Annotated in this window: 47 protein-coding genes and 1 riboswitch (2 of these 48 only partly in view); of the genes, 22 read left to right on the forward strand and 25 right to left on the reverse strand. The window is 40.5% G+C overall.

The genetic code is table 11. From position 1 onward, the window contains the following. Positions 1 to 1,154 carry the 3' portion of a Na+/H+ antiporter NhaC family protein gene (locus I593_RS13645; protein ID WP_016168169.1) on the forward strand. Its footprint begins 184 nt before the window's first position, so only the last 1,154 of its 1,338 coding nucleotides appear in the window; the start codon falls outside the window, past its left edge; the stop codon is at positions 1,152 to 1,154. 45 nt (positions 1,155 to 1,199) lie between these two features. Here I593_RS13645 and I593_RS13650 read toward each other — a convergent pair whose 3' ends face one another. Further along, the gene (locus tag I593_RS13650; RefSeq protein ID WP_016168170.1) at positions 1,200 to 2,234 is read right to left on the reverse strand and encodes an AraC family transcriptional regulator; all 1,035 of its coding nucleotides are present in this window, start codon (positions 2,232 to 2,234) and stop codon (positions 1,200 to 1,202) included. Between the two features lie 135 nt (positions 2,235 to 2,369). On the opposite strand from I593_RS13650, the gene I593_RS13655 reads away from it, so the two are divergent. Next, on the forward strand, positions 2,370 to 3,254 hold the full coding sequence (locus tag I593_RS13655; RefSeq protein ID WP_016168171.1) for a metal-dependent hydrolase: 885 nt from the start codon (positions 2,370 to 2,372) through the stop codon (positions 3,252 to 3,254). A gap of 65 nt (positions 3,255 to 3,319) precedes the next feature. Here I593_RS13655 and I593_RS13660 read toward each other — a convergent pair whose 3' ends face one another. The 4 genes from I593_RS13660 to I593_RS13675 form a co-directional block, all read right to left on the reverse strand. After that, positions 3,320 to 4,312 (reverse strand): DUF2804 domain-containing protein, encoded by a 993-nt coding sequence (locus I593_RS13660; RefSeq protein WP_016168172.1) that lies wholly within the window; start codon positions 4,310 to 4,312, stop codon positions 3,320 to 3,322. Positions 4,313 to 4,480: 168 nt separating this feature from the next. After that, the gene (locus tag I593_RS13665; RefSeq protein WP_016168173.1) at positions 4,481 to 4,996 is read right to left on the reverse strand and encodes a DUF1543 domain-containing protein; all 516 of its coding nucleotides are present in this window, start codon (positions 4,994 to 4,996) and stop codon (positions 4,481 to 4,483) included. A gap of 520 nt (positions 4,997 to 5,516) precedes the next feature. Continuing rightward, positions 5,517 to 6,746 (reverse strand): tryptophan synthase subunit beta, encoded by a 1,230-nt coding sequence (gene trpB, locus I593_RS13670; RefSeq protein WP_016168175.1) that lies wholly within the window; start codon positions 6,744 to 6,746, stop codon positions 5,517 to 5,519. Next, positions 6,730 to 7,371, reverse strand: a complete 642-nt coding sequence (locus I593_RS13675) for a phosphoribosylanthranilate isomerase (protein ID WP_016168176.1) — start codon at positions 7,369 to 7,371, stop codon at positions 6,730 to 6,732. Before I593_RS13675 ends, trpB begins: the two co-directional genes overlap by 17 nt. A gap of 142 nt (positions 7,372 to 7,513) precedes the next feature. Then, positions 7,514 to 7,720, forward strand: a riboswitch (cobalamin riboswitch). Between the two features lie 35 nt (positions 7,721 to 7,755). On the opposite strand from I593_RS13675, the gene I593_RS13680 reads away from it, so the two are divergent. The 6 genes from I593_RS13680 to I593_RS13705 all read left to right on the forward strand — a co-directional run bounded on the left by I593_RS13680 (position 7,756) and on the right by I593_RS13705 (position 14,671). Next, positions 7,756 to 9,600, forward strand: coding sequence for a TonB-dependent receptor plug domain-containing protein (locus tag I593_RS13680; RefSeq protein ID WP_016168177.1), 1,845 nt, complete (start codon positions 7,756 to 7,758; stop codon positions 9,598 to 9,600). A 99-nt stretch (positions 9,601 to 9,699) separates the two neighbouring features. Then, positions 9,700 to 10,278 (forward strand): cob(I)yrinic acid a,c-diamide adenosyltransferase, encoded by a 579-nt coding sequence (locus I593_RS13685; RefSeq protein ID WP_016168178.1) that lies wholly within the window; start codon positions 9,700 to 9,702, stop codon positions 10,276 to 10,278. A 218-nt stretch (positions 10,279 to 10,496) separates the two neighbouring features. Further along, positions 10,497 to 11,216: a glycerophosphodiester phosphodiesterase gene (locus I593_RS13690; RefSeq protein ID WP_016168179.1), complete on the forward strand. Its 720-nt coding sequence runs from the start codon at positions 10,497 to 10,499 to the stop codon at positions 11,214 to 11,216. Positions 11,217 to 11,507: 291 nt separating this feature from the next. Beyond that, entirely contained in the window at positions 11,508 to 12,674 is a 1,167-nt protein-coding gene (locus I593_RS13695; RefSeq protein WP_016168180.1) for an acyl-CoA desaturase, read from the forward strand. A 109-nt stretch (positions 12,675 to 12,783) separates the two neighbouring features. Continuing rightward, positions 12,784 to 14,229, forward strand: coding sequence for a protein adenylyltransferase SelO (locus I593_RS13700; protein WP_016168181.1), 1,446 nt, complete (start codon positions 12,784 to 12,786; stop codon positions 14,227 to 14,229). 70 nt (positions 14,230 to 14,299) lie between these two features. Beyond that, on the forward strand, positions 14,300 to 14,671 hold the full coding sequence (locus I593_RS13705; protein ID WP_016168182.1) for an MmcQ/YjbR family DNA-binding protein: 372 nt from the start codon (positions 14,300 to 14,302) through the stop codon (positions 14,669 to 14,671). A gap of 886 nt (positions 14,672 to 15,557) precedes the next feature. Here the strand turns inward: I593_RS13705 and I593_RS13710 are convergent. The 3 genes from I593_RS13710 to baeS all read right to left on the reverse strand — a co-directional run bounded on the left by I593_RS13710 (position 15,558) and on the right by baeS (position 19,485). Then, on the reverse strand, positions 15,558 to 16,913 hold the full coding sequence (locus I593_RS13710; protein WP_016168183.1) for an amino acid permease: 1,356 nt from the start codon (positions 16,911 to 16,913) through the stop codon (positions 15,558 to 15,560). Positions 16,914 to 17,125: 212 nt separating this feature from the next. After that, entirely contained in the window at positions 17,126 to 17,812 is a 687-nt protein-coding gene (locus I593_RS13715) for a response regulator (protein ID WP_016168184.1), read from the reverse strand. A gap of 11 nt (positions 17,813 to 17,823) precedes the next feature. Next, entirely contained in the window at positions 17,824 to 19,485 is a 1,662-nt protein-coding gene (baeS, locus tag I593_RS13720) for a sensor histidine kinase efflux regulator BaeS (protein WP_016168185.1), read from the reverse strand. A gap of 133 nt (positions 19,486 to 19,618) precedes the next feature. Between baeS and I593_RS13725 the strand changes: the two genes are divergently transcribed. From I593_RS13725 to I593_RS13740, 4 genes are all read left to right on the forward strand, one after another. After that, on the forward strand, positions 19,619 to 20,239 hold the full coding sequence (locus tag I593_RS13725) for a hypothetical protein (RefSeq protein WP_016168186.1): 621 nt from the start codon (positions 19,619 to 19,621) through the stop codon (positions 20,237 to 20,239). Between the two features lie 309 nt (positions 20,240 to 20,548). Further along, positions 20,549 to 22,351, forward strand: coding sequence for an acyl-CoA dehydrogenase C-terminal domain-containing protein (locus I593_RS13730; protein WP_016168187.1), 1,803 nt, complete (start codon positions 20,549 to 20,551; stop codon positions 22,349 to 22,351). A 168-nt stretch (positions 22,352 to 22,519) separates the two neighbouring features. Then, on the forward strand, positions 22,520 to 24,301 hold the full coding sequence (locus tag I593_RS13735; RefSeq protein WP_016168188.1) for an acyl-CoA dehydrogenase C-terminal domain-containing protein: 1,782 nt from the start codon (positions 22,520 to 22,522) through the stop codon (positions 24,299 to 24,301). A gap of 117 nt (positions 24,302 to 24,418) precedes the next feature. Then, positions 24,419 to 24,916, forward strand: coding sequence for a phosphate-starvation-inducible protein PsiE (locus tag I593_RS13740; protein ID WP_016168189.1), 498 nt, complete (start codon positions 24,419 to 24,421; stop codon positions 24,914 to 24,916). Between the two features lie 80 nt (positions 24,917 to 24,996). On the opposite strand, the gene I593_RS13745 is transcribed toward I593_RS13740, so the two are convergent. Next, the gene (locus I593_RS13745) at positions 24,997 to 25,425 is read right to left on the reverse strand and encodes an RcnB family protein (protein WP_016168190.1); all 429 of its coding nucleotides are present in this window, start codon (positions 25,423 to 25,425) and stop codon (positions 24,997 to 24,999) included. A gap of 171 nt (positions 25,426 to 25,596) precedes the next feature. Between I593_RS13745 and I593_RS13750 the strand changes: the two genes are divergently transcribed. Beyond that, on the forward strand, positions 25,597 to 26,049 hold the full coding sequence (locus tag I593_RS13750; RefSeq protein ID WP_016168191.1) for a hypothetical protein: 453 nt from the start codon (positions 25,597 to 25,599) through the stop codon (positions 26,047 to 26,049). A gap of 82 nt (positions 26,050 to 26,131) precedes the next feature. Here the strand turns inward: I593_RS13750 and I593_RS13755 are convergent, their stop codons facing one another. Then, positions 26,132 to 27,595 (reverse strand): phospholipase D family protein, encoded by a 1,464-nt coding sequence (locus I593_RS13755; protein WP_016168192.1) that lies wholly within the window; start codon positions 27,593 to 27,595, stop codon positions 26,132 to 26,134. Between the two features lie 105 nt (positions 27,596 to 27,700). Continuing rightward, entirely contained in the window at positions 27,701 to 29,764 is a 2,064-nt protein-coding gene (znuD, locus tag I593_RS13760; protein WP_016168193.1) for a zinc piracy TonB-dependent receptor ZnuD, read from the reverse strand. Positions 29,765 to 29,924: 160 nt separating this feature from the next. On the opposite strand from znuD, the gene I593_RS13765 reads away from it, so the two are divergent. The 6 genes from I593_RS13765 to I593_RS13790 all read left to right on the forward strand — a co-directional run bounded on the left by I593_RS13765 (position 29,925) and on the right by I593_RS13790 (position 36,205). Beyond that, positions 29,925 to 30,689 carry a DUF4184 family protein gene (locus I593_RS13765; RefSeq protein WP_016168194.1) on the forward strand — a complete coding sequence of 255 codons (765 nt, stop codon included), beginning with the start codon at positions 29,925 to 29,927 and terminating at the stop codon, positions 30,687 to 30,689. Between the two features lie 161 nt (positions 30,690 to 30,850). Then, the gene (aspS, locus tag I593_RS13770; protein WP_016168195.1) at positions 30,851 to 32,638 is read left to right on the forward strand and encodes an aspartate--tRNA ligase; all 1,788 of its coding nucleotides are present in this window, start codon (positions 30,851 to 30,853) and stop codon (positions 32,636 to 32,638) included. Between the two features lie 317 nt (positions 32,639 to 32,955). Continuing rightward, a complete protein-coding gene (locus tag I593_RS13775) occupies positions 32,956 to 33,840 on the forward strand; it encodes a lysophospholipid acyltransferase family protein (protein ID WP_016168196.1) in 885 nt (294 codons plus the stop codon). Between the two features lie 152 nt (positions 33,841 to 33,992). After that, positions 33,993 to 34,211, forward strand: a complete 219-nt coding sequence (locus tag I593_RS13780) for a hypothetical protein (protein ID WP_016168197.1) — start codon at positions 33,993 to 33,995, stop codon at positions 34,209 to 34,211. Then, on the forward strand, positions 34,211 to 35,146 hold the full coding sequence (locus tag I593_RS13785) for a CgeB family protein (protein WP_026440908.1): 936 nt from the start codon (positions 34,211 to 34,213) through the stop codon (positions 35,144 to 35,146). Before I593_RS13780 ends, I593_RS13785 begins: the two co-directional genes overlap by 1 nt. Positions 35,147 to 35,185: 39 nt before the next feature. Beyond that, positions 35,186 to 36,205: a glycosyltransferase gene (locus tag I593_RS13790; RefSeq protein ID WP_016168199.1), complete on the forward strand. Its 1,020-nt coding sequence runs from the start codon at positions 35,186 to 35,188 to the stop codon at positions 36,203 to 36,205. Between the two features lie 26 nt (positions 36,206 to 36,231). Here the strand turns inward: I593_RS13790 and rfbC are convergent, their stop codons facing one another. The 11 genes from rfbC to I593_RS13845 all read right to left on the reverse strand — a co-directional run bounded on the left by rfbC (position 36,232) and on the right by I593_RS13845 (position 48,860). Beyond that, positions 36,232 to 36,780, reverse strand: a complete 549-nt coding sequence (gene rfbC / locus I593_RS13795) for a dTDP-4-dehydrorhamnose 3,5-epimerase (protein WP_016168200.1) — start codon at positions 36,778 to 36,780, stop codon at positions 36,232 to 36,234. Continuing rightward, a complete protein-coding gene (gene rfbA / locus I593_RS13800) occupies positions 36,770 to 37,660 on the reverse strand; it encodes a glucose-1-phosphate thymidylyltransferase RfbA (RefSeq protein ID WP_016168201.1) in 891 nt (296 codons plus the stop codon). The genes rfbC and rfbA overlap by 11 nt, the downstream gene beginning before the upstream one ends. Then, positions 37,657 to 38,550: a dTDP-4-dehydrorhamnose reductase gene (gene rfbD / locus I593_RS13805; protein ID WP_016168202.1), complete on the reverse strand. Its 894-nt coding sequence runs from the start codon at positions 38,548 to 38,550 to the stop codon at positions 37,657 to 37,659. The genes rfbA and rfbD overlap by 4 nt, the downstream gene beginning before the upstream one ends. Positions 38,551 to 38,552: 2 nt before the next feature. Continuing rightward, entirely contained in the window at positions 38,553 to 39,620 is a 1,068-nt protein-coding gene (gene rfbB, locus I593_RS13810) for a dTDP-glucose 4,6-dehydratase (protein ID WP_016168203.1), read from the reverse strand. 131 nt (positions 39,621 to 39,751) lie between these two features. Continuing rightward, positions 39,752 to 40,789, reverse strand: coding sequence for an ELM1/GtrOC1 family putative glycosyltransferase (locus I593_RS13815; RefSeq protein WP_016168204.1), 1,038 nt, complete (start codon positions 40,787 to 40,789; stop codon positions 39,752 to 39,754). Between the two features lie 12 nt (positions 40,790 to 40,801). Then, complete coding sequence (locus I593_RS13820; protein WP_016168205.1) at positions 40,802 to 41,785, reverse strand: glycosyltransferase; 984 nt, start codon at positions 41,783 to 41,785, stop codon at positions 40,802 to 40,804. Between the two features lie 2 nt (positions 41,786 to 41,787). Beyond that, positions 41,788 to 42,567 (reverse strand): polysaccharide deacetylase family protein, encoded by a 780-nt coding sequence (locus I593_RS13825; RefSeq protein WP_016168206.1) that lies wholly within the window; start codon positions 42,565 to 42,567, stop codon positions 41,788 to 41,790. A gap of 43 nt (positions 42,568 to 42,610) precedes the next feature. Then, entirely contained in the window at positions 42,611 to 43,501 is an 891-nt protein-coding gene (locus tag I593_RS13830) for a mitochondrial fission ELM1 family protein (RefSeq protein ID WP_016168207.1), read from the reverse strand. A 74-nt stretch (positions 43,502 to 43,575) separates the two neighbouring features. Beyond that, positions 43,576 to 44,502 carry a branched-chain amino acid transaminase gene (locus I593_RS13835; RefSeq protein WP_016168208.1) on the reverse strand — a complete coding sequence of 309 codons (927 nt, stop codon included), beginning with the start codon at positions 44,500 to 44,502 and terminating at the stop codon, positions 43,576 to 43,578. An 18-nt stretch (positions 44,503 to 44,520) separates the two neighbouring features. After that, entirely contained in the window at positions 44,521 to 47,319 is a 2,799-nt protein-coding gene (gene glnE / locus I593_RS13840; protein ID WP_228130584.1) for a bifunctional [glutamate--ammonia ligase]-adenylyl-L-tyrosine phosphorylase/[glutamate--ammonia-ligase] adenylyltransferase, read from the reverse strand. 278 nt (positions 47,320 to 47,597) lie between these two features. Further along, positions 47,598 to 48,860, reverse strand: a complete 1,263-nt coding sequence (locus I593_RS13845; protein ID WP_016168210.1) for a sensor histidine kinase — start codon at positions 48,858 to 48,860, stop codon at positions 47,598 to 47,600. Between the two features lie 322 nt (positions 48,861 to 49,182). On the opposite strand from I593_RS13845, the gene I593_RS13850 reads away from it, so the two are divergent. Then, positions 49,183 to 50,757 carry a sensor domain-containing diguanylate cyclase gene (locus I593_RS13850; protein WP_035301904.1) on the forward strand — a complete coding sequence of 525 codons (1,575 nt, stop codon included), beginning with the start codon at positions 49,183 to 49,185 and terminating at the stop codon, positions 50,755 to 50,757. A 95-nt stretch (positions 50,758 to 50,852) separates the two neighbouring features. Here the strand turns inward: I593_RS13850 and I593_RS13855 are convergent, their stop codons facing one another. Both I593_RS13855 and I593_RS13860 read right to left on the reverse strand, forming a co-directional pair. After that, entirely contained in the window at positions 50,853 to 52,901 is a 2,049-nt protein-coding gene (locus tag I593_RS13855) for a putative bifunctional diguanylate cyclase/phosphodiesterase (protein ID WP_016168212.1), read from the reverse strand. Between the two features lie 274 nt (positions 52,902 to 53,175). Next, entirely contained in the window at positions 53,176 to 55,365 is a 2,190-nt protein-coding gene (locus I593_RS13860) for a carboxy terminal-processing peptidase (protein ID WP_016168213.1), read from the reverse strand. Between the two features lie 225 nt (positions 55,366 to 55,590). Between I593_RS13860 and nagZ the strand changes: the two genes are divergently transcribed. Then, complete coding sequence (nagZ, locus tag I593_RS13865) at positions 55,591 to 56,610, forward strand: beta-N-acetylhexosaminidase (RefSeq protein WP_016168214.1); 1,020 nt, start codon at positions 55,591 to 55,593, stop codon at positions 56,608 to 56,610. Between the two features lie 109 nt (positions 56,611 to 56,719). After that, positions 56,720 to 57,595 carry a class I SAM-dependent methyltransferase gene (locus I593_RS13870; RefSeq protein WP_016168215.1) on the forward strand — a complete coding sequence of 292 codons (876 nt, stop codon included), beginning with the start codon at positions 56,720 to 56,722 and terminating at the stop codon, positions 57,593 to 57,595. Positions 57,596 to 57,666: 71 nt separating this feature from the next. Here I593_RS13870 and I593_RS13875 read toward each other — a convergent pair whose 3' ends face one another. Next, positions 57,667 to 57,671 carry the final stretch of an alpha/beta fold hydrolase gene (locus tag I593_RS13875; protein ID WP_016168216.1) on the reverse strand. Its footprint extends 1,321 nt past the window's final position, so the window shows 5 of its 1,326 coding nt (coding positions 1,322-1,326); its start codon lies off the right edge, out of view; it ends in the stop codon at positions 57,667 to 57,669.

A 57,671-nucleotide genomic window follows, 5' to 3' on the forward strand; every position in this document is an offset into this window, starting at 1 on the left:
TTAAGGGTCACCTGAACCAAGCCATTGAAACCTTCCTAAAAGGGGCAAGCCACCCTAATTTAATCTTAATGTTTATGGTGTTTATGCTGGCAGGTGCCTTCGCGAGCACCAGCAGTGCAATTGGCAGTGTAGATGCGACCGTCCAACTTGGACTATCTCTTATTCCTCCTGCTTTTGTTCTCCCCATGCTGTTTGTCATCTCTGCCTTTATTGCAACGGCTATGGGGACTTCTATGGGCACCATTGCGGCCTGTGCACCAATTGCTTTTGGCTTTGCCCAAGTGACTAATATTGAAACCGTGATGGCGATTGGTGCTGTGGTGAGTGGTGCGATGTTTGGTGACAATCTATCTATGATTTCAGACACCACGATTGCAGCAACCAGCAGTCAAAAAGTGCAACTCCGTGATAAGTTCCGGGTCAATATTTGGATTGCAGGACCAGCGTCTATTATTACCATTCTGGTGTTTATTTTGATGAGTAAGGATTCTCAAGCCATTCAATATCACGACTATGATTTATGGTTAATTCTTCCTTATGTTTCCGTGTTTTTCTTGGCTTTTAGTCGCTTACACGTTTTAGCGGTTCTAACCATTGGCATTATGATTTCTGGTGTAATTGGTTTAATACAACAGAGTGGCTTCACCTTACTGAAGTTGAATACCTCAATTTATGATGGCTTTGTCGGTATGTTTGAAGTGGCTTTGCTCTCCATGCTATTAGGCGGTCTATCAAGCATCATGCAACGTGAAGGTGGCTTAGAATGGCTGATTCAGCGAATTTATAGCCTGACTCGTCTGTTAAAAGTTGGACAACAACGTGCTGGCGAGCTGGGTGTCAGTTTTTTGGTCATTTTCTCAAACTTGTTTGTTGCCAATAATACGGTCGCAATTATTTTATCGGGTGATATGGCCCGTGAAGTGGCGCAAGAGTACGGGTTAGATCCGAAACGTGTCGCCGCCCTCATGGACATTTTCTCTTGCGTGATACAAGGTTTGATCCCCTATGGTGCTCAACTGCTTTTGGCATGTTCCATCGCCAAACTCTCCCCTGTCGAGCTGATTGGTCATATTTACTATTGTTGGGTCTTGGCGATTTTTGCCATTTTAGCCATCGTACTACGCTACCCGAAATTGAATCAAAAGACGATCTAATCAAACTTGCTCAATTCCAGCGGTTCAATGAACCGCTTTTTTATCTCATTCACGCAGCTTGAGTTGTTGTCGACGAACTAAAAGCGTCTGTCCTGTTGCCGTCTTATAAGCACGTGCCAAAGCTGACTGGTCTGAATACCCCAGTGCTAAAGCCACTTCGCTCAAACTCATTTTTTGCTGTAGCAAAATATCGCAACGTTTCATTCGTTCCGTTTCAATAATTTTTTTAAATGAACTGTCAAATTCACTGAGCTGCCGCTGTAAAGTGCGTACCGATAAATGCAGCTCTTGCGCTACCCATTCCAGCTTTGGCACATCTTGATGAAATACTAAATACTCTGCCACAAGTGTATGTAAATGGGTCATGAGCGTGATATGCGCAGATTTTGCTGCAATCACCTCTTCGGCATGTTTAAGTAGCAAATGATTAAGCGATGGGTCGGGTTGCTGAGACTTCAGTAATAAACTTTCACGATTCAACTCTAAGGCATAACGCACTTGATGAAAAAATACATCACAGCCATAAAAACGCTGATAATGATAAACCGCACAACGTGGCGCATGCGCAAAATATAAATTTTTCAATGCGAATTGATCAAAAGAAAAAATCTGTCGAGCCAATTGCACCATTGCAGCAACAGTCATTTCATTAATCAGTACATGCTCGCTGTGAGAAAATCCCCAATGGATATGAATGCTCTGATCTACTTGTGACATATGCATAGGCAGCGTTTCCTGCCCATCAATCACTAAACGGTTAAAACGCAAGATAAACTGTAAAGCTTCTGCGACACTGGTACTTTTCGATGCGATGTAGCCCAATACACCAAAATGTTCAGGTTGTATATGCTGCACAATATCGAAAATAAGATGAGGGCAGTTGAGTTGCTTTTCTGTTTGTTGTATTAAATCAATAAATAAAGCATACGATGATTGCGCATCAATTGGTTGTGATAAAATGTAATGCAACTGTTGTTTTTGCACCGTTGAGAAAGGAAATGCAAAACCATCAATATGACGTGATTTAAGATAGCTGTGCCATAGATGAAAAAAGCCATTCGGAATTTGTAATGTATACATGGCTCTACCTGTCAGTTTGACATTTTTTTATTTTCGATATGGCATAAAATGTATAAAAAATGGCAAGTACTGTCAAAACTTCTCCGATAAACATCGACATACTGCTCTTATCGAAGGTTCTATTAGTAAAAAACGATGAATACAATAGTCCGAAATCAAGTTCATCCTGTTGTTCGTACCGAATTCGATTTTAAATTAGATCAGGTACCCCGCTTCTGGATGAACAATGACCCATTTTTAACCCGTGTATTTGACGCGTTAAGCCTCACTTTTCCAGATGGCGAGCGTTACTTTATTCAATCGGTACGCTTGTTTCGCGATAAAATCACGGATCCCGAGTTAGAACAACGTGTCGGTGCTTTCATTCGCCAAGAAGCCCAACACGGTATCGCGCATGAAAAAATGAACCAAGTCATGCGTGCACAAGGTATGCCTGTAGATCAATTTATTCAACGAATTAACCGAGTATTCAAGTTCGAACTTGAAGAGCGCTCCCCTCAATACAATATTGCAATGACAGCAGCGGCAGAGCATTTGACGGCCTTAATGGCAGAAACCTTTTATGGTAAAAAAGAAACTTTAGCCAATGCTCATCCTTATGTACGTGCGCTCTTGGCTTGGCATGCAATTGAAGAAATGGAGCATCGGGATGTCGCATTTGATGTAATGCAACAAGTGGGAGAAGTATCAGAGTCAATGCGTCGATGGGCGCTCATTCTCACCACGCTTATGATGATTGGCTTTACGCTCTATCGTGCTAATGTCATGTTAAGACATGATGGCTTTAGTCGCTGGCAACGCTTCTGTATGATTATAAAAGGATTACCTTGGTTCTTTGGTCGTAAAGGCACTTTAACCAGTATTCGCAAACAATATTTTGATTGGTTTAAGAAAGGATTTCACCCTAGCCAACAACCGATTATTCGTCAATACAATGTGTGGGTCGATACCCTTGCTGCAACCAACGATCCTATTCAAGCAGGCGAAGCCTTTTGGCAAGCAGCACAAAGTAAAAAATAAGATACGGTTTGATCAAGCTGCCTCTAAATCAACAGTCCTAATGTAGAGGCAGTGAGAAGAATTCCCTACCATTTCGCATAATGTTGTTCCAGAAGGCCGTACTCATCGACCAGTACAATTTCTTGATTATCCAATAGAATGCTGCCACTGATACGTGCTTGCCACTGGCTAAATTGGCTACCAACCAATCTTAAGTTCAAATTTTCATAACGACGCCAACTGGTCGTAACAATTAGGTTGAGGCGTTGATCCAAAGAACGGATATTCCAATGCCCTTCTTCAAGATGCTCAAATAAAATATCCGTCAATTGAAACAACTGACCATTTACCCACAAGCAATTCTCATTACCAAAACTTTCATTGACCCCTGAGGCTAAATTCAGTCCAATTCGTTGATTATTGGTATCCCAGAAATTACAAGATAACCAAAACCAGGCTGTTTCAGGTCGAAGAAATCCACACGTATCATCTAAAGAAGCAAAAGTTTTGTCATGAAATTGCACCACTTCATTTTGCTTATTCACAAAATAGCCTTCACAACCCAGTGTGGTGAGTTTTTGGGTATAGGTCCAGCCATTAATTCCTGTTGGACTACACATGCTCAAGGGTTGTGTTCCAGCACAGAAAATACGGGCATTCAGTTTAATTTCGCCATATTTAGTCACGCGAATATAACGCACCCCATTGGCATGTTGCATTTCAATTTGAAACGGCGATTTATGAAAAAAACTTTGGTTATATAAAGGTTGCTCATCTAACAGCGTGTTACGGGCCAAGAAATTAATGGCATTCCATTCCATAACATCCTGCGTAAGATGGTTATAAACGTAAAAAAAACCATGCCCTGCCCATGCAATATCAGCAATAGCTATTCCAATGGTGTAATACTCGTGTTGGATTGAGCAGAATTTAAATTTTTTATATTTTAAACGTTTACGCCAACCTTCTAACACCTCTCCATAAGGAGTTTTATATTGGTATTTTTGAACGTCAATATTTTGAGGTAATGCATTAAAGCGACCATAATGTGGCTGCCCATTCGACTGAATTAAATCCATTTATCCAATTCCATTTCACATATCGCTAGATCTGCTTTGACCTATACAGCATGTCACATTAAGAATTTTCTTCGTTCTTTTTATGCAGCAAGTATCGATCATTTCTTACTCACCCAATGTTAGCATAAAAAATACCATATCGGCACAACGCACTTAAAATGTTTAAAATTAAACATTTAACATAAGATAAGTATTTTCCCACGTGTTTGCATCAAAGTCAGCTTCAACCAGACTTACATAACGACCATGAATACAATCAATGGCAATGCAGTCATCTACCTCTAAAACACGATCTGTATGTTGCTTTTGCCATTTTTCATCGAAATATTGCTTCCCTCTTTGCTTTGCCTCCGCGGCATGCGGAGCAACGACCAACACATAACGGTGTAACTCACCAAACTCACGTGCGTCATAGCCACCTAAATTAATTAGCCACAGCTTTTCATCTGCGACTTGAGGTTGGGCATCACTAAACTGAATCTGGTATTTTTTTCCTGCACTTTCGACACCATTCACTTGCGCCCAAGCATCAATGTGTAAGCCTTTTTGCTCACCAAACCATGCATTTTTTAACTGTGGATACGTGTCTTCTAGGCTATCGCCCACAGCAAATACAACATCATGGACTTCAGTGTTGGCACGTGTATGGCGACCACCAAGCATGACCATAAATAGACTAGGCATTTTCTTTCCTTTTTTTGACACATTTTTTATAGCGAACATGCGATTCCCTGAAACAGCATTCGCAATTGTTCGAGGCAGACCACACTTCGAGAGAAATGTTTTTGCAACCACATTAATCACATGAAAGTATAGGACGAGTTTTGCGAATGACAATGCCTTTGGTTACTTTGAGCTTATCAAAAGTAACATTATGAACTCCTTACATTTTAGGTGTAAGCAGTAAGACTCCTTCAAAATTTAAATAACGTTACGACCAATACAATAAGATAGATTTGACCAAAGTTTTCATTGGCAGGAAATATCTTACTTTTGTTTCGGCAAAAGTAACAAAATCATCTTGTTGAGCAGACATTACATCCCTGTAATGCTGCTCAACGGGCAACATCCATGTCGCCTTCCCTTATTCATTTTTTGGATAAACTTCTATTTCAAAAAAAAATCGTGCTGAGCTTTCACTCAACACGATTCCTTAAAGCTAGTCTTCAAAGCGCTCCCAAAAAAGGAGGCTTCAAAGAAGTACTTACATCTCAACCATTTCCACGCCATCAATACGCGCCACGGTCATTAAGTCCTTATCACCACGGCCTGAAACCGTCGCAATAATAATTTGATCCTTAGACATCGTTGGTGCAAGTTTAGTGACATAAGCCATCGCATGAGAACTTTCCAAAGCAGGAATAATTCCTTCAATTTTCGTCAAATCACGGAAACCTTGTAGAGCTTCTTGGTCATTGATTGGCACATATTCAACACGATGCATGTCTTTTAAGAAACTATGTTCAGGACCTACACCTGGATAATCCAAACCTGCTGAAATCGAATGCGTTTCAATAATCTGACCTTGTTCATCCGACATCAAGTAAGTGCGGTTACCATGTAAAACACCAACATGACCAGCATTTAAGGGTGCAGAGTGTTTACCTGTTTCAATACCGTAACCTGCGGCTTCAACACCATACATTTTAACTTCAGCATCATTTAAGAATGGATAAAACAAGCCCATTGCATTTGAACCACCACCAACACATGCAACTAAGGCATCAGGTAAGCACCCTGCTTGTTCTTGAATTTGACGGCGTGCTTCACGACCAATAATCGATTGGAAATCACGGACTAATTGTGGGTACGGATGCGGACCTGCCACGGTACCAATCACATAATAAGTTGAATCCACATTGGTGACCCAATCACGCATCGCCTCGTTCATGGCATCTTTTAATGTTTTAGAGCCACTTTCCACAGGCACAACGGTTGCACCGAGTAAACGCATACGGTACACATTCATGGCTTGACGTTTCACGTCTTCTGCACCCATGAATACTACACACTCAAGGCCTAAACGGGCGGCAATCGTCGCTGTAGCTACGCCATGCTGGCCTGCACCCGTTTCAGCAATAATTCGTTTTTTACCCGATAGTTTTGCCAGTAAAGCCTGACCAATCGTGTTATTTACTTTATGCGAGCCTGTATGATTCAGGTCTTCACGTTTTAAGTAAATTTGCGCACCACCCAACTCTTTCGACCATCGCTCAGCATAATATAAAGGACTAGGACGACCTACATAGTAGGAGAGGTCACGGTCGAATTCTGCCAGAAACTGCTCATCATTTTTCATACGAAAATAGAGCTTTTCTAAATCCTCTAATGCTGCCATTAGAGTTTCTGACACAAAACGTCCGCCATGGATACCAAAATGCCCTTTTGCATCAGGGAATTGGGTATAGTCAATCACATTACTTTGCTGATCCACGATGGACTCCTTGCATGAAGTTTTCTATAAGTTGTTGGTCTTTTATACCTTTAGCGGATTCTACGCCTCCGCTGACATCTACAGCATAAGCCCCAGTCGTCTTTATAGCGTCTTCAACATTAGTTGGGGTTAAACCACCAGCTAAAATTAAAGGAATATCGAGCTTAGGGAATTGTGACCAGTCAAAACTGTGTCCTGTTCCCCCTTTTAATTCTGGATGCCACGCATCTAAAAGCACTGCACTTGCCCCTACCTGTTGATAGCGTTTCACTTCTGCGACCACATCCAGTTCAGGTTTCACTTGAATGGCTTTATACCAACGACGCCCAACTTGTTTCGCAATCATCTGACAGTCTGCTGGTGTTTCATCACCATGAAACTGAATGATATCCAGTGCAACTTGTTTTAGCACATCCGCAATCTCATCCGCAGTCGCATTTACAAACAATCCCACCGTTTGAACATAAGCAGGAACATGTTGAATGAGTTCTTTGGCTTGATCCACACTAACATAACGTGGACTAGGTGGGAAAAATACAAAACCAATTGCATCTGCCCCTGCGTTGACCACAGCATCAATATCTTGGCTACGGGTAATTCCACAAATTTTGGCACGGGTTCGCATATTTATGACTCTAGCTCAGCCCTATTTATAGCTGATCTATAAATATCTGGGCGAATCATTGTAATGCAATTTTTTCGCCTTGCGTAAAGTTCATCCTGAAAAATCTTTACATCGATTGTTTAATTCGCGTACAAACCGTATACTTCGCCCAAATGCAATAAGTCTCAGCATTATGCTTTAGGGAAGTTGGTGCAAATCCAACACTGCCCCCGCAACGGTAAAACGAAACGTATATCTTTATAAGTGCTTGCACTTACATCACTGCACTCGTGTGGGAAGATGGGTATACCAATATTGTTCGCAATATTTATATTTAAGTCCGGAGACCTGCTTATTGCGCCGTTTAACTCAATCATTCACGGGGGGTGAATGTATGGAGCCAGCATGCCAAATTTATTTCAGCCTACTGCTTTAGTGGGCGCAATCGCGATTGCGATGGGTTTCTCTACGTCTGTATCTGCACAAAACAACACGAATGTTGTGAATGCTTCTCTAGACACTTTGGTGGTCACTGCAACCCGTTCTGAAGAAAAGATTAAAGACGTTCCTGCACGTATTTCTGTGATTGATGAAAAAACCATTGAACAGTCTCCCGTTACAGACCTTCCGACCTTACTCACTAAAGAAGCTGGCTTAACTGTAAAGCAAGTTGGTGGTTATGGACAAACAGCATCGGTATTCTTACGTGGTACCAATGCAGCGCATACTTTATTTCTACAAGATGGTATGCGTTCCAACATTGCAACTGTAGCTGGTACCAACATTCCTCTTTTTGACCTTTCAGATGTGAAACAAATTGAAATTCTAAAAGGTCCTGCCTCAGTTCAATATGGTACAGATGCAATTGGTGGTGTAATTCAGCTTATTTCCAAAATACCAACAGAAAACTCAATATTTACAACGATTGAAGCTGGTGAACGTAATACCTATAAAACTATTTTAGGTGTTGATGTTGCAGAAGACGGTTTTTATGCTCAGCTCCGCGGTCAACGTTTTGAAACTGATGGTGATCAAATTATTGCCAATGACGACCGTAAAGCAGGCTTTGACCAAAAAGGCTATAGCGCGAAAGTAGGCGTAGAAAAAGAAGCTTATGGTCTTTCTGCTGAAGTTAAAGAAAATAAAGGGACTGGTGATTATTTTTCTTATGGTGCACCAGAAGCTTATGACTTCATTAACCGTCTCTATAACGTTCAAGGACGCTTAAACTTAAGCAATAATTTAACTTGGAATACGCGTCTTTCTCAGTTTGATGATCAATACAATGTAGTCAAGTCATCTTATCCTTCAATTGTAAATACAGAACAGCAAGAAGTTGACTCCAACCTAAAATGGCAATTCACTCAAAATCAGAACATACTCTTTGGTGTTGAATACAATAAAACAGAAGCCGAGAAAGTCGCTGCTTATATCGGTGACACAGGCTTTAAATCCGACAATGAGACCATTGGTTATTACGTCCAACATCAGTTTAAAAATGATCTGTTCTCAACGCAAGCTGGCGTTCGCGTAGAAGATAATCAGCAGTTTGGTACACATACTGTTGGTCAACTCGCTGCTCGTTACTTTGCCACACCAAAAACAAGTTTTTACACTAACGTAGGTACAGCGTTTAGAGCACCTGTTGTAGGCCAAATTATTTCTGAACCATCATGGTGGGGCGGTAACCCAGACTTAAAACCAGAAGAAAGTATTTCTTATGAACTAGGTTTTGATCATTCCCTTAATTATGGTATTCAACTGTATGGTTCTGTTTATCAAACCAAAGTCGACAATCTTATGGTATCTGATGCCTCTACAGGATTTAAGTTTTACAATCTGAAGAAAGCAACGTTCACTGGATCCGAACTTGGTTTGAAGTGGAAACAGGATAACTTATTCGCAAATGCAGAATATGCTTATGTACAACCCAAAAATGATGATACTGACGAAGATGCTCCAAACCGTCCACGTCAAAACTTCACATTATCTGCGGGTTGGGATAATAGAGTCTATGGTTTCACAACTTCTTTGGTTGCTAAAGGTTCATCTAAAGATATTCAACAGATTCCTGGATATGCCACGATCGATATGAATGCTTATTGGCAAATTAACCCACATGTAAAAGTGTTCTCAAACATTCACAACCTTGGGGATACAACTTATAAAGCGGCATGGAATAACGAAGTTAGCTCGTACTACCTTGCAAGCGGCCGCCTAGCTACCGCAGGAGTCACTTTCCGTTATTAATTTAACTCAAAGACTCAAAAAAATTTAAAAACAGCGCAGTTTATGGATAATGTTTTGACCGGCATTATCCTTTTTTTCATTCTTTAGGCAGGACAAATTATGGGCCACCGTTTAAGTAAAATTTATACCCGCACAGGGGATACAGGAACCACAGGACTTGGCGATGGTTCTCGTGTAGCCAAAGATGATTTACGCATTATTGCACTCGGTGATGTCGACGAGCTGAATGCATGTATTGGCATTCTTCGTGCACAAATCAGCCAAAGTAATATTGCAGAACAAACAGCATGGGATAAAAGCTTAAGTCTAATTCAACATTGGTTATTCGACTTGGGTGGTGAGGTCTGTATTCCCAACTATCATCTGGTACAGCCAATCTCGATAGAATACCTCGAACAAGACATTGATCGCATGAATGAATCTTTACCCATGCTCAAAGATTTTATTCTACCGTCAGGTACATTGGCTTGTAGCTTTGCCCATCAAGCCCGTGCCGTTTGCCGTCGTGCTGAACGCAGCCTCATGGCAGTACAGCATCGTGACCAAAATATTCAATCTAGTTCATTACAATTATTAAATCGTCTTTCTGACTGGTTGTTTGTCGCTTCACGTACCTTGCAACGTGCTGAAGGAGGAAGTGAAGTTCTTTGGCAAAAAAATATTAACGACACGATTTAAAAAGCAACCTGATTGAGGCTAGGTCATCAATCTTCAGTCTCAATCATAACTTTTGCTCTGTTCGAGTTCACTTAATCAAACTTTATTTTTATGATTGTTCACACCATTCTTTAGCGTTTAGATTTCTAAAAAAAGAAGTCAAATATAAGCCCACGGACTGTGAAATTTCACATAACTCCGTAATAATCCAAGTAGAGTAATCACTAAGCAGATGTAACATGCAAATTATCGGACATCGTGGTGCACGGGGTGAAGCACCTGAAAACACCTTAGGTGGATTTCAATATTTAAATGACTTAGGCATTCGTGCCGTCGAATTTGATGTGCGCCAACTCAAAGATGACACATTGGTGGTCATGCATGATGATAACTTTTTACGCACGACCTCAATTGATCAAAATCTTTACACCTGTACAGTGAATGACTTAGCTCACTACAATCAGGCTGCAATCTGGATGGACTGGCAACCTCAGGCAACGCCTACTTTAGAACAAAGCCTTAACATTCTACGTGAATTTTCTCATCTAGAAGTAGAAGTGAAAGCCGTGAATGATTTTGAAGCCGCAGAAAAACTGATTCAAAGTTTAGAGTGTGCTTTGACAGGGTTTGAGCATAATGCAGTGATCACCAGTTTTGACTTGAAAATTCACCAAGCTTTACAACAGTCTAAGTCGCGATTTAAACGAGGACTTCTGATTGAAGAAGACATCCAAGAACGTGCAATTGAACAGGCACTGGAATTAGGCTGTAGCCGTATTGGCTGGATGAATCAATTGGCAAGCGATGCATTAATTCAAGCGACCCACGCTGCGGGATTAAAAGTCAGTGTTTGGACAGTCAATGATGTGCAGCGTGCCAAACATTTGCAAACCTGTGGTATTGATGGCCTGATTACTGATTTCCCTAAATTAATGCAGCAACAGCTTCATTTGGAGTGAAAATTGGTTCGTTAGTCGGCAGAATTCAGCTCAAGTTAAGATGCGTACAGCAGTTGACCTAAAGTACAATAGAAATAAATTAAGCAACCAATAAAAATAGCCGACTGGTTACGATAAATTCAATCTTAGCATGGTCTTATTCTGTTACTGTTTAGTACAATACAACTGTACAATAATGCTAGAGTACGAATGTTGCTCATGCTAATATGCCAGAATCTTAATCCTTACAACTTGTAGTGATTTAAGTCCTCAATTTTAACCTGTATCAGGTTTCTAGGAGTGCTGTTGGAGATGAATCCTCCCCTACCTCAAGCCCCAATTAACTGGATTGCAATTTTTGCACTGGTTTTTTTACCTATTGTTGCAGTTATCGCTGTTCCACTCTATGCCATTAATCATGATTTTAGCTTAAGTGCTTGGGTCAGCATGATTGTGTTATTGGGTATGAGTAGTTTGGGTATTACTGCGGGCTATCATCGCTTATGGGCACATCGTGCTTATGAGGCGACACTACCTTTAAAAATCATTCTCATGATTATGGGTACTTTTGCCGTTCAGAACAGTATTTTATTTTGGTCTTCTGGTCACCGTACCCATCACCGTCATGTAGATGATGTAGAAAAAGATCCGTACTCAATCAATAAAGGCTTTTGGTTTGCCCATATGGGGTGGATGTTACACGACTATCCAGCAGCAGAGCCTAATTTTAAAAATGCACCTGACCTGCTAAATGACAAATTGGTGATGTTCCAACATAAATACTATGTACCTTTAGTCATTTTAGTACATACAGGTATTTTATTACCTATCGGTTGGGCTGTAGGCGATATGTGGGGCGTGTTACTTTTGGGTGGATTAGTCCGTTTAATCCTGAGCCATCATGTGACTTTCTTCATTAATTCACTTTGCCATATGTGGGGTAAGCGCCCATATACAGACGAAAATACTGCGCGTGATAACTTCTTGCTTGCCATTGCAACTTGGGGCGAGGGTTATCATAACTATCACCACATTTTCCAATATGACTATCGTAATGGTGTGAAATGGTGGCAGTATGATCCGACCAAATGGTTAATCTGGTCGTGTTCAAAACTCGGTCTAGCGAAAAACTTGCGTCGTATTCCAAGCTTTAATATTAAGAAAGCCGAACTTGCGATGAAGTTTAAATATGCTGAACAGGATTTGGCGGTTTACGGTCACAATGTCAATGAAGATATGGCGAATGTAAAAACTCGTATTGCTCAAGAATACGAAGCATTTACCCATACACTGAACGACTGGGCGAAACTGAAAGAACAGGAAATTCAAGCCAAGAAAGCATCTGTGGCAGAGAAGATCAACCAAATGGACCATAAATTAAAAATGGATTTCCAATTGGTCGAGCAACGCTTAGGTCATCATCGTCAAACGCTTAAAGTTTTAATGCGTAATATCAAGAAAAATACGGTTTCTGAATAATACTGAAATTCTCTGAATTTCGAATAAAGCTTCCTCAATGGAAGCTTTATTCATTTTTAGGTAATGGTTTTGTTATAGTGGGTAGAGTTCATCCGTCTGATCCAATCTTATGCTTTTTAATTCCCGCTATTTAACCTTGAATCCAAAACTGTACCATCAACAAATGCCCTTACCTTTGGTCGGAGCAAAAGCAGGTCATTTTAACCAAGCCTTGGCTGAAGAACTACAATGGACTGCCGAAGAACAAGCAGATTGGGTTGAAATTTGTAGCGGACAAAAAACCTTTGCAGAATTTCCTCCTCTTGCGATGGTTTATGCAGGGCATCAATTTGGACAATGGGCGGGTCAACTCGGTGATGGTCGCGGTTTACTGATTGCCCAAATCCTTGATCAAAAAAAACAAACCATTGATTTACACTTAAAAGGTGCTGGGCAAACACCTTATTCGCGTATGGGAGATGGGCGTGCGGTACTTCGCTCTGTTATTCGAGAGTACTTGGCAGGTCATGCCCTCAATGCGCTGGGTATTCCTTCTAGTAATGCGGTCGGTTTTACTTCATCGACTCAAGGTGTACAACGTGAAAAATTAGAGCTGGGTGCGATGCTGCTCAGAACCTCTGACTGTCATATTCGTTTGGGGCATTTTGAGTGGATTAATCAATATCAATCGGACTTATTGGCAGACTTTACCCAGAAATGTATGGAATGGCACTATCCTGAATGCTTGCTAGCTGAACAGCCCATTTTGGCATTTGCTACCCAAGTGATACAACGAACTGCCGTTATGATTGCCAAATGGCAATTGGTTGGTTTTGCACATGGCGTCATGAATACCGACAATTTGAATATCACAGGTTCAACCTTAGATTTTGGTCCTTACGGCTTTATGGAACGCTTCCGCCCCAATTGGATCAACAATCACTCCGACTACCAAGGCCGCTATACCTATCAGCAACAACCCAGTATCGGACATTGGAATTTATGGATGTGGCTAAATAATTTAATCCCGCTACGACCAGAAAACTATGACAAAGAACAATGGAAAGAAGATCTAACAGCTTGCTTGAGCCATTATGAACCGACCTTTTTGGAACATTATCGCTTAGGTTTATGTCAAAAAATGGGCTTACCTGATTTTCATAAAGATAGCTTTGATTGTGGCATGCTTTTTTTAAGAATTTTGCAATCTGAACAACTGGATTACACCCAAAGCTTTATTCGTCTACAAAATCAAGACTACCAACTGCTTTTGGATGATTGTCTTGACCGCCGTCAGTTTGAAAGTTTCCTTCAGCAGTACAAACAGATTCGTGCCAATCAAGACACAGCAGAACTCGATGCAACAATGCAACAAACCAATCCAGTTTATATCCTACGCAATCACATGGCACAAAAAGCGATTGAACTGGCTGAGCGCAATGATTTTTCAGAAGTCGAACGTTTATTTAACCTACTCAGCCAACCGTTTGAACGAAATGTGGCACTAGAGAAAACTGAAGATTTGGCTCCATTACCGAACGATGTGCCTGAAGTGATGGTGAGTTGTTCATCTTAACAGGTTGGCTTAAACTGTGGATAAACTAAACAATATCCACAGGGCTTCCCCTACTAGAGTAGTGATCACCATGTCCTTACACCGTATTGCCGCAAAAGCTGCACTTGCCCTGCCAGAAGTCACCTGTAGTCAACCCTTTGGCGAGGGCTGTGATGTGTATAAAGTCATGGATAAAATGTTTTTGCTCAATTCATCTTTAAGCGGTAGAGTTTTAAGTAACTTAAAAGTTACACCTGACCACGGCGCGATGCTACGTGATATTTATCCGTATATTCATGCAGGATGGCATATGAATAAAAAGCATTGGATTTCAATCTATGAGGATGAAAACCTAGAGCCTGATTTAGTCATTGATCTGGTACAAAATTCTTATGAACTCGTGGTATCCAAGCTGAGTAAACAACAAAGACAACGAATTGCTGTGCTTAAAGCCATCAGCTAAATATTGAATGATTAATTATTTCTTTTGATTTTTTTAAAGCTGAGCCTTATCACGTCATCAAACTGATCATAAGTTTGAATACATCTGGTCGCTGCTGTACAGCTTTCCAACATTTTCTGTGTATTACCCACTTTGGAATAAAAAAATCGAAACCAAAAGCGAAGTGAGCAATTGAAAGATCATAAAAAAAGCCCGACATCCTGTCGGGCTTTTTCATATTGATTCGCTAGGTATAACTCCTGTCGTACCTCACATCCTAGTGTTGAACTTATCATTTTTGTTTTATGTTTTGGAACATCCTGTTCTCCATAATTGAATCTTATAAAAAATTTTAGGGCTGACCTAGACGCAATCCGCTTGAGTTAGTGTAAGCCAGAACGTACATAGAAAAATAAGCTTAATCAGACTTACCCCCAAAATTATCCGCAGAAATTGTGGATAGTTTTCAGGATGGTTGCAGCCAAGCCGTACTATATTAAAGTTAATTTTTGAGTACTTTAACAGCAACTTGATAGCTCACTGCTTCAATCTGTTGGAAATACAACCTTTCCTTTCTCAATTTTGCCTATTTAATTACCTATACATATCAATCCGAAAAGATTCAGTGTGAGAGTCGCTCACTCTCCACCCAAGTTAATCAACAGGTCATGCCAAACCTCAGACAAAGGCCCATTGAGAGTCAGTAAAATCTTGGTCAGTCTCCTGATCAGTTGCTTATTTGATTCCATTGTTGAAAAGTTTGGATTCTATTTCACAATCCTCCCCCTAGGTGACATAGGCACATCGCCAGCGGAACGCTTCACAGATTTAAATCCAGACTTATCTAAGTAAAAGCCCAATAAAAAAGGACTCATATTGAGTCCTTTTCCACATCATCACCTGCGCTTTAGCCCTTCTTCGGCTTCAATGTTTTAAATAAAACAAAGAGCATGATGATCCAGACAGGAAGCATCAATACGGAAAGCATAAAACCTTGATTCCACATGATATACAAAATCATCAGCATAAATACTAAAACAAAATAATTACTAAACGGTGCAAATAACGCTGGAAACTTGGTTTGAATGCCCTGTTTTTTCATACTCTGTCTAAATTTAAGATGAATCAAACTGATCATCATCCAATTCAACACCGCAGCACTGACCACAATATAAATCAGATAACTCAGTGCTTTTTCAGGCAAGAAGTAATTTAACAGCACGCAACCAAAAATCAGTAATGCTGAAAATAATACAGCCGCAATCGGTGTCCCTTGCTGGTTGACCTGCTTAAAAACTTGTGGGGCGTTGCCCTGTTCTGCTAGACCTAACAGCATGCGACTATTGGCATACATGCCACTATTACAAACAGAAACTGATGCAGTCAAAATAATAAAATTCAGTAAATGGGCTGCCCACTCAATGCCCATTTGCTTAAAAATAAGTACGAATGGACTTTTATCTAACCCGCCCAAATCCAATTGATTCCAAGGCACCAAAGACAAAAGAATCGCCAACGAGCAAATATAGAACAGGAAAACCCGAATCACCGTTTGATTGACTGCTTTTGGAATATTCTTTTCAGGATCTTCGGTTTCCGCAGCCGCCATACTGATCAGCTCAATGCCACCAAAAGCAAACATCATAAAGGCCAGCATATAAAACAAGCCTTCAAAGCCATGTGGGAAAAACCCGCCATGTGCCCATAAATTAGTGATGGAAGCAGTGGAACCCGCATCAGCCGTCAGCAAGAGGTAAGCCCCAAAGATGATCATTGCGATTATCGCCACAACTTTAATCATCGACAGCCAAAACTCAGACTCTGCGTACAGTTTGACATTGGCGAGATTGGCCAATGTGATCACCACAAAAAATACCAACACTGAAATCCAAGCAGGAATATGTGGCCACCAATAATTCACATATTTACCAATCGCGGTCAGCTCAGTCATCACCACCAAGATATACAGCACCCAGTAGTTCCAGCCCGTTAAAAAGCCTGAAAACCGTCCCCAATATTTAAAAGCAAAGTAGCTGAATGACCCCGTCACAGGTTCATGCACAATCATTTCACCGAGTTGACGCATAATTAAGAATGCAATCAAACCGCCAATCATATAACCCAAAATAATAGATGGGCCAGCAGACTCAATAATATGTGCTGAACCTAAGAACAATCCCGTACCAATTGCACCGCCCATGGCGATCAATTGGATATGGCGGTTCTTTAAACGGCGCTGAAGTTTAGGCGTCTCGCTGCTCAAAACACATGCTCATCTGACAAAAAATGAATTGTATCGCTTGCACAAGCGATCAACCAGTCTTGTACTTTAAAATCTCCGGTTGCTCTGTCTCATTTCGCCACATGACGATTTAAAAGCACGGCTGATTTTGATTGCTACCTTGCCTTCATCCCATAAAAAAAGCGGATAACCCAAGGCTTATCCGCTTCTTCTATCGCTCAGAAAATTATAAGTTAATCTTCTGGATACTCAAAACGATAACCGACACCATACACCGCTTGAATCCATTCATGACGGTTGCCTGTTTCGGCTGCATCCGAAATTTTTCGACGTAAGTTTTTAATATGACTATCAATTACACGGTCTGCCACATCAAAGCTATCTGGATTAATATGATCTAATAATTGTACACGCGAATAAACTTGTCCAACGTGCTCAAGGAACAATTCTAGTAAGCGGAATTCGGTTGGCGTTAAGTTGAGGGTCTTTTGTTGATACCAGATGCGTTGTTGAGCTTTATCTACGCGAAACAAGCCATTTTCTTCAGGCTCAGCTTTACGGTCTAAGCGGCGTAAAACTGCCTGAACACGTGCCACCAACTCTTTCGGACTAAATGGTTTACAAATGTAATCATCGGCACCCATATTCAGCCCCAACACACGATCAATCTCTTCTGTGCGTGCCGTCACCATAATAATTGGCAAGTCAGATTGCTCTCTAACCTTACGACAAATGGTCAGACCATCCATTCGAGGGACCATCAAGTCTAAAATCATCAAGCTTGGTTTGCGTTGCATAAAACTGTCATAGGCTTCCTGCCCATCATGAAACAGACTAACTTCAAAACCTGCTGCTTCTAGATAATCACGGACCAATTGAGCCAGTTCAACTTCATCTTCAACCAGCATAATATGCTTCATGAATATTTCCTTTATGATTTCATTTGTTTGGGAAAAGTGAGTTTGCAACGCAAACCACCTAATGGTGAATGCTCAAAACGCAAGCATCCACCGAGTGCCTGAGCAATCTTACATGAAAGTGCCAAACCTAGCCCTGTTCCACCGGTACTTCGAGTTCTCGAATCATCCACACGATAGAATCGTTCCCCCAAGTGCTGCAATTGTTCATCCGTCAATCCATACGGGCTATCATCCACATACAGACTCCACTCTGTTGCACTTTGCTCGGTGTGAATCTGAATCTGTCCGCCCGACTCGGTATAACGAATACTATTACTGAGTAAGTTGACCACAATTTGTTTGAATCGGTCTGTATCTAATTGTAAGACAGGAGCATCACCTTGCACGCTGACTTTTAGATTGGCTTGTTCAAACTTCGGTTTGAAGTTCTCTACCTCTTGAACAATCATGTCCCACGGATTTACGGCCGTAAAATAACATTTCAATTGCTGAGCATCGGCTTGAGCTAAATCTGCTAAATCTTGAGTCAGTTTTTTCAAACTACTCACTTGACGCATCATGGCATCCAAATGTTCTGGTGTGGCTTTACGAATGCCATCTTGCATGGCTTCAATTTGTGCTTGTAACACAGCCAATGGTGTTTTTAATTCATGCGAAGTATCGGCTACCCATTGACGACGCGAAGTTTCATGTTGATCCAGAATTTCTGCCAATTGATTCAATTCATTGGATAAATCACCCAATTCATCATTACGGTTAATTTTGACTTGATGTTGGTAGTTGCCCTGAGTCAATTCACGTGTACCGTTCAACAAGCGTTGAATCGGTTTCTTAAAATAGGTCGCCAGCAATAATGCAGCAATTAGACTGGCTAAAATGGTCAAGCCATAAACCAAAAATAAATAGCGCTTTTGATTACTAAAGAAGTTGATACTTAAAGCATCATCTTGATCTAGGACGGGTTTTAAACCTAAATAGCCAACCACTTTATCATCGACGATAATCGGGCGATAAGAAATCTGATCTGAAGATGGTTCACCCACCACAAATTGTCGTTTGGCATCATACAAAGATAATCGCGAACTCAACCCTAAACGGTCTGGCATCGAAATAAATTGCTTTTTCTGGTTGCTCTCTTTTAACTTATTCTGCGCCTGTCCATCTTTACGATCAGGTGGTCGGAATGCATTTTCATTCGATTTTAAAGGAAATTTTAAACCTTCAAAGGGTTGGTATTCAGAAGGTAAATTTAACTCTAACCAACGTAACTCTTCTTGGTCGAGCAAAGGTTTCCCCTGATCTGCCCGTGCCAGTGTTGGTGGTAAATTTACAAAAGTATGTTCTTCAAAATAACGCTGCTGTAAGGCAATATCGTATTGTCGACGTAACCACCAATGCGACAGTCGGTCATAATCATCAGGGTCGGCCTGACCTTCAATTTGTAAAATCTGAGCCTGAATGGCATTACCCCAATCATGATAAACTGCATAGACTCCCGCCAAGTTGGAAATCAGATGATCGAGCTTTTGCATTTCGACATCTGCTACATACTTAGTAAAGTTTTTTTGCATGGTCCAATGCAATACCCCCAGACTTAGGGTGATAATCACTAAGGTGGTCAGTAATACAGTCAAGAAGAGGCGTAGCGCAATCGGGACACGTCGAGTATTCAACAGTGGTGCTCGGTTGTTATTGTGTTAGTGCTATTGTAACCAACCTATTTTCAAAAAACCCTCCATTGTTTCTTCATCTTTATTATTTAATCTTTAAACACAAATGAAAAATAGTGTGCTGGGGTAACTTGTAATGAACTTGACGAAAAAAATTGTATTAGCAACCTGCGGTATTTTAAGTGTCGGGGCATTAACAGCTTGCCAATCCACGCCAGAACCACAAGAGCACCCGCACCACACGATGGATGGTCGACATGCTGATCGTCTAACGCCTGAACAACGTGCTGAACGCGATCAAATGCGTACCGAACACAAGGCCATGTTTAAACAAATGCAACAAGCTTGTGATGGCAAAACTGTGGGGCAAACTGTTCAGGTAAAAGCAGGTACGCACACCATTGATGGTCAATGTCATATGGTATTCCAGCCCGACCATAAACGTGGACATGGTATGCATATGGGGCAACCTCCGATGCAAGGTGAAGAAGGCATGATGCGTCCACAACATGGTGAAAAACTGACAGATGCTCAGCGTCAACACATGGTGCAACAGTTCGATCAACGCTTGAGAGAAAAACAAGCTTTCCAACAAGCGGTTGAAACTGCATGTAAAGGTCAAGCCGATGGCAAAGTCGTTCAGATTAAAGCGGGTGAACAAACCCTTTCAGGCAAATGTTCGGTACGATTCTTTCCAAACCAACCACAACCGAATGTAGCACCAACAGCAAATATGGCTCCACCTCCAGCTGCATAAGCAGATTTACAACAAAAAAGACGCCGCAAGCGTCTTTTTTTATGCCTAAATGGAGGACATAACTTTTTACGTTTTTTGACTATTTGTATCATTAAAAAAAACATAAAAACGTTTACACTCAATGTACTTAGAAAATTCAAGCCACCTTTTTTTGACTTTACAGTCACTAAGAAATGGGGGGCAAGTGCTTGTACCTTATAACAAGATGTTGCACGATTAACTTGTACTTAAAAACGTGTCATTGAAGGCACGTCACCATGTTTATTAGGATTATAACGCTGGTTAAAACCAGTATTGAGGAAAACCGACATGCCACAATACAAAGCGCCCTTACGTGATATGCAGTTCGTTTTGCATGAATTACTAAATGCTGAACAACATTATGCAAAACTTCCTGCTTTCCAAGAAACCGTAAGCCGTGAATTGGTTGACCAATATTTAGAAGCCGCGGCTGATTTCTGTGAAAATGAATTGTCTCCAATCAACCAAAGTGGCGACCGCGAAGGTTGTACTTGGAATGATGGTGTGGTGACTACACCGACTGGTTTTAAAGAAGCGTACCAAAAATATATCGAGTTAGGCTTCCCTTCTCTTTCTGCTGAAGAACAATACGGTGGTCAAGGTTTACCTGTTTCTTTGGCGAACGTAATCTCTGAAATGGTCGGTACTGCAAACTGGGCTTGGGGTATGTATCCTGGTCTTTCTCACGGTGCAGTACGTACTTTAGAACACCACGGTTCACCAGAACAAAAAGATACTTACTTACCAAACCTTGTATCAGGTGTTTGGACAGGTACGATGTGCTTAACAGAATCTCATGCAGGTTCTGACCTTGGTATTATCCGTACCAAAGCTGAACCAAATGCTGACGGTAGCTATGCAATTACTGGCGAAAAAATCTTTATCTCTGCTGGTGAGCATGACATGGCAGAGAACATTATTCACATCGTGCTTGCACGCCTTCCAGGTGCACCAAAAGGCACTAAAGGTATTTCATTATTCATCGTACCAAAATTCAACTTAAATGCTGATGGTACTGTGGGTGAGCGTAATGCAGTGCGTTGTGGTTCAATTGAACACAAAATGGGTATTCATGGTAACGCGACCTGTGTGATCAACTTTGACAACGCAAAAGGTTACTTGATTGGACCTGAAAACCGTGGTCTAAACTGTATGTTTACCTTCATGAACACAGCACGTATCGGTACAGCGGTTCAAGGTCTTGCTGCATCTGAAGGTTCATTCCAAGGTGCGCTCGCATACGCGAAAGACCGTTTAGCAATGCGTTCACTTTCTGGCCCTAAAGCACCTGAAAAAGAAGCTGATCCAATTATTGTTCACCCAGCTGTACGCAACATGTTGTTAACGCAAAAATCTTTTGCTGAAGCAGGTCGTGCATTGGTTTACTTGTTGTCTTTCCATGCCGATATCGTTGAGCAAGGTGCAACTGAAGAAGAGCGTAAAAACTCTGACAATATTTTGTCGTTGCTTACCCCGATTGCAAAAGCTTTCTTAACTGAAACAGGTTCTGAGTCTGCAAAACACGGCGTACAAGTGTTTGGTGGTCACGGCTTTATTTCTGAACATGGTATGGAACAAATTGTTCGTGATACCCGTATTTCATGCCTATACGAAGGTACGACGGAAATTCAAGCTTTGGACTTGTTAGGTCGTAAAGTTTTGGGTACTCAAGGTGCAATGTTGAAAGACTTCACCAAGATGATTCACAAATTCTGCGAAGCCAACAAAGACAATGCAACAATGAAAGAATTTGTTGAGCCACTGGCTGCTCTCAACAAAGAATGGGGCGACCTCACCATGCAAATTGGTATGCGCGCAATGCAAAACCCAGAAGAAGTGGGTGCTGCCGCGGTTGATTACCTGTACTTCTCTGGTTATGTAACGCTGGCTTACCTATGGGCTCAAATGGCGTTGGTTGCACAGCAAACCCTTGCTGCTGGTACAACTGATGTAGATTTCTACAACGCTAAAGTGACCACTGCTCGCTTCTACTTCAAGAAAATCTTACCACGCGTTCGTTCACACGTTGACGTGATTGCAGGTGGTGTAGAGCCATTAATGTCATTAGATGCGGAACACTTCGCGTTCTAATCACACTTTAATGTTGCTTGCAATGTTAATTTGAAAAAAAAGGACTGGTCGGTTTTGACGGTCCTTTTTTTATGTAATCAATGCTAAATTTAATTCTATCAATAATACGTGTGATCGCGTGTTATTCCACACTCGGCACATGATGTATACAACAAAGGTGAACTAACTATGCCAATTTATAATGCACCGCTTGCAGATATGAAATTCATCTTAAATGATGTTTTTAACGCAGAACAATTCTGGCAGTCGAACGAAAATCTAGCGCATTTAGATGCAGCGACTGCAGAAGCTATTTTAGAAGAGATGGCGAAATTTGCGCAAAATGTAACGCTTCCACTGAACCGTACAGGTGATGAAGAAGGTGCAACTTATAACAATGGCGCAGTGACGACACCTGCTGGTTTCAAAGAAGCGTTCCAACAATATGCTCAAGGTGGTTGGATTGGTTTAGGTGCAGAAGAAGAATGGGGCGGCCAAGGCATGCCAAAAATGCTGACTGTACTTTCTGACGAAATGCTGTTCGCAACCAACCCGTCTTTCATGCTTTACCCATTACTTTCGGTGGGTGCAGGTATGGCGTTAAACAGCTATGCATCTCAAGAGCAAAAAGAAACCTATTTACCTAAAATCTACTCTGGGGAATGGTCAGGCACCATGTGCTTAACTGAACCACACTCAGGAACAGATTTAGGGATTATCAAAACTAAAGCTGAACCAAACCAAGATGGTACTTACAACATCACGGGTACGAAAATCTTCATTACGGGCGGTGACCATGACTTAGCTGAAAACATCATTCACTTGGTATTGGCGAAAACTCCAGATGCACCTGCGGGTTCACGTGGTATTTCATTATTCATCGTACCAAAATTTCTTGTGAACGAAGATGGTTCAGTAGGTGAGCGTAACGCCGCAGGACCTGGTTCAATCGAACATAAAATGGGAATCAAAGCTTCAGCAACTTGCGTCATGAACTTTGACGGTGCAAAAGGCTACCTCGTGGGTAAAGAAAACGAAGGGCTTGCAGCGATGTTCGTGATGATGAACTACGAACGTTTATCAATGGGTATTCAAGGTCTTGGTGCTTCTGAATTTGCCTACCAAAATGCAGCACAATATGCGACAGATCGTTTACAAGGTCGTAGCGCGTCTGGTGTGAAATCTCCAAACAAACCAGCAGACAGCATTTTAGTGCATGGTGATGTACGTCGTATGTTGTTAAACGTACGTGCGAACAATGAAGCATCGCGTGCATTTGCAGTGTATGTGGGTCAACAGTTAGACATCACCAAATTCTCGACCGATGCTGAAGCAGTGAAAAAAGCCAACGACCGCGTTGCACTTTTGACACCAATTGCAAAAGCTTACTTAACCGATACTGCATTCCAAGCAACGCTTGATGCTCAAATGTGCTTCGGTGGTCATGGTTATATTCGTGAATGGGGTATGGAACAATGTGTTCGTGACCTACGTATTGCACAGATTTACGAAGGAACAAATGGCGTTCAATCTCAAGACTTGATTGGTCGTAAAACTATTAAGTGTAACGGCGCCTACGTTGCAGAATACATCGAAGAAATTCGTGATTTCGCCAACGGTTTAGATGCAGACTTAAACTTCATTAAAGATGCCACTTTAGATGCCGCGACAGAAGTAGCTGATTTGACTCAATTCGTACTTGCTCAAGCCGCAGAAAATGTAGAATTCCCAAATGCAGCAGCGGTTGACTACTTACACGCGGTTGGTTTATTAAGCTTCGCTTACATGTTTGCTCGTATTGCCAATGCAGCAAAAGATAAAGATGGCGAATTCTTCCAAAACAAATTAGCGCTTGCTCAATACTTCGCACAACGTATTCTTCCAGAATTAGACATGCGTATTGCTAAAGTAAAAGCAGGTTCTGATTTAATCATGAACTTCAGCGAAGATTACTTCACTAGCCAAGCATAATCGTTAAGTATAAAAAAACGCCTGCTCTGTCAGGCGTTTTTTTATGCCCTAATGTTCATGTGCATGAAATTTGCTTATGATTGAATAAGTTGTTATTTCAAATAATAGGAGGTAAAGATGTCTGAACGAGATCCTAAAGTGGTTAAAATTGAAACCCTCCTCGACCGATTAGGTAATTTAGCGGTTGAAAGCTTTCATTATATTGCCTTATTTATTATTGGCTGTATGGTGGCATGGTCAGCCGTGCATACCGTCATTGAAATTCTTACCGTTAAACAATACGCCACCATTGACGATATTCTGTTGTTATTTATCTATTTGGAATTGGGTGCCATGGTTGGGATTTATTTTAAAACCAATCATATGCCTGTCCGCTTTCTGATTTATGTGGCAATTACCGCACTCACCCGTCTTTTGATTTCAGATATTCAACACGATCATAAAGCCGATATGGACTTGGTGATTATTACAGGTTCAATTTTGATTCTTGCGCTAGCCATTTTAATTGTGCGTTATGCATCATGGACGTTCCCTTCCGTCATACGCGATAAACATCATGATAAACCCTTACCGCTAGGTAAAACTCCACGTCCAGAAGATGATGAATTGGCTTAATTAAATCTTTTAAATCTAGCTTGCCCACTTTCGAGCATGACCTCTGTGGCTGAGTTCAAATCGAAAGTTGGGAAGCTTTTTTATCTTGGAACTAATACATAGCGACCATTTTCAAAGATCCAGTACATATTTTGTGGTGGTTCAGGTAACCCTAAACGTTGCCAATCATTGATAATCCGATAATTTGAACTTTCAATGCGCGAATTGGCATCACCAAAAACATAACTGGTACTTTGATGATTGTATTGAGTATAAGTAGGTGCCTGTAAATTAATACTGACATTGGCTTGTGGTCGGTCCCAATTTGGCGGACGATGATAATGCGGCGGATAGGGTCGATTCGGGTAAGGTCGATCCGGATATGGGGGTTGCGGTGGATAAGGTCGATAATTCGGGCGTTTTGTACTGGTGCCCTGATAATTTGACCAGCCATTGGCATCTGCTGAAGCATAGCTAGAACTCAGCATCAAGATGATCATCCCACATGCAAAATAGAACTTTACTTTCATCTGCTATTTCCAATGTTCTTTGTTGATATTTTAACCTAATTCTTTCCCCAAACATGCATACAAATAGAAGGCTGCGCAAAGATTTGTAGCGCTATTACATTCACCTATTCTCGATTTTGCTTTTCACACTTTATGCTAATATAAGCCTTTTCATGGATTAGGCTGAACATTGTGGCGGAATTAAGCTTTGAACGACTGCATCAATTTTTCTCTAAAGTTCCAAGTGTGCAACAAGAGTTTATCGATTCTTATGGAACGGATGGTCAACATGCGTGGTGGTTTAAATTCCAGATTAATATCGACCACCCGCTAGCATGGCAAACCGTACAAGAACTGGGGCATGTACTGAATTACATTTCGACCCATGAGCGTTTACCAACGCAATTTCTTCCAGTTTCACCTCCGCCTTATATGAATGGTGAAGCAAAAAAATTTCTATCTTGGGTCATCCAATGTAATCACCCAGATTTTCCACCCGATGTGGTTTGTGACTGGCTTGAAGCGCGTTTACCACAGCCTGTCGAAGATGAAACACAATGGAAAATCAAAACTGATCTACATGAATTAGACAATATGACCGACAAAGAGCTGGATCAAATCATTCCACCAAATCCTCAGATATAAACAATAGTTTCTCTCAATTCTTGATCCAAATCAGGAATCTCCTCCCTTTATTGATTAAAGGGAGGTGAGCTGGGATTAAAAATTAAAACGTTGATAAACCACTCCATTCCATAAAACGATACAACGCATATTTCAATTTTGAGTCATCCGCATACTGGGTATAGTCCACACTCATTTGTTTCCCCTCGAGATTTGACCATGCCGTATTAAAGTACTGATTCGCATCTTGGAACACTTGAGTCTGAGTCGAACCCAAGACACGTAAGTCTGTCTCTAAATTATAATTTTTAATATTTCGCGCGGTAAAATTGGCTGAACCTAAAATCATCTCACTGCTATTGCCACTACGCTTCACAATCATCTTACTGTGGCATTGTTCACCTTGAGTATTACACCAGCGCACGGGTATGCCTGCCGCATGTAACTCAGACGCTACCTGACGGTTTGGAATGCCATTTTTTTGACGTCCAAAAGCATCTTTATTCGGGTCAAGTAAAACCCGCAGTTGCACACCACGTTCTTGTGCTGCAATGAGGGCTTGAATAATTTGTCGTTCAGATAAATAGAACATTGCCAAATCAATCTGATCTTGTTTTTTTGCAGTCGTAATTAAGTTTAACGTCGCATCTAAAATTGCTTGTTCCGTCAAGACTTGCACTTGAGGCTCTGTTTTCGCAGCTTCAAACTCACCCAGAATAATTACAGGCATATCACCACCAGACATTCGACCTACCGCTTGCTCAGTCTTTAAAATATCGATCGCGGTATTGCCTGTCACCACTAAACCGACATTAGAGTGTCGTGAACTGCCATCATGTGGGTTCATCGAAGTAACCAAAGCCTTCCACCCCTGTGCAGTATCCACCACCAAAGTTTTACGATGATTGGCTTTAAAATTAAACAAATTAAAATAACTGCGTAAGGTAATGGGTTCTTTACCAAATGGATTTGGCAACCAACCTTTTTCAGGATTACTGCCTGCATTTTGACAGCACAAATACCAGAAACCTGACCAAGTAGGATTTGATGCCCGTAGTGGACGCAAATCAGTTTCGATCACATCAATCCCTGCCTGACGCAGTTGACGATAATGTTCAGGTGCTACGCCACCATAAACTGAATTAATGGGATCGGTAATCAATTTAATTTCAATATGAGGATACTGGCGGCGTTTCGAAATTAAGGCATCGGTTAATTGTTGGGTTAGAGCTTGCTGTTGCAGTTTTGACTCACCCACCTCTTTATTGAATAAAAACATATCCAATACGATGGTGGTTTGGGCTTCATCAATCATTTTTAGCATTTCTTTAAAAATGACATGCTGTTGCTGCTGTTTACCATCACGGGTTAAATACGTTTGATCCGCTAAAAACTTCACTTGGGCATGCCGTAATTTTCCTGTGTAATTTAGACCTTCAGGTAACGGCTTTAGTGTGTGATAAATCCCTGAAGCCAAATAGCCCAGTGCCAAGAAACTAACAATGACCGCAACATAACGCCGCGGTGTCCAATTTAATTTATGATGAATTTTTCGAAAAATACGCATAAGAAAAAACCTAACCCAATAGGTTCAGGCTAGGTTTTCTTAACACATTTTTCAAGTGACTTTGTGTGACATCACCTTGAATCCATTCAAAAAGCTGATGGCTTCTTAGAAACCAAACTCCAACCCAACAGTGAAGTTGCGCCCCATTTGTGGAAGTGTCGATAAGAATGACGCATGGTTATATACAGTTTCATCTAACAGGTTATTGACTTTGGCATAAACACGATAATCTGTTTTATCCGAAAGGCGGGCGGCATAAGCTAAACCCAGATTTACCATATTGTAGCCATCAGTTTCTGTTTCATAGACTGCAATTTTGTCTTGCTTGAAGGCACGGTAATATTCCGCAGTTCCTGAGAAACCATCACCAAAATCGGCGTCAAAACGTGTTCCTAAACGGCCACCAGGAACACGTGGTGCATCCCCTTCAGCATCAATTTTTCCACGTACATAGTCACCAAATAACGTGGCAGTATAGATTGGCGACAGTTGATAGGAGATTTCCCCTTCAGCACCATAAAAACGTGCTTTATCTTGCGTATACTGAATTAAACGAAAATCTTCATAACGATCCAGCGTTTGGGCATAAATATAATCATCAAACCAGTTATGGAACACATGAACATGATAGTTCAGTCGATCAGTATCGTAATGGAAACCCAATTCAAGGTTATTCGATTTCTCAACAGCTAAATTTTCATTGCCCAACTCATAGGTATTGGTTGCCAGATGCTTACCTTGTGAATACAGCTCCTGCGCCATCGGTAAACGTTCTTGATGGGAGGCCACCAAAGACAATTTATAATTCGGTGCAAATGCCCAGTTCGCTGCACCAGAATAAGAAAATGCATGATCATCATAATCTTTTTGTGGCGAATCAATATCAATACTTTGCTGATCCAAACGTGCTGCCAGTTCAAAATGCACATCGTTCCATTGACGATGCTCTAAAGCAAATAAGCTCCATTTATCTGTGGTACTTGGCCCTGCAAATAACGCTTCTTCTCCAGTAATATCGAGTTTTTGGCGACCAAACTGAGTGCCAATTACCCCTTCCCATGCCCCAATCGGGTTATGCAGCAATTCTAAACGCGTGTCATAACCTTCACTTTTAAAGGTTGTGGCAGCTTGACCTTCTTCAATTTCATCATGTTGATAATCGGTATAACTCGCTTGCACACGTAGTTTTTGGAAGCCTGCAAATGGGTCTGCCAACTCACTTCTAAAATCATAACGCTCGGATTTTAGATCTACCCAAGGTCCCGCATGACTATGATCATGTGCCTCATGTGTATCTGCTTCATGGTCATGATCGTGCTCACCACAGTGTAAATGCGGTTGTCCTGCTAAATGTGCTTCACAGCTTTCATATTCATGATTATGACCTGGCAATCCATATTGATCTTGACGATTGGTATAAGAAACTCCCGTAAAACCACGATCATAAATCCATGACAGTCCTAAAGTCACATTTTGAGACTCCGCAAAAGTGTTATCTACGCGACGTTCTTTTTCACCTTCATGAACATAATCTGGGGCAATATAATTATTTGCATCGCGTTTCAGGCCTTCAACACGTAATGCAACTTGATCACCCAAACCAACTGTTACCCCTGCTGTAGCTAACTTTTCATCGTTGCCCGTGTTGTAACGTACACCAAGTTTTCCTTCATAGCCGTTCTCTGGCATCTGGGTGGGAATCTTATTGTCCGTGACATTGACCAAACCACCTACATTTCCAGCCCCGTACAATAAGGTTGACGGACCACGTACAATTTCAATTTGCTTGGCCAAAGTAGGATCTACGGTCACTGCATGATCTGGCGATAAAGTCGATACATCCATAGTTTCAGAGGCATTCGCCAAGACTTTTACACGTGCTGCATCTTGCCCTCGAATCACGGGGCGACTAGCACCTGGACCAAACTGATTGGAATAGACCCCGACCTGATTACTTAGTGCTTCACCTATGGTGGTGCCACCTTGTACCAACTGATCACTTTTAATGACATTATCGGCAGCCGAATAATCTACAGCAGTCTGTACCAAAGGATGTGCTGTGACTTGAATGGTGTCTAGTTTTTGCGTAGATTCATCATCTTGTGCAAATGCGGAAGGCGCGATTACCGCAAGAATCGCAACGGAAAGTAAATTCTTATGAAATAACATGAGTCGAGTTTGGTCTGGTGAAAGCTATTAATTGTTATAATATAACATTACTATTTTTTTGCAATAAAAAACAGAATCTACCAGCTAAGTTCTTTATCCTGTTTTTAGCGCAATATCCATTTTATCGCCTTATTTCGAATTATGGGATTAACCAGATTTCATGCCCTTTACTCTGTCTCATGCCGTTCTCGCACCACCTCTTGCCAAGCTCAGCAAAGGGTATTTACCCACTGCTGCCCTAGCCATTGGCTGTATGACACCTGATCTAATTCGGCTTTTTACCCAACAAGATGGCGGAAAAACCCATCTCTGGAATGCTTTAATTTATCCAAATTTAGTAATTGGACTGATTTTTTGTCTGTTGTGGTATTTCATTTATCGACCTGTGCTATATCGTTTTATGGGATTACAAGATCCATTACGGCTCACACAATTCAAAACTCGCATGGGTTTTGTTATAGGGGTTGTCATTAGCATTTTGGTTGGGGTAAGTACCCATCTCGTTTGGGATGGACTGACTCATGTCGACTTCAGAACCTTTGCCTTTCGGGATTTCCTGAGTCAAAGTATTTCCCTCTTCGGACAGCGTTTTCCTGTGCATCGTGTGCTTCAAATTGGCACATCCATCGTGGCATTGCCCATTCTTGTTTGGATGTGTATTCATTATTTTCAACAGTTCCGACAACCCTCACCTGTATCAAGCAAGATTAAACGCTATGCATGGAGTTTACTTGGCTTAACATTGCTGAGTGGCATTTATTCTGTTTGGGATTACGCTCGTTATTTTTCCTATGATATCTGGGTCTCCAATCTGTACTATTTTACAGGACGAAGCATCAATGAATTTAGTCAAGCCGCTTTAGTCATCTTCAGCACAGGCTGTCTTGTTTTTATGTTCTTCGATCAAAAACAGTATTTTGAATAACAACTTGTCCCTAAATTTTGCGCCGAAAAGTCATGAAATACAGAGGAATTTGGATCTAGTCCTTGTGACAAAATCCTCAACGAGGCATAATCCTTCCTTTACGAGCGGTACGCTGTTTACGTATACGCTTCCTTAACCCATATAGTTGGATTTTATACGCTATGATGCGAACTCATTACTGCGGTTCTTTAACCGAAGCCCAAATTGATGAAACAGTAACCCTTTGCGGTTGGGTACATCGTCGCCGTGACCACGGTGGTGTTATCTTCCTCGACATGCGTGACCGTGATGGTTTAGTTCAAGTCGTTATTGATCCAGATACCCCTGAAGCATTTGCAACTGCGGACAAAGCACGTTCAGAATTCGTATTAAAAATTACAGGTCGTGTACGTCGCCGTTATGAAGGCACAGAAAATGCCAATATGGTGAGCGGTCAAATCGAAGTTTTAGGTAAAGAAATTGAAGTTCTTGCTCAATCTGAAACTCCGCCATTCCCATTAAATGACGAAAATACCAATATTTCAGAAGAAATTCGTTTGAAATATCGTTTCTTGGACATCCGTCGTCCAGAAATGTTAGAGCGTTTACGTTTCCGTTCTAAAGTTACAAACTTAATTCGTAATTACTTTGAAGATCATGGTTTCCTTGATGTTGAAACACCAATCTTGACCCGTGCGACCCCAGAAGGTGCACGTGACTATTTAGTCCCAAGCCGTGTTTCAAATGGTAGCTTCTATGCACTTCCACAATCCCCACAATTGTTCAAACAGTTATTGATGGTAGGTGGTATTGATCGTTACTACCAAATCGCGAAATGTTTCCGTGACGAAGATTTACGTGCAGATCGTCAGCCTGAATTTACCCAAATCGACGTTGAAACATCGTTCATGAGTGACGATGACATCATGGATTTAATGGAAGGCTTAACGGTTAAAATGTTCAATGAATTATTGAATGTGAAATTCGATAAATTTGAACGTATGACTTATGCCGATGCAATGCGTGATTATGCTTCTGATAAACCAGATATGCGTATTCCATTGAAATTGGTTGATGTTGTAGACTTAATGCAAGACGTTGAGTTCAAAGTATTCGCAGGTCCTGCTAAAGATCCTAAAGGTCGTATTGTAGCTTTACGCGTTCCAGGTGCAGGTTCTCTTCCACGTAGTGCAATTGATGAATACACTAAATTCGTTGGCATCTACGGTGCGAAAGGTTTGGCTTACATCAAAGTCAACGAACTTGAAAAAGGCATCGAAGGTCTTCAATCTCCAATCGTTAAATTCATCGAGCCAATCGTGCTTGATTTGTTAAAACGTGTTGGTGCTGAAAATGGCGACATCGTGTTCTTTGGTGCAGACAAAGCAAAAGTTGTAAATGATGCAATGGGCGCACTTCGTGTGAAAATTGGTCATGACATGAAACTTGCAACTTGCGAGTGGGCGCCACTTTGGGTGGTTGACTTCCCAATGTTTGAAGAAACTGATGATGGCAAATGGACCTCTGTGCATCACCCATTCACACTACCAAAATCAAGTGTTGAAGAAGTGAAGAACAATCCAGGTGCTGCACTTTCTGTTGCTTACGACATGGTACTCAATGGTACTGAAATCGGTGGTGGTTCACTCCGTATTTATACTTTAGAAATGCAAAAAGCAATTTTTGAAGCATTAGGTATTGGCGAAGAAGAAGCAGAAGAGAAATTCAGTTTCTTATTGAATGCATTGCGTTATGGCGCGCCTCCACACGGTGGTTTAGCATTTGGTCTTGACCGTTTGATCATGTTAATGACAGGCGCATCTTCTATTCGTGATGTGATTGCATTCCCGAAAACGAAGACTGCTGAATGTCCATTGACGCAAGCACCTGCACCAGTTGAAGCAAACCAATTGCGTGACTTAGGTATTCGTTTACGTGAAAAACAAAAAGCTGAAGCGAAAGAAGCATAATCTTTAACTTCACCCAGAACCCTGCACTCGTGCAGGGTTTTTTATGCTCAAATATTCCAATCAATCACATTTTTGAAAATTACATCTTTACTAACTATTCTTTAAATTTTCTTTTGAACTTTTCTTTCATCCCGCTTAGAGTAAGCAACGATAGCCTATATTCTGTTGCAACAGTTCTTGCCTTAATTATTCTATTCAAAAATTCATTTTGTTCTTAAGATGCTCATCTTTTTTTGATTCTATCTATCTTAGATTTTTAAGTCTCTTTGCAAAATTTTCTCTCATCCTTTCTGATAAAAAGATTCTTGAGTCAAAATATGGCTATTTATTTCCTGCTTAAATTTATCGCAATTTTACCTTTGTCATTTTTACAAAGAATCGCACTTTGGGTTGCCTATCTACTCTTTCAGACAAACTCCTCCATCAAACGAATTACAGCGATTAATCTCCGATTGGCATATCCTGAATTAAATGAACAAGCCTTACAAAAGCGTCTTCGTCTCAGCATTCAAAGCCAATGCATGACCTATATCGAATTTGTAAAATGCTGGGGAATGTCACCGCAATACAACTTCAACTTACTCAAGAATATTCATGGTGCAGAGCTCTTAGAAAAGGCTTTAGTCAATCAAAAGGGCGTGATTGTGGTCGTTCCTCACTTTGGTTGTTGGGAACTGTTAAATGCTTGGTTAAATATTTATACGCAACCCATGATCATGTACAAACCTGACAAAATAAAAGGTGTGAATCAGTATATTTTAAATGCCCGACAGAAATTTAACGCTACCTTGGTACCAACAGATGAAACAGGAATACGTCAAATTTTTAAACATCTAAAGCAAGGTGGTTTGACTGTCGTTTTACCTGATCATTTACCCAAAGCTTCTGGCGGAATTTATTCACATTTTTTCCAGCAAAATACACTATCGGCAACATTGGTTTCGAAAATGGCGGTCAAGACGCAATGCAATGTCATTGGCTTAAGCTGTATCCGTAATCCTGAATTATCCAGTTTTGATGTATATTGCACCGAATTGCCTCAAACAATTCTTTCCAAAGATTTACAACAATCTGTGGATAGCTTAAATCTGGCAATGCAAGAGATGATTCAACTCGCGCCCGAACAGTATATCTGGTCATACAAACGCTTCAGGAATTGTTATGGCAATGTCAATGTTTACCGCAGACAACCCACGATCTGACATGCTTTAAGAATATGTCTGGATTATAAAATAAAAGCCCAAATTTATATAAATTTGTATCGCATTGAGCTGATTACTTTTATTCATTTGAGATCAAATCTGAGCAGTGGCATAATAGCCCGCAGTTTTTATGATGATAGATGAGCAAGCTTATGGCTATGCGTCCTGAAGTCCGCCGTCGTGGTCTTGTGGTAATTGTTTTTGCAATCGTCCAGTGGTTATTCATGCGCTATATTCTTGCCAATGGTTTATTTAACCTAGACACCTCTGACCGTATTTTATATTTCTGCGTAAGTAGTTTAGGTGGCGCCTTTGCGATTTTTGTCGGTTTGATTTACATGGTGCTTAAAGGCAATCCGGATCGCGAATGATGTCTGAGTATAAAATCCTTGTTATTGGAAAACGTGGCGGAATTCTACAATGGTATGAAAACCTGTTAGCCATTCAAAAGCCAGACTCCCCTTTTCAAATCCAAGGATTTGCACTTAATCACAACAATAGTACGGAACGATTTTTAAAGAAAGTTCTGCCAAATAAAGACCGTTATACTGCGAATTTATTGAAAAAAAAGATTCAGCAATTTCAGCCAGACCTGATTCTAATTGCAGATTTATTTTATTTTAATGAATTTTTATTAAAGGTTTTTTCTGAATATTCAGGCAAAATCGCACATTGGATTGGTGATTTCTTCGATCATCGATTACTCCGATCTAAAGATATTATTGATCTATATTGCTTCACGGACTCAAGTTTCCTAGATGATGCTGCGAAACTTGGACTCACTCAAACCACGTATTTACCCTTGGCTTATAATCCAGATATTTTCTTTCATTCAACAACTGAAAAAAATGACCGATTATTATTTGTAGGTGCGTGGTCTCCAGATCGTCAACATCTCTTGGAACAAATTCCCTTACCTATGACGATTTATGGTAAAGGTTGGGATAAGCTAAATAAAGCAGATAGTACAATTCACCCGCAGAATATTAGTTTATTAGAAGTTGCCGATTTATATCGACAGCATCGTTATGTATTGAATGTCATCAATAAAACCAACATCCGCCAAGGAATGAATATGCGCTGTTTTGAAGCCCCTGCTTGCGGATGTATTCTGGTCAGTGAGTATGTAAAGGATCTTGAATTTGTATTCGATGTCCAAAATGAAATCATTTGTTTTACAGAACCTTCCGAACTACAAAACAAACTGAATAATTCTGTTATTAATCCTTTAGATGCGATGAATAAAGTTCAACAAAGCCATACTTATCAAAATAGGTTAGATGCAATTATTGAATTATTATCCTAGCAATTGATTTCCAAATTAAATTAAAAGGTTTTTCTCTCCGTGTTAGTGAGCGTTATTGTCCCTAGTTATAATCATGCACAATATTTAGAAGAAAGAATCGAAAGTATTCTCAAACAAACTTATACAGCGTTTGAAGTTATTCTTTTAGATGATTTATCACCTGATAATAGTGCAGAAATCCTGAATAAATATAAGAACCATCCAAAGGTATCACACTGTATTATTAATAAAAAAAACTCTGGTTCTACCTTTCACCAATGGAATAAAGGCATGAGCCTTGCCAAAGGTGAGTTAATTTGGATTGCAGAATCAGATGATGTAGCCGAAGCGACTTTTTTAGAAAAACTCGTCTCACATTTCATTCAAAATCCCAATTTGGTTCTAGCATATAGTCAGTCGCATCGAATGAATGCACAAGGTAAAGTCACTGGATCTTGGAAAGACTTTACTGATGCTGTTGATCCAATCTTATTCGCAAATGATTTTGAAATGTCTGGGCTTGAATATATTGATCATTTCCTAAATACACAAAATACTGTTCCGAATGCCAGTGGTGTATTATTTAAAAAGCAAACTTATCTTGATGTTGGCGGTGCCAACCCAAGCTTAAGATTTATTGGCGACTGGGAAATCTGGACTAAAATCATCTCTCAAGGTGATATTTTCTATACGGCAGAATGTTTAAATTATTTCCGTTATCACGATACCAGTGTTATTGCCCAAGCTAAGAAAAAGAAAGATCACTTTGAGGTACGTCGGCAAGTCATTCTATTTCGGGAAAGCATGAATGCCTTTTTTGATCACTATAGAAAGCAACAACCACGAGCAAATAAAATCTATTTAAAGAATAGAAAGTCTTTATCTAAAGAACTGCGCAAAAATGCCTCTTTAGCTATTCGACGTCGCTATTATGATCGGATTATTCCAAGCAGCATAATTGCTTTACGCACCCTTCCTTTTTATGTTGCACCTTTTTTTATTCTAAAGTTGTGTATGCAGTTCATTCTTTCAGTTGCCTTAGTCGCACCTTATAAAACTATATTGAATAAGCCAAAATAAAGAAAAGGAGCTATTGCTCCTTTTCTTTATTTAAATAAGTTGGCTTGATTATCTTTATCACTCACCAACACGTTTTCAATTTCATATAAAGGCCACTCAATTGCAAGTGTCGGATCATTCCAAATAATCGCGCCTTCACTTTCTTTATTGTAGTAGTTTGTGGTTTTGTACAAAAACTGCGTATTATCTTCCAACGCTAAAAAACCATGTGCAAAGCCTTCAGGAATCCAAAACATGGTTTTATTTTCTGCACTCAGCTCCACGCCAACCCATTGTCCATAGGTTGCTGAATCTGGACGAATATCCACTGCAGCATCCCAAGCTCGCCCTTGCACTACACGGACTAATTTCCCTTGTCCATAGGGTGCATTTTGATAGTGTAAACCGCGTAATACGCCTTTTTGTGAAAACGAATGATTGTCTTGTACAAAAGTCGGAACAGCTTGCTGCAATTTTTCTAAGGCTTGTGCAAATTGTTGTTGATTAAAGCTTTCCATAAACCAACCACGATCATCCCCAAAAACATTGGGCTGAAGAATCAATAAGCCTTCAATTTTCGTGGTTTCAACCTGCATTTGCTTCTTCCCAAATCTTTTTCAGATACTGACCATATTCGGTTTTTTGTAATGCTGTCGCACTCTCTAAAAGTTGTTCAGAACTGATCCAACCTTGATGGAAACCAATTTCTTCTAAACAAGCAACCTTCAAAGACTGACGCTTTTCGATGGTATAAATAAAGTGACCCGCTTCAAGCAGCGACTCATGCGTCCCCGTATCTAACCATGCAAAACCTCGTCCCAACAACTCTACATTCAGTGAACCATCCTTAAGATAAGCATTATTAATATCTGTAATTTCAAGCTCACCACGGGCAGAAGGTTTTACTTGCTTAGCAAACTCGATAACACGATTATCATAGAAATAAAGTCCTGTTACTGCATAAGGAGATTTTGGCTTAAGCGGTTTTTCTTCAATACTTAGCACTTTACCCGTTGGGTCAAACTCAACCACGCCAAATCTTTCTGGGTCTGTGACATGATAACCAAAAACTGTTGCGCCCTGTTCTCTTGAGCTTGCAGCTTCTAATTGTTTACCAAAACTTTGACCATAATAAATATTGTCGCCCAAGATTAAGCAAACATTATCTTGCCCAATAAATTCTTCACCAATGATAAATGCCTGAGCAAGCCCATCTGGAGATGGCTGGACTTTATAACTCAGCTCAATACCAAATTGCGAACCATCACCTAATAATTTCTGATATTGAGGCAAATCTTCAGGTGTAGAAATTAATAAAATTTCACGGATACCTGCTAGCATTAACACTGAAAGCGGATAATAAACCATGGGTTTATCATAAATCGGTAAAAGTTGCTTTGACACACCTTTGGTAATTGGATGTAAACGGGTACCAGATCCGCCCGCTAAAATAATACCTTTACGTTTTAAGCTCATTGACTTAGTAGCTCCGCTAAAGTTCGTTTCACGCCTTCTTGCCATTGAGGTAGGACAAGCCCAAACGTGTTTTGTAATTTTGCATTATGCATTCGTGAATTATGAGGACGGATTGCAGGTGTTGGATAGGCCGATGTCGGAATCGGATTCACTTTTTCCACCTTCAACACTTCTCCCAAAATATGTGCTTGCTGAAAAATAAAATTGGCATAACCAAACCAAGTCGTTTCACCGCTTGCAACCAAGTGATAAATTCCTGACTTTTGCCTATCAACCCAGACTTTAGGAATAATTTGTGCCGTAATGTCTGCAATTAACTCGGCTGAAGTCGGCGCACCAATTTGATCATCAATAATTGAGAGTTCTTCTCTTTGCTGAGCCAAATTGAGCATCGTTTTCAAAAAATTCTTGCCTTTTGTTGCGTAAACCCAAGAGGTTCTAAAAATCAGGTAAGCACAACCACTTTCAAGAATCGCTTGCTCTCCCAAGGCTTTTGTTTTGCCATAAACATTCAATGGAGCAACAGAATCTGCTTCATCAAAAGGTTGGCTGCCTTCTCCTGAAAAAACATAATCTGTTGAATAATGCACAAATAAAATCTGCTCGGCCTGACAAAGCTCTGCAATCACCTGAACAGTTCGATGATTAATTAAATCTGCTAATTCTGGTTCCGACTCTGCTAAATCCACCGCTGTATAAGCAGATGCATTAACAACCACGTCAGGTTTAATTGCTATGATTGCCTCGCGAATCGCTTGCGGCTGTGACATATCACCAGAATAACCATTCAATCCATGACGGTCTAATGCAGTCACCTCTGCCAATGGAGCAAGTGCACGTTGCAGTTCCCAACCTACTTGCCCATTTTTCCCGAGTAATAATATTTTCATAACTAGCCTTGATACTGTGTGCTTAACCATGATTGGTATTCACCACTTTGCACGTGCTGTACCCATTCGGTATTGCTTAAGTACCATTCAACCGTTTTTCTTAGCCCCGTTTCAAAAGATTCTTCTGGTACCCAGCCCAGCTCTGCTTTTATTTTTGAGGCATCAATTGCATAACGGACATCATGACCAGGACGATCTTTTACATAAGTGATCAAATCCTGATAAAACTGAATTCCTTCAGGCTTATTCGGTGCCAATTCTTCTAACAATTGACAAATGGCGTGGACTACATCAAGGTTGGCTTTTTCGTTATGTCCACCAATATTATAAGTCTCTCCGACGACTCCCTGCGTCGCAACAACATACAATGCACGCGCATGGTCTTCTACGAACAACCAGTCACGAATTTGCTGACCATTTCCATAAACAGGTAATGCTTTACCTTGTAGTGCATTCAAAATCATTAATGGAATTAATTTTTCAGGGAAATGATATGGCCCATAATTATTCGAGCAATTCGTCACCACGACAGGCAATCCATAAGTACGATTCCATGCACGTACTAAATGGTCAGAACTAGCCTTACTGGCAGAATAAGGTGAACTCGGTGAGTATGACGTCGTTTCTGTAAATAAGTCTGTGGTGCCTTCCAAATCTCCATAGACTTCATCTGTAGAAATGTGATGGAATCGAAATGCCGCTTTACCTTTTTCCGCTAGGCTACCCCAATAAGAACGACTTGCCTCTAATAACTGGTAGGTTCCAATAATATTGGTTTCAATAAAAGCAAAAGGACCAGAAATAGAGCGGTCTACATGCGATTCTGCTGCTAAATGCATTACAACATCAGGCTGAAAATCTGAAAAGAGTTGGTCTAATGCAGCTCGGTCACAAATATCAGTTTGAGAAAAATGGTAGCGTGGATGATCAGCAACAGAAATTAAAGATTCTAAATTTCCCGCATAAGTTAATTTATCTACATTTAATACTTCATGTTCAGTATTTTGAATAATATGACGAACAACTGCCGACCCAATAAAACCAGCACCGCCAGTAATTAAGAATTTCATAATGAATTTTTTGACTCCACATTCTTAGTGGGAAATTTTATCATTGATTTAAACTTAAATTTACTGATTCATTTGCAAATATGCAGCAATATCGTAGTCATATTACAAAAGAAAACCAGTTTCCCCAAAAGTTAGTTCAATCTTTTTTCCAGTTCACTCGCCATCGCCTTGGAATGATTTTTAGGTTCAAGGAACTGTAGCGCTTGTTTAAACTGAAAGGAATTCGATAGATCATAACAAGTGATCCATTTTTGCTGTTCCAGAAATTGTAATTGTTGCTGAATCGCAGCATCATGCATTTTAGTCGCATCAGAAAACACGATTAATGGCTGACCTGACATAACAACTTCAGCCATCATCGAAGTTGAATCTGCACTCGATAAAACCCAATCTGCCGCCAAAATATAATCTTTAATATCACACTGTTGGCCTTGTGCAACCCAAGTGACCTGATCATTAGTCTGCAAAATATCATGCGCATAACACAACTCTGCCAAACTTTGTTCAAACTCAACTGATGTTCTTCGGGAAGTCGTCAACAAGAAACATGCCTCAGGATATTCACTACGAACTTTTTGCAGAACAGCCCCCCATTCCTCTACAGAACCAATACTAACAGTCTTGGTATCCGCTCCAATCAACACCGTTATGACTTGAGCAGATGATGAAATACCTAATTTTGTTCTTGCCTGCATTTGAGTCGAAGACAAAGCACACATTTTATTTGGGGCAATCGGATAGTATAAATAATGTGCTAAATTTTCTTGTTCAGCTTGTATGGTAAACACAACATCAAAATAATAAGACTTAATGCCACGCAAAGAACTAGCGACAATATTTTTTACAGCTTGTGTTTTAGATAGTTCCAGTTTAAGCAATGCATTGGCCAAAAGTGTATTTCCACCAGCGGATACAATATAAGCAACTTTTTTCTGCTTGATGTTGACCAGTTGCTCACGGGACAAAAATGCAGTCAACCATGCTGTATTCGGGCTGAATTTCATCAACAATTTCAATATTCGATACTGCCATTTACTAGGCAATTCAAGTTTGAGCCATTCTACTTGATAAGTATGCTGTTGATTTAAAAGCTGTACAATTCCCTGTGTCTGGGTTTCATGACCTGCTTTGCCATCGGTAAGTGCAAGAATAATCGGCTGTTGGCTCATATTAAATCCCATTTATGACACAAGCAAAGATTGATAAATTTGTAAGGTATGTTCAATCATTTTCTGAAAAGTAAGCTGTTCTTGCGCCATTGCATACGCTGATGCGAAATCCATAAAAGGGGCTTCGACTTGTAAATAATGCTGAAGTAAGGTATTTAAAGCATTACTGCTCCCTGCCTCACATAAGAATTCCGCTGGAACAAATTCTGCCATCATTCCAACATCAGTACCCAATACAGGTCGATTCAATAATAGGCTTTCTGCCAAAGTATAAGGACCACCCTCACGCAATGAAGAAACAATTAATGCTTCATGTTCATTGATCAACGTATGAATGTCTGAACGATAGCCTAGCAAAGAAACCCGATTAGACAATTGATACTGCTGAATCAGTTGTTCAAGCTTGCTCCGTTCCTCACCTTCTCCAACAATTGAAAGTGAATGTGGAATATATTTCCAAGCCTCTAATAACAGATCAAAACCTTTCACCGAATTCAAACGCCCAATCGCAATAAACTTTCGGTTTTTCTGAAAAGGTGTTGGCGATACAGTAATTTTAGTTCCGTTATAAATAACTGTAGTTTTATTCGGTTGGTTTAAAGTCTCTGCAACCGAACGACTCACGGCAATCATGTGATCAAATGCAAAATATGCCTGATTACTTTTCTTTTTGCCGTGAACAGTCACCACGCTTGGAAAACTAAACTGTTTGAGCATACCTTGTAACAGCTTCGCAGTTTTAGAAGCATGCGCATGTAAAATATCAGGCTGAGTTGCCAGAATGACTTTTTTTAGTTGATATTTTGTCCATGGATTATAGCGGCTACCACTCATATCAAAGACAACAAAATTGACCTTCTTAGACAATTGGCTTTGATATTTTTGATGTGCAATTAAAGAAACTTGGTGAAACTCTGCAAGCCCTTCAGCAAGTTCTAACACATGCTTTTCTAAACCACCTTCTTCATCACTGGCCATCACAAGCGTAATGTTCATGTTTAGCCCTCACGCTTGCCTAATTTAAGTCTTAGCTTCACCGCAAAAAGTGAATCTTTCCCACTAATTTTAATACGTTGCAATTGCATAAAATCAGGTTGCTCGCCATCAATTCCTTCAACGGTTGTCACCGCATTGTGATAACCAGCCTGTTTGGCCAACGCCACATCACGTGCAGAATAAATCCCAAAAGGATAGGCAAAACTGGTCACTGGTTGTTGAATTAATTGTTCAAGCTGCTGTTTAGACTTGGTTAATTCTGCTAGACATTCAGCATCATTTAATTTATCTAAATTGGCATGGGTCATGGTATGCGAGCCAATTTCCACCAAACCACTATTCGCCAAGAACTTCACTTGTTCATCATTAAGCTTTAGCTCACGTGCCAATTCGCCACTGTTATGATGTGCTTTTTTATACGTCGACCAGTCCCGATCATGACGATCAACCACTACATAAATGGTGGCTTTGGCTTGATAGTTCTCCAAAATCGGATACGCATTTTCTAGGTTATCCAAATAACCATCATCAAAAGTAATCGCTACGGTTTTTTCAGGGTGTTGCCCCCAATTCTGTTGTAATTCTTGCATCGTAACAAAATGAAAACCTTGTGCACTCATCCATGCCACTTGCTGCTCAAATTGTTCAGGTGTAACTCTTAGCTTATTAAATTTTGCCCCATCTATATGCTCTCGTACCATGTGATACATCAACACACGTGGTCGTTTCCAATCTACTGCAGGTTTCCACCACGCAAACTTGTAACTAAACAGTACCACCATCACGAACAGAACAAGAAATAAGTAAATCACAGGCAACTTCTGCTTATTGAGCTAAAAGATATGTTGCCACACGCTCTGCTTCTTTAAAAGCATTTGGTTCAGGCAACTGAGCTAACAAGAGCGATTCCGAGATAATTCCTTTCCTTAATAATCCATCTACCGATGTCGTAATACGGTCCTGTTTGGTCCGATCCATGGCAATCACGCCAACTCTACAACCTGCAGTCAGTGCCTCATAAATCATCGAGACACTGTCTTCCGTGACCCAGACAGCTTCTGCCTGTTGCATTTCTTCAAAAATCCAACCTTGTGGCGTCTGTTCTACAGGAAAAAAGTGCACATGAGGTAAAAAAGGATATGTATTCAAGCGTTCAACAAACTGCTCAGGCGTTCGACGCGAAGTTGTAATAATAATTTCATTCTCGGAATGTTGCTTCACAATGTGTTCTATCGATGCAAAGACTTTATCCTCATTCCATTGATGACGCTTAGATGAACCACCCAATGCAATTAAAATCCGCCCTGATTGATGGCGCTGTTCATTCACAATCGGATTCAGTGCCCCTTGGGTCACAATCACCCGATCAGATGCTAGAATGCCATCATGTTCTGGAATCACACTGAAATTAAACCAAGCGAATGGGTAATTCGGTTTCATTAAAATGACTGTTTTTGCTTGCCTATAAATCTTTCCGAGCAACAGTACAGGTAATTGTGGGTGACTACCGACTCCAATAATTAAATCTGGTGAGGTTTTCAACCGTGGAATTGATCTATGGAATAATCCGAGCAAAAGTGAAAATAAAGCTAAATCTTCTATCGAAATTTCTTCAAAGCTGACCGTTTCTGAAGATTGTCTTTGTATAGCTTTAAACAAGCCGAGTGCTTGTGAACGGTGTCCCGCCTTTCCATCACTAACATAGACAATATGCATAAACTTAAACCATGATAAAATTTCAATAAAAAAGGCGAAACCGAAGTCTCGCCTTTTGATCTTAACCGATCAACTTAGTTTACGTAAGTCAACCAGTGTGCATATTTGTCATTACGACCTTGAACTGCATCAAAATAGGTTTTTTGAATTTCAGTTGTAATTGGACCACGTGCACCACAACCAATTTGACGGTCATCATATTCGCGAATTGGAGTAACTTCAGCAGCAGTGCCTGTGAAGAAGGCTTCATCCGCAATATAGAATTCATCACGAGTAATACGACGTTCTACAACTTGGTAACCCAAGTCTTTGGCAATAGTCATCACAGTTTGACGTGTAATACCATCAAGCGCACCACCAGCGATATCTGGGGTATGTAACACACCATCTTTCACAAGGAATACATTTTCGCCAGAACCTTGGCAAACATAACCTTGAGGATCCATTAACATTGCTTCATCGTAACCAGAATGTGCAACTTCTTGGTGAGCAAGAATCGATAAAGTATAGTTACCCGAAGCTTTTGCTTTACACATCGTCACGTTTGGATGGTGATGCGTGAAAGAAGAAGTTTTTACGCGAATCCCTTTCGCCATAGCTTCTTCACCCAAATATGCACCCCAACCCCATGCTGCAACTGCTGCATGAATCGTGTTGTTCGTCGCTGCAATACCAAGTTTTTCAGAACCAATCCAGATTAACGGACGTAAATAGCAAGATGCTAATTTATTTTCACGAACCACATCAATTTGAGCTTGTTCTAGCGTCGCTTGATCAAATGGAACTTTCATTTGATAAATTTTTGCAGAATTAAGCAAACGCTTAGTGTGGTCTTGTAAACGGAAAATCGCTGTACCTTTTGGTGTCTCGTAAGCACGCACACCTTCAAAGACACCCATACTGTAGTGCAAAGTATGCGTTAAAACGTGAACTTTCGCTTCACGCCAATCAACCAATTGTCCATCTTGCCAAATAAAACCATCACGATCAGCCAAATTCATGGCACACACTCCAAATTTTTATATACTGTCATTTTTATCCAACATAGCCGTAGCAGTTGGATCTATTAATCTTTGCCATAACTTGCAAACGATCACGCGGGTATTGTGCCAATCCGCAGCATTGACTTGCATGGATTGATTCGCAAGCGCTAAACGGTGGCTCTCGGCTCGTTCACTGAGATAAGCTTGAATCAATGCTGTTGCATCGTTACTGGATAAGCAACCTGCTTTTGCAGCGTCTTCAAGGATTCGTACATTGTCGGAGTAGTGGGCGAGATCGGGATTCGACCCACTCCAGGCTAACACAGCATACTGTGCCATAAATTCAATATCAACGATACCACCTGCATCCTGTTTTAAATGAAAAATTCCATCTTTTTGCTGTTCTTTAGAAGAACCTAAATGGTCTTTCATTTTCTGACGCATTTTGAACACTTCTTCACGCACATTGGCCTCTTCTCTAGGCAAGGTTAAGATTCGGCAACGCAGTTGCTCGAACTTTTCCCGCAGTGTTTCTTCGCCTGCAATCGAACGTGCACGAACCAATGCCTGATGCTCCCATAACCAAGCATTTTTAAGTTGATACTGCTCAAAGGCTTTTAGACTGGTAACCAAAACACCAGCCTCACCCGAAGGGCGTAAACGTGTATCAATTTCATAGACTCGACCATCGAGGGTTTGTGTCGTCATCAATGAGATAAACTTTTGGGCCACCCGCATGGCAAATTCAAAGCCACTAATGGATTTCGGGCCATCTGTATCTGCTTGTTCATCCATATAATGAATAAACACCAAATCTAAATCCGAACCATAGCCCAACTCAATGCCGCCCACCTTACCATAGCCCACAACGGCAAAAGCCATATGGTCAATGGCACAGCGCTGCCCTTCAATATCGAGTGGAAAGCCATGTCTTTTCGCAACCATTTGATATGCCATGTTCAAGGTTGCATTCACCGATACTTCCGCAATATCGGTTAAGGCATCAGAGACTTTCATGAGTGGACTTTCAGCTAGAACATCGCTGGCTGCTACCGCCAAAACATTAGATTTTTTAAAGAGACGTAACACCCGCATCAGGTCTTCGACTTCATCGAGTTCAATACGCAGCAATTGCTGACGTAATGAATCTTGTAAATCCTGACGGCGAGGCAATTCAAAATCCATCGATAAAAATTCATCTAGCAATACGGGATAATGCGTCAATTCTTCACAAATCCACGGACTAACAGTCGCCATTTTGACTAAACGCTGTAGTGCACCCTTGCTCTCAATCAACATCACTAGATACACAGTACGGCGCATTACCGATTCGACCAAAGGCATTAAACGCAATAAGGCAGTTTGTGGTTTATCCGACTCTAAAATCGCTTCAATCAAATGTGGCCAGAACATTTTTAAACGCTGCACGGCTTTGGCAGGCAACTTTTTCAAAGCATTACCATACCAAAATTCATGCACCAAATTTTTAGCATCGTCATCCAATACGGCTTGTAAACGTTGTTCTAACTGACCAAAACTCTCGACCAATGGGTCAGGTTCTTTTTCTTTAATCAAATGCTCAAACTGATAAATGACTTTGGCACGCTTTTGGTTGAGCACATCCAGAAATGCTTGCCAGTCAGCATAGCCCAAAGTTTCTACCATACGTTGGCGTAGCTCAGGCTCATGAGGTAAAGATTGTGTTTGTTGATCATTTAACGCTTGTATAGCATGTTCAACTCGACGTAAAAATAAATAGGCATCTTCCAGTTCAACCACCACTTGTGGATCAAGTAATCCGACTTCACCCAAATGATGCAAACTCACCAGACATTGACGATCTTGCAACTCAAGTTTTGAACCGCCATAAATTAACTGGAATACCTGTACGATAAATTCAACTTCACGAATCCCGCCTGCACCTAGTTTAATGTCATCTTCAATATTACGACGCGCCACTTCTCGTTCGATCATGGCTTTCATTTCGCGCATGGCTTCAAATGCGGTGTAATCAACGTAGCGTCGAAACACAAATGGACGCGTCATGGCAAGCAACTCATCCCCTTCCTTGCCACCCGTCACAATACGGGCTTTAATCCAAGCATAACGCTCCCATTCACGACCATGCTGACTCAAATATTTTTCCAAAGCTACATGGCTAATTGCGAGCGCAGATCCATCTCCCCACGGACGTAGACGCATATCCACACGGAACACAAAACCATCGGCAGTCATGTGATCCAGTAAATAAATCAGCTTTTGCCCCCAAAGAATACAAAACTGCTGGACCTCAATACATTTACGCCCATTGGTTTCGCCTTGCTCATCGAAGGCAAAAATCAGATCGATGTCACTCGATAGGTTTAACTCTTGTGCACCATGTTTTCCCATGGCAATCACGATCAAGTCTTGGACTTTACCGCTATAGCCTATTGGCTCACCATGCTTGGCAACCAGAGGTTTACGTGCAAAATCTTTCGCTGCACAAACCATCGCATCCGCAAAATCGGATAGCTCGCGTGTTAAGGTCACAACATCGGTCAATTGGTTCGCGTCTTGCCAAATCCAGCGAAACATCAAACGTGCCCGCAGAATTCGACTTAAGCGTAGCCATGTAGTTTCATCTTCTACGTTGTCTAATTCTTGGTGAACGTGTAAAAAAATTTGCGAGGTGGTGAGTGAAGTCTGAAACTGATCAACGCCATAATCTTGTTCTAATAAGCTCTTATGAATTGCCAAAACCTGTTCTGCATATTGGCTCGCACACAACGTTTTCTGCAATTGTTCAGCGTTCATCAAGCGTTTTTCTCCTGCTTTAGCACATGCTTCATTCAATTTATTTTTCGACGATCGAAATTCATGACATCTTAATTTTCATCTGCAGATAATCATTCCAGTTTTCACCCAGATTCAAGCATGAAGGACACTTTGAATCAGTGAAGTTCTGACCGAATACTCAGCATATTTCGAAATAATCAGAGCCGATATTGGGCATAAGTCTGAATTCGACTTCATTTCGAGTGTACTCAATCAAATGCTGGGATACTACCGAATGCGTGTCATTTTGAACGATTTTTTTAGAACAATATGAATCATCTGGAAAAGATATGTGATTAAGACGAAGTTTCTTTTTTCTTTTGGTTTTGACTCAGGGCTAAATAAGATTCCGCTTGCGGCAAAATCACTTTAAATAAAGTACCTTCCCCCTCTTTGGATTGGACTTGGATTTCGCCCTGATTAATTTCTACAAAACGTTTACACAATACTAAACCAAGCCCCATGCCTTTTTCGCCATCCGTGCCTTTAAAACTGACCGTTAACCGTGGTTGAAATAGCTGTTCAATTTGTTGCGAAGTCATACCCAAACCTGTGTCTTGAATCGCAATCTCAACCCCTTTGCTTGTGACTTCAGCAGAAATCTTGACTACGCCAGAACCATCCATATGAGTAAACTTTAATGCATTAGAAACTAAATTCTGAATCACCGAAGTGACCATATTAATATCAGCAAAAACTTTAATTTCTTCGGGTACAGCATCAATCAATTGAATCTTCTTTTTAATGGCTAAGCCATTCAGCACATCAAAAACAATTTTTGAAGCTTGTTTTAACTGGAAATTAATCGGATGGAAGACAAAACGACCACCTTCTGCCATCGCCCAATTAAGCAAACTTTCCAATAAACTATACGTAGATTGCGTCGTGTCATGTAAATAGTCGGCAATATTCTGAATACTGTCTTCATCCAAACTGTCACGCTCTTGGGCTAACACTTCTGAAAATCCAAGCAAGCCATGAAAAGGAGCACGTAAATCATGCGCAATAATTTGAAAAAACTTGGTTTTACTAAAATTTAATGCAGACTGCTGCTCATACATTTCTTTTAGTTCGGCATAATCGATTTTAAGTTCAATGTGCTTCATTAAACTAGCGAATAACTCTTGCACCATCTGAATCTGATCTTGCGAAAATGCTTGTGTTTGAGGACCAAATAAAGCCACATGACCAACCGAATCACCTTGGCTATTTTGTAAATTCAAAATAACTAAACGGGGTTGTGATACTAAGCCTAAAGTCGAAATCACTGTTAAAAATTTCGAATAATCAGGATGTCGCTCATCGATATACGCATGTCTAACCAAATTTGGAAACAATGAAGGGCTGGTATAAGCTTTTAAACCTGACTGCATTGACACCCATGCATAAGGCTCATTATTAAATTGTAAAACAGCATAATCTACTGCCAACAATTGACGTGCCAATCTGAGATAAGTCGCAATCTGATTCTGTGATGAGGTAATCCCCAACAGTAATGAAAGTCTACAAGCACTTAACTGCTCGGTTTCTGAGCCAATTTCTAAGAGTTGTATGTTCATAATTGCCTCGGAAAAATCAAACATTGCGAAGGTAGATTGTACAGATTGAGCTAAACCTTTAATTAAGAACCGATTTTTTAATTATGATACAAAAAATTAAAATATATTTACAAAAACAATATAATACTTAATCTCTGAGTTGACCAGTCATACGCGTATTAAACGCATAGATAAATTTCATCAAAACTAGATTTTTATCTCGTTTCTCTATACATTGTCCTATGTAAAACAAGTTTTATTCAGACTGACTTTCAATCCAATATCGTCACTCGACAGCATTTAGCATATACGACATTTTCAACAGCACCTGACCCATATTGTGATGACCTCTCTGCAAAGGCTACTTTCAAAGCTCAATCTAGATTTGAGAAAGTTAATTCTTTTTCTTGCCATGTTTAGTGTATTTAGCCTATTCGTGATTTCACTGGCAGTGAGCTATTACATTCAGCGTCAACAACTAATTGAAAATTCATTATCAGTTAATTTTGATTATGCTTCAAAAATTGCGCAAGGAACGGATTTACAATTTAAAAGTCTAGTTAAGCAACTGGCATATAGTGCAGAAATTTTGGGGCATTCTTTTGATGACCCTGCCGCTCTACAAAATGAAGTCAATCGTCTACGTTATCAATCAGATTTTTTTGATAGTGTCGTGGTGATTAATAAAGAAGGACGTTTTGTCAGCTATGCCCCTGAACAATTGGCATTTAATAAACAGCAAGTCAATAAAACCTATGGCATTCAACTGTCATTAGAAAAAAAAGCTCCTGTTATCACACATCCTTACTATTCCATTCGACATAATTTAATCGTCTTTATCTCCCAACCGATTTTTGACCAAAACCACCAATATCTCGGTTTTATTGGCGGAGCGTTGTATTTAAAGAAAAATAATTTAATCCGAGAGTTACTCAGTATCAAATATAATTATCAAAACAGTTATATGTATGTGCTTGATCAATACAATCGCATTATTTTTCATCCTGATGCTAAACGTATTGGTGAAACAGTCACGCACAACTCAGGGCTTGCTCAAATTCAAGCAACCAAGTATGGAAAAATTGAATTGATAAATAGTCAAGGGCGAGAAAATCTCGCGGGTTTTGCCTATGTGCCTTCCACCAAATGGATCATCATTTCTCAGCAGCCCACAGCAGTATTATTAGAACAAGCCACCAGTATTGTTTATAAAACTTTATTCGGTATGTCGATCTTTTATCTGGTTATTTTCTTTATCGTCTGGCGTATTGCTTATCTTATTTCCAACCCACTAGAACAACTGGCAAAAATGGCCAGTGTATTGAATACTCCAGATATCGATCAAAGAATCAAAAGCATTGAACCTTGGTATTTTGAAGTTTTAAAATTCCGCCTCTCTTTACTACTAAGTGCTCAAAACTTTAAAAAGAGGATTAATGAGCTAAATTACCACGTCAACACTGACCCACTGACAGGCTTTTATAACCGTCGAGGTATGGATGTATTTACCCAAGAATTGATTAATGCCAAAACCCAGTTTTGTGTGATTGCCATTGATATTGATCACTTTAAACAAGTCAATGATACCTATGGACATGACAAAGGCGATGTGGTTTTACAAAAAGTGGCTGAACTAATTCAAGCCAACTTCCGTGATAACGATGTGTGTTGCCGTTTTGGCGGTGAAGAATTTATCGTACTAACACCAAGTACAGATTTGAATATTGGCCATAAATTGGCAGAACGCTTAAGACTCAAATTAGAATCGACTTTAATTGAAGGGATTGGCCCGATCACCATTTCGATTGGTCTTGCACATTGGCCTGACTCTTCTGCACATATCAAAGCGGTAATGAAACTGGCCGATGAAAACCTATATCAAGCCAAAGCGAATGGACGCAATCGCATCTGTATGTAACTTAAACTGGTGCTTTAAAATTTAATTACGCTCAAGGAACAATCTTGAACAATCAAAATCAGACGAGAACCATCCACCACACTTTAGTTTGGTAGTTAAAAGTGTTCGAGTTGTTCGACTTCCATGGGCATAGCCAGTAAATAGCCTTGTAGCTGTTGGCAGCCTAAACGCGATAAAATTTCGGCTTGTGAGGCACATTCCACCCCTTCAGCAGTCACCACCAAACCAAGTTTAATCGCCAGTTGAATAATACTTTCTAGAATCATTTCCTCTTTAGAGTCGACTTCTAAATCATAAATAAACTCACGGTCTATTTTCAGTTCATCTACTGGAAGATTTTTTAAATACAGAAAACTCGAATGACCTGTTCCAAAATCATCAATTGCCAACTTGATGCCCATTTGGCGCAAACGTTCAAAACTCAAAATACTGGATTCAATATGATGCATCGCAGTCGTTTCTGTAATTTCAATCATCAAATGACTTGGATCAATTTGATATTTTTCAAATAACTGTTCAAGGTTGGTGAATAAATGCTTGTGCTCAAATTGCACTGCAGAGAGGTTTACAGCAACGGGGAAAAACGGGGCGTTATTTTTTTCCCAAATTTGAATCTGACGACAGGCTTGTTCCAATACCCAATAGCCCACTTCAATAATGAGTCCAGTCTTTTCTGCCCCCCGAATAAACATATTCGGAGTTAATAACCCCAAAGTTGGATGCTGCCAACGAATTAACGCTTCTACACCACAAATTTGATGATCACGAGTAGTAAATTTAGGTTGGTAAAACAAGATAAATTGCTGCTCTTCCACAGCTTTATATAAATCATTGATTAATTTGGTTAAGCTTTTAGTTTCCTGCTGATCTACCGTGTAGTTAAACACCGAATAGGTATTACGCCCCTGATATTTAGAGGAAAGCATGGCCGCATCTGCATTGATTAATAAATCTTGCAAATTATTGCCATGTTCAGGAAACATCGCGATGCCAACGCTTGCCGAGATATTAATTTCCTTTCCTGCAATCAAAAAACTATTTTGAATTTGTTCAAGTGCAACATTTGCCATATGCTCAGCTTGTTCTAAACTCGCATCTTCAATCACCAGCAAGAACTCATCTCCCCCAATACGGAGTAATTTTTGATGTTCATTCAATTGGGCATGAATACGGCTTGAAAGCTGTACCAACAATTGGTCACCCACATGATGACCAAAGACATCATTTACGCTCTTAAAACGATCTAAATCAATAAAAAGAAAAGCGATTTTCTGGTCGTTATAACGGTGATTGGTAAATAGAAAATGGGCATATTCAGCCAAATACAAACGATTCGGTAGCTTGGTCAGATTATCCCTAACTGCTTGTTTCGCCAGCTCTTGGTTTGCATTATATAGTTGTAAGTTACGCTCTTCTAAACGCTGCTCTAATACTGCTACAAAAAAAGCGGCAATAAAAATCAGAGAAGTCACCAATAATACGGTAAATAAAATTAGACTATAACCTGATTGATTTAAAGTGATTAAATCCGTCGCATGTTTGACAAATCTGGTGGCGGTCATACCACTAAAATGCATACCAACAATCGTGATTGACAGCATTAATGCAATACACAGCTTTAACCAGAATTGATATTTAATTGCAGCTTTATATTTAAATGTTAACCAGAACGTTAAACCTGAACCACAGATTGCAAAAATAATCGAGAACAGCACCAACATGGCATCATATTGAATATGATAAGACGGTAATTCTAATGCGAGCATCCCTGTATAGTGCATACCAGAGATCCCTAATCCCATCAAAACTGCCCCCATAATGAGACGAGCAAATGATAAGGTTGGACGGGTAATTAACCAAATAGCAAATGTGGAAGCAATAAATGCAATGAAATAAGAAGTTAAGGTCAACCAAAAATCTATACTAAATGGTTCTGGAAAATGGCTGGCAAAAATAGCAATAAAATGCATACACCAAATGGCAACCCCAAGCACCAACCCGCTGGTCACCAAAATGACTTTGTGAAGCTTCTGCTGCGGCCCACGGAATAATAACTGTTCGAGTGACACGACCATTAAACATGCCAACAAAGCAAATAAAATAGAACCTATAACTAGGCTTAAATCATAATGTATATGAACCATATAAAGCTTCCGTTTAGGTCATCTTTTTTTTATCAATACATTCAAAGTCGAGCTCTCAAGCGATAAAAAACGTTAAGTTTTTTTCAAATTTTATAATCTTGTTTAGAATCTAATACTCTATCGTTTTGGTCAAGTGTTTATTCTGGATTATTTTTACTAATAGTTGTCTTAATCAACTGTTATCCATTTATTTTTTATGTCTTTTTTATACTCAAAATGTAAGAAAGCCAGCCCATTTGGACTGGCTCTAAATCCAGTCTATCCTACTAAAAAATTAAGACTTCACTTTCTGTATTTTCGTATAATCAAGCAATACATTCGCAGCTTCGGTCACAAATGCTTCCTCTTCAGGCAATGCAGGACGTTGTGTAGCTTTCATTTTGGCACGAGACTCTGCCAATGCATCTAAAGAAGCTTGGTAACTCTCCCAATTTGCATATGGCTTTTGACCTGTTGCCTGACGACGCTGATTTTCTGCCTTCAAAGTTTCTTGCTCTAGCGCAATTAACTCCGCTTTGCGTTGCTCAATATCCAACACGATACGTTTTTGCTCATCCGATTTTTTCGCAATCGCTTTACGCTGTTCCAAATATTTGAACTGTGGCTCAACACTCACGCGTTGTTCAGAAGCTTGATCAAGTTGTTGCACATAAGGTTTAACAGAGCCTTCTCGCTTGAATGGTGCTGTTGGAATGGTATCCCATTTCAAGGCATTCTTCGCTTTACGTTCACCAAATTCTTCATTATAGATATCCACCAATGTTACATCTGGAATGACACCTTTGTTTTGTGTGCTTCCCCCTGTCACACGGTAGAACTTACGTTGAGTCAAGGTCGCCTGCCCATAAGCCAAACTGTCCAGTTGAACTTGCGCAGTCCCCTTACCTGTGGTGGTGCTACCAATCACAATGCCACGCTCATAATCTTGAATCGCAGCAGAGTAAATTTCACTCGCCGAAGCAGAAGCCAAATTAACTAATACTGCCAGTGGACCAGCATAGGTTTGCGCGCCACCATCATCATCTTCAAACACGCTTACATTACCATTGCCATCACGAATTTGTACCACTGGACCCGACTTAATCACCTGCCCTAACATACGTGCTACTTCTTCTAAAGAGCCACCCGGATTATTACGCAAATCAATAATGATACCTTCTACATTTTTCGTTTGTAGGTCTTTCAGGGCATTATTGGTATCTTCAGACACTGAACGATATTCGTTACCTGCACGGCGTGCGCGATAATTCAAATAGAATGATGGGATTTCAATCACACCCATGCGGTGCACTTTACCATCACGTTTCACTTCGACCACACGTGAACGTACCCCTGCATCTTCTTCCTGAATCACATCACGAACAATTGTCACATTCCGTGCTTGGCTCATTGAAGCACCTGTTGCCAACAAGCGTACAGTTACTTTGGTTCCACGTTTACCACGAATCAACCCCACAATTTCATTGCTTGGCCAACCCACAACATCTATCATTTTTTCGCCATCTTGTGCCACACCAATAATGCGGTCACCCGACTTCACTTGTCCTGTTTTGCTTGCAGGCCCACCATCTACAATAGTTTCAATCTTGGTATAGTCTTCATTACCACGTTCTGGACGAATAGATACCCCAATCCCTTCCAACTGCAAAGTCGTTTGACGGTTCAATTCCATCGCATCGACAGGTGGGAAATAGTTGCTGTGCGGATCATAGGTCAGCATCATTGCATTTAAGGTTTTATCTAGAACATCATCACTTTTGGTACGGCTAATTCGTTCCAATTGACGGGTATAGCGCTTGGTCAGCGTCTGAACAGGTGTTAAATCTTCTGGGCTGGTTAAATCCTGCCCATTGGCAAGTTCAGGATTATCTTTTAACACTTTTTGCTTAGCCAGTTCTTCTTGTTTGCTGATGGTCAAATTGATGAGTTGTGACACCAGCATTTTGTGCCAATAAGTACGCTGCTCTTGAGTATTTTTAAAATAAGCCGCTTTTTCACGATCAACATCGATGTAGACATTTGGCTGATTCAAGTTTTGCGGTTTTTTCAGCTCTGCCAACATAAACTCATAAAACTGCGCCAAACGCTCACGATATTGGGCATGAATCGCGTAGGGACCTGTTAAATCCCCCGCTTTTAATGCCGCACCAAAGGTCGCCCCATATTGTTTCTTATATTGCTCAACTTCTGAGTTCAGAAAAATCGTATGGTCTGGATCTAAGCTGTCCAGATAAAAATCGAGAATACGATTCGAAGTATCTGCATCCAAACGCATATTTAAATAATGTTGACGGTCAACTAAGGTTGCCAATTGTCGTGAAACCAGCGCTTGTTCTTTTGTTGGCACGACAGATTTTGAGACTACAGCGGTATCGTTGGCTGCAATTGCTTGATTGATTGCGTGTGTGAAAAACAAACCACCAGTCGCAATGGCAACTGCACAAGCTATTGTTTGAAGTTTCATAAATAATTTGTACTTCCTTGGTTTTTGACCAAAATTACTGCTTCGTTATTCAACATGAATGGTGCAGATTCAACATCTTAAACAACTAAATATGTTTATGTCGTGTAGTTTTATCATAATCTGTGCTGACAAAATGTAGCAAATCATTGCAAAATTCGGGTATTGTTTCGCGGAAGCTGATCCCTTCAGCCTTTTTATTTAAATAATTCAAACACGGACACCGATATGATTGGCGCATTGATGCTAGACATCGCTGGCACAGAACTTACCCAAGAAGATATTGAACTATTGCAAGCTCCGCAAGTCGGTGGCGTTATTTTATTTGCACGAAATATTCAGTCCCCACAACAAGTCCGTGCACTGACCGATCATATGCGTCAAATTCGTCCTGAAATTTTAATTGCGGTCGATCAGGAAGGCGGTCGTGTACAACGTTTAAAACAAGGCTTTACCCTACTTCCTGCAATGGGCCGCTTTGGTGAGTTATACCAGACTAATGCTGAGCAGGCATTAGACCTTGCTGAACAATGCGGCTGGCTCATGGCAACTGAGGTTTTGGCTGTTGGGATTGATTTTAGCTTTGCACCTGTACTCGACTTAAACGACATTAGCGATGTGATTGGTGACCGTGGTTTTGCCAAGAACATGCAAGACATTGTGCCACTTGCCAGTGCTTTTCTGAAAGGCATGAAACGTGCAGGTATGGCTTCAACAGGCAAACACTTTCCTGGGCATGGCTCAGTGAAGGCAGACTCACATGTCGCGGCTGCCATTGATTCACGTCCCTATGCCGAAATCTTTGCTAAAGACATGCAAAGTTTTATTCAACTGATGCCGCAACTCGATGCCCTTATGCCTGCTCATGTAATTTATGATCAGGTCGATCCGAACCCAGCAGGCTTCTCTGAGTTCTGGATTCAAAACATTCTTCGTCAAGAGTTAAAGTTTGATGGCGTACTGTTCTCTGACGACTTAAGCATGCAAGCGGCCTGTGTTGCAGGCGGTGCCGATGCTCGCATTCAAGCTGCACTGAAAGCAGGCTGTGATATGGGGCTGGTATGTAATGATCGTGCTGCACAATGTATTGCTTTGGCAGGCATGACTGAACTGCCTCTACCAAATCAGCAACGTTTAGAACGTATGCGCGGGAAAATCCCGAATATTCAAATTGGTGAAACTTTAGCGCTGGGTGCTGAATGGCAACGTGTCAGAGACAACATTACCGCCTTTAGAAATGCTAACTAACTATTCGACGGAAGGAGCACCACAAAGTGCTCCTTTTTCATTATGATGTAAGCACTTTCAGCAACTATTGCTGTACTAAAATCAAAACAAAAAAGTAGGTCAGGAAGACATGTCAGAAGGACTTTCACAACATCGCCATATCTCTTTTACAGCCCATTACACAGGTTATATTTGGTATCAAATGGGGATTTCAAATGCAGTTTTTGCCACTACCAAAGGTAAATTTTTAGCAAAACTGGTGCATCCATTAGAGTCTTGGGCAGAACGCTATGTAGGGGGAAGTATGCGCAGCACCTTAAAGCAACGCCACCGCATGATTGATGAACATCTTTATCAATTGATTGCCCAGCACCCGCAACTACAAGTCTTAGAAATTGCATGTGGGCTTTCACCGCGCGGTTGGAGTTTCCGTCGCAAGTTTCCTAATTTGGTCTATCGAGAATTAGACTTACCCGAAATGGCACACGTCAAAACTCAAGCACTGCAACAACTTGAATCCAATAGCCCTCAGGTACTGAGTGCTGATATTTTTAGCGATGAATTTTCTCAGGTTTTTCAAAAATTTGACACGCGCTTTCCACTGGTAGTAATTAGTGAAGGGCTGATTAACTATTTTGATAAAACCTCATTGGCACAATTATTCCAAGCCATCAGCAATAACGGGAAGTATTTTCCCGAAATCCACTATCTCAGCGATATTTATCCTGAACCCGTCAAAAATAAATTGGCACATATCATTTGGAGCAGCAGCAAACTGTTAAAAATGATGTCTCGTAGTGCCTTTAGTTTTCACTTTACTCAACCAAATGAGCTTCAGATTTTTTTGCAAGATGCGGGTTTTCAAACATCATCTGTCATTCAACCCAAACTCTATTTCCAAGTGCAAACAGATGAAACCACATCGGAAGAACATCTTGGCGATCTGGTCTGGATGCTACACGCCACAAGTAAACCCCGTACCTTACATCCCGATTTAAAACATTAAAACAAAAGGGGGAGCTGTTTATAGCTCCCCCTTTCATTGATCCTTGATTGCAAATTTAGGGTCACAAGATTTTAAG

It is taken from the genome of Acinetobacter tandoii DSM 14970 = CIP 107469, from assembly GCF_000400735.1.
Taxonomy (GTDB): Bacteria; Pseudomonadota; Gammaproteobacteria; order Pseudomonadales; family Moraxellaceae; genus Acinetobacter; species Acinetobacter tandoii.

What these genes read in the sequence shown, in the direction of transcription:
- I593_RS13660 (WP_016168172.1), bottom strand. Translation starts at nt 4,312, where the DNA reads ATGGATTTAATTCAGTCGAATGGGCAGCCACATTATGGTCGCTTTAAT.
- I593_RS13715 (WP_016168184.1), bottom strand. Translation starts at nt 17,812, where the DNA reads ATGAAGCATATTATGCTGGTTGAAGATGAAGTTGAACTGGCTCAATTG.
- I593_RS13835 (WP_016168208.1), bottom strand. Translation starts at nt 44,502, where the DNA reads ATGAATTTGGCTGATCGTGATGGTTTTATTTGGCAAGATGGACAATTG.
- I593_RS13690 (WP_016168179.1), top strand. Translation starts at nt 10,497, where the DNA reads ATGCAAATTATCGGACATCGTGGTGCACGGGGTGAAGCACCTGAAAAC.
- rfbA (WP_016168201.1), bottom strand. Translation starts at nt 37,660, where the DNA reads ATGAGCTTAAAACGTAAAGGTATTATTTTAGCGGGCGGATCTGGTACC.
- I593_RS13785 (WP_026440908.1), top strand. Translation starts at nt 34,211, where the DNA reads ATGTCTGAGTATAAAATCCTTGTTATTGGAAAACGTGGCGGAATTCTA.
- I593_RS13650 (WP_016168170.1), bottom strand. Translation starts at nt 2,234, where the DNA reads ATGTATACATTACAAATTCCGAATGGCTTTTTTCATCTATGGCACAGC.
- I593_RS13675 (WP_016168176.1), bottom strand. Translation starts at nt 7,371, where the DNA reads ATGCGAACCCGTGCCAAAATTTGTGGAATTACCCGTAGCCAAGATATT.
- I593_RS13845 (WP_016168210.1), bottom strand. Translation starts at nt 48,860, where the DNA reads ATGAACATACAACTCTTAGAAATTGGCTCAGAAACCGAGCAGTTAAGT.
- znuD (WP_016168193.1), bottom strand. Translation starts at nt 29,764, where the DNA reads ATGTTATTTCATAAGAATTTACTTTCCGTTGCGATTCTTGCGGTAATC.
- I593_RS13740 (WP_016168189.1), top strand. Translation starts at nt 24,419, where the DNA reads ATGTCTGAACGAGATCCTAAAGTGGTTAAAATTGAAACCCTCCTCGAC.
- nagZ (WP_016168214.1), top strand. Translation starts at nt 55,591, where the DNA reads ATGATTGGCGCATTGATGCTAGACATCGCTGGCACAGAACTTACCCAA.
- I593_RS13815 (WP_016168204.1), bottom strand. Translation starts at nt 40,789, where the DNA reads ATGAGCCAACAGCCGATTATTCTTGCACTTACCGATGGCAAAGCAGGT.
- I593_RS13765 (WP_016168194.1), top strand. Translation starts at nt 29,925, where the DNA reads ATGCCCTTTACTCTGTCTCATGCCGTTCTCGCACCACCTCTTGCCAAG.
- I593_RS13830 (WP_016168207.1), bottom strand. Translation starts at nt 43,501, where the DNA reads ATGCATATTGTCTATGTTAGTGATGGAAAGGCGGGACACCGTTCACAA.
- aspS (WP_016168195.1), top strand. Translation starts at nt 30,851, where the DNA reads ATGATGCGAACTCATTACTGCGGTTCTTTAACCGAAGCCCAAATTGAT.
- I593_RS13745 (WP_016168190.1), bottom strand. Translation starts at nt 25,425, where the DNA reads ATGAAAGTAAAGTTCTATTTTGCATGTGGGATGATCATCTTGATGCTG.
- rfbC (WP_016168200.1), bottom strand. Translation starts at nt 36,780, where the DNA reads ATGCAGGTTGAAACCACGAAAATTGAAGGCTTATTGATTCTTCAGCCC.
- I593_RS13700 (WP_016168181.1), top strand. Translation starts at nt 12,784, where the DNA reads ATGCTTTTTAATTCCCGCTATTTAACCTTGAATCCAAAACTGTACCAT.
- I593_RS13685 (WP_016168178.1), top strand. Translation starts at nt 9,700, where the DNA reads ATGGGCCACCGTTTAAGTAAAATTTATACCCGCACAGGGGATACAGGA.
- I593_RS13680 (WP_016168177.1), top strand. Translation starts at nt 7,756, where the DNA reads ATGCCAAATTTATTTCAGCCTACTGCTTTAGTGGGCGCAATCGCGATT.
- I593_RS13825 (WP_016168206.1), bottom strand. Translation starts at nt 42,567, where the DNA reads ATGGTGGTACTGTTTAGTTACAAGTTTGCGTGGTGGAAACCTGCAGTA.
- I593_RS13725 (WP_016168186.1), top strand. Translation starts at nt 19,619, where the DNA reads ATGAACTTGACGAAAAAAATTGTATTAGCAACCTGCGGTATTTTAAGT.
- I593_RS13655 (WP_016168171.1), top strand. Translation starts at nt 2,370, where the DNA reads ATGAATACAATAGTCCGAAATCAAGTTCATCCTGTTGTTCGTACCGAA.
- rfbB (WP_016168203.1), bottom strand. Translation starts at nt 39,620, where the DNA reads ATGAAATTCTTAATTACTGGCGGTGCTGGTTTTATTGGGTCGGCAGTT.
- I593_RS13850 (WP_035301904.1), top strand. Translation starts at nt 49,183, where the DNA reads ATGACCTCTCTGCAAAGGCTACTTTCAAAGCTCAATCTAGATTTGAGA.
- I593_RS13755 (WP_016168192.1), bottom strand. Translation starts at nt 27,595, where the DNA reads ATGCGTATTTTTCGAAAAATTCATCATAAATTAAATTGGACACCGCGG.
- I593_RS13665 (WP_016168173.1), bottom strand. Translation starts at nt 4,996, where the DNA reads ATGCCTAGTCTATTTATGGTCATGCTTGGTGGTCGCCATACACGTGCC.
- I593_RS13775 (WP_016168196.1), top strand. Translation starts at nt 32,956, where the DNA reads ATGGCTATTTATTTCCTGCTTAAATTTATCGCAATTTTACCTTTGTCA.
- I593_RS13870 (WP_016168215.1), top strand. Translation starts at nt 56,720, where the DNA reads ATGTCAGAAGGACTTTCACAACATCGCCATATCTCTTTTACAGCCCAT.
- I593_RS13705 (WP_016168182.1), top strand. Translation starts at nt 14,300, where the DNA reads ATGTCCTTACACCGTATTGCCGCAAAAGCTGCACTTGCCCTGCCAGAA.
- I593_RS13855 (WP_016168212.1), bottom strand. Translation starts at nt 52,901, where the DNA reads ATGGTTCATATACATTATGATTTAAGCCTAGTTATAGGTTCTATTTTA.
- I593_RS13820 (WP_016168205.1), bottom strand. Translation starts at nt 41,785, where the DNA reads ATGAACATTACGCTTGTGATGGCCAGTGATGAAGAAGGTGGTTTAGAA.
- I593_RS13735 (WP_016168188.1), top strand. Translation starts at nt 22,520, where the DNA reads ATGCCAATTTATAATGCACCGCTTGCAGATATGAAATTCATCTTAAAT.
- I593_RS13695 (WP_016168180.1), top strand. Translation starts at nt 11,508, where the DNA reads ATGAATCCTCCCCTACCTCAAGCCCCAATTAACTGGATTGCAATTTTT.
- I593_RS13780 (WP_016168197.1), top strand. Translation starts at nt 33,993, where the DNA reads ATGGCTATGCGTCCTGAAGTCCGCCGTCGTGGTCTTGTGGTAATTGTT.
- I593_RS13730 (WP_016168187.1), top strand. Translation starts at nt 20,549, where the DNA reads ATGCCACAATACAAAGCGCCCTTACGTGATATGCAGTTCGTTTTGCAT.
- I593_RS13860 (WP_016168213.1), bottom strand. Translation starts at nt 55,365, where the DNA reads ATGAAACTTCAAACAATAGCTTGTGCAGTTGCCATTGCGACTGGTGGT.
- rfbD (WP_016168202.1), bottom strand. Translation starts at nt 38,550, where the DNA reads ATGAAAATATTATTACTCGGGAAAAATGGGCAAGTAGGTTGGGAACTG.